This window comes from Hydrogenophaga sp. LT287, assembly GCF_055702805.1.
Window position 1 is genome coordinate 1 of the sequence record NZ_JBVPZC010000010.1, and the last position, 57671, is coordinate 57671.

47 protein-coding genes and 3 pseudogenes (1 of these 50 running past the window's edge) are annotated in these 57671 nt (G+C 65.2%); 26 read left to right on the plus strand and 24 right to left on the minus strand.

Annotated elements, in window-relative coordinates; genetic code table 11:
* A pseudogene (locus AC0GNR_RS09730) lies at positions 1-1197 on the plus strand (FGGY family carbohydrate kinase); the annotation flags it as partial.
* Here AC0GNR_RS09730 and AC0GNR_RS09735 read toward each other — a convergent pair.
* The 7 genes from AC0GNR_RS09735 to AC0GNR_RS09765 all read right to left on the minus strand — a co-directional run bounded on the left by AC0GNR_RS09735 (position 1155) and on the right by AC0GNR_RS09765 (position 8987).
* A complete protein-coding gene (locus AC0GNR_RS09735; RefSeq protein WP_472900762.1) occupies positions 1155-2771 on the minus strand; it encodes a glycerol-3-phosphate dehydrogenase/oxidase in 1617 nt (538 codons plus the stop codon). The pseudogene AC0GNR_RS09730 and the gene AC0GNR_RS09735 sit on opposite strands and share 43 nt — an antisense overlap.
* Before the next feature lie 68 nt (positions 2772-2839).
* A complete protein-coding gene (locus AC0GNR_RS09740) occupies positions 2840-4573 on the minus strand; it encodes an ABC transporter substrate-binding protein (RefSeq protein ID WP_472900763.1) in 1734 nt (577 codons plus the stop codon).
* A 105-nt stretch (positions 4574-4678) separates the two neighbouring features.
* The gene (locus AC0GNR_RS09745) at positions 4679-4987 is read right to left on the minus strand and encodes a DUF2160 domain-containing protein (RefSeq protein ID WP_472900764.1); all 309 of its coding nucleotides are present in this window, start codon (positions 4985-4987) and stop codon (positions 4679-4681) included.
* Positions 4988-5068: 81 nt separating this feature from the next.
* A complete protein-coding gene (locus AC0GNR_RS09750) occupies positions 5069-5881 on the minus strand; it encodes a carbohydrate ABC transporter permease (protein WP_472900765.1) in 813 nt (270 codons plus the stop codon).
* Complete coding sequence (locus tag AC0GNR_RS09755; protein WP_472900766.1) at positions 5878-6768, minus strand: carbohydrate ABC transporter permease; 891 nt, start codon at positions 6766-6768, stop codon at positions 5878-5880. The genes AC0GNR_RS09750 and AC0GNR_RS09755 overlap by 4 nt, the downstream gene beginning before the upstream one ends.
* 55 nt (positions 6769-6823) lie before the next feature.
* On the minus strand, positions 6824-7909 hold the full coding sequence (locus AC0GNR_RS09760; protein ID WP_472900767.1) for an ABC transporter ATP-binding protein: 1086 nt from the start codon (positions 7907-7909) through the stop codon (positions 6824-6826).
* Between the two features lies 1 nt (position 7910).
* Positions 7911-8987 (minus strand): ABC transporter ATP-binding protein, encoded by a 1077-nt coding sequence (locus tag AC0GNR_RS09765; protein ID WP_472900768.1) that lies wholly within the window; start codon positions 8985-8987, stop codon positions 7911-7913.
* A 180-nt stretch (positions 8988-9167) separates the two neighbouring features.
* On the opposite strand from AC0GNR_RS09765, the gene AC0GNR_RS09770 reads away from it, so the two are divergent.
* From AC0GNR_RS09770 to proC, 3 genes are all read left to right on the plus strand, one after another.
* The gene (locus tag AC0GNR_RS09770) at positions 9168-9962 is read left to right on the plus strand and encodes a DeoR/GlpR family DNA-binding transcription regulator (protein ID WP_472900769.1); all 795 of its coding nucleotides are present in this window, start codon (positions 9168-9170) and stop codon (positions 9960-9962) included.
* Positions 9963-9973: 11 nt separating this feature from the next.
* Positions 9974-11467 (plus strand): glycerol kinase GlpK, encoded by a 1494-nt coding sequence (gene glpK / locus AC0GNR_RS09775; RefSeq protein WP_472900872.1) that lies wholly within the window; start codon positions 9974-9976, stop codon positions 11465-11467.
* Positions 11468-11604: 137 nt separating this feature from the next.
* Entirely contained in the window at positions 11605-12432 is an 828-nt protein-coding gene (gene proC / locus AC0GNR_RS09780) for a pyrroline-5-carboxylate reductase (RefSeq protein ID WP_472900770.1), read from the plus strand.
* A gap of 6 nt (positions 12433-12438) precedes the next feature.
* Here proC and AC0GNR_RS09785 read toward each other — a convergent pair whose 3' ends face one another.
* The 4 genes from AC0GNR_RS09785 to recG are packed head-to-tail and all read right to left on the minus strand — an operon-like array spanning position 12439 to position 17240.
* Positions 12439-13359, minus strand: a complete 921-nt coding sequence (locus tag AC0GNR_RS09785) for a 4-hydroxybenzoate octaprenyltransferase (protein ID WP_472900771.1) — start codon at positions 13357-13359, stop codon at positions 12439-12441.
* A 57-nt stretch (positions 13360-13416) separates the two neighbouring features.
* Positions 13417-13920, minus strand: coding sequence for a Dps family protein (locus AC0GNR_RS09790; RefSeq protein ID WP_304833710.1), 504 nt, complete (start codon positions 13918-13920; stop codon positions 13417-13419).
* Between the two features lie 27 nt (positions 13921-13947).
* Positions 13948-14907: a LysR substrate-binding domain-containing protein gene (locus AC0GNR_RS09795; protein ID WP_472900772.1), complete on the minus strand. Its 960-nt coding sequence runs from the start codon at positions 14905-14907 to the stop codon at positions 13948-13950.
* Between the two features lie 59 nt (positions 14908-14966).
* The gene (gene recG, locus AC0GNR_RS09800; protein WP_472900773.1) at positions 14967-17240 is read right to left on the minus strand and encodes an ATP-dependent DNA helicase RecG; all 2274 of its coding nucleotides are present in this window, start codon (positions 17238-17240) and stop codon (positions 14967-14969) included.
* A 90-nt stretch (positions 17241-17330) separates the two neighbouring features.
* On the opposite strand from recG, the gene queA reads away from it, so the two are divergent.
* A complete protein-coding gene (gene queA / locus AC0GNR_RS09805) occupies positions 17331-18449 on the plus strand; it encodes a tRNA preQ1(34) S-adenosylmethionine ribosyltransferase-isomerase QueA (RefSeq protein WP_472900774.1) in 1119 nt (372 codons plus the stop codon).
* A gap of 131 nt (positions 18450-18580) precedes the next feature.
* On the plus strand, positions 18581-18733 hold the full coding sequence (locus AC0GNR_RS09810) for a hypothetical protein (protein WP_472900775.1): 153 nt from the start codon (positions 18581-18583) through the stop codon (positions 18731-18733).
* 49 nt (positions 18734-18782) lie between these two features.
* Here AC0GNR_RS09810 and AC0GNR_RS09815 read toward each other — a convergent pair whose 3' ends face one another.
* Positions 18783-19250 carry an outer membrane lipoprotein gene (locus tag AC0GNR_RS09815; RefSeq protein WP_472900776.1) on the minus strand — a complete coding sequence of 156 codons (468 nt, stop codon included), beginning with the start codon at positions 19248-19250 and terminating at the stop codon, positions 18783-18785.
* Between the two features lie 110 nt (positions 19251-19360).
* On the opposite strand from AC0GNR_RS09815, the gene AC0GNR_RS09820 reads away from it, so the two are divergent.
* The gene (locus tag AC0GNR_RS09820) at positions 19361-19771 is read left to right on the plus strand and encodes a c-type cytochrome (RefSeq protein ID WP_472900777.1); all 411 of its coding nucleotides are present in this window, start codon (positions 19361-19363) and stop codon (positions 19769-19771) included.
* Positions 19772-19786: 15 nt separating this feature from the next.
* Here the strand turns inward: AC0GNR_RS09820 and AC0GNR_RS09825 are convergent, their stop codons facing one another.
* Positions 19787-20230 carry a c-type cytochrome gene (locus AC0GNR_RS09825; RefSeq protein WP_472900778.1) on the minus strand — a complete coding sequence of 148 codons (444 nt, stop codon included), beginning with the start codon at positions 20228-20230 and terminating at the stop codon, positions 19787-19789.
* A 215-nt stretch (positions 20231-20445) separates the two neighbouring features.
* Here AC0GNR_RS09825 and tgt point away from each other — a divergent pair.
* From tgt to AC0GNR_RS09845, 4 genes and pseudogenes are all read left to right on the plus strand, one after another.
* Positions 20446-21657 (plus strand): annotated as a pseudogene (gene tgt, locus AC0GNR_RS09830) (tRNA guanosine(34) transglycosylase Tgt); the annotation flags it as partial.
* Positions 21658-21716: 59 nt separating this feature from the next.
* Positions 21717-22913, plus strand: a complete 1197-nt coding sequence (locus AC0GNR_RS09835) for an MFS transporter (RefSeq protein WP_472900779.1) — start codon at positions 21717-21719, stop codon at positions 22911-22913.
* Between the two features lie 294 nt (positions 22914-23207).
* Entirely contained in the window at positions 23208-24053 is an 846-nt protein-coding gene (locus AC0GNR_RS09840) for a ProQ/FINO family protein (protein WP_472900780.1), read from the plus strand.
* Positions 24050-25321: an MFS transporter gene (locus AC0GNR_RS09845; protein WP_472900781.1), complete on the plus strand. Its 1272-nt coding sequence runs from the start codon at positions 24050-24052 to the stop codon at positions 25319-25321. The genes AC0GNR_RS09840 and AC0GNR_RS09845 overlap by 4 nt, the downstream gene beginning before the upstream one ends.
* A gap of 120 nt (positions 25322-25441) precedes the next feature.
* On the opposite strand, the gene AC0GNR_RS09850 is transcribed toward AC0GNR_RS09845, so the two are convergent.
* From AC0GNR_RS09850 to AC0GNR_RS09860, 3 genes are read right to left on the minus strand one after another with little or no spacing between them, the layout of a single operon-like run.
* Positions 25442-26731, minus strand: coding sequence for an FIST signal transduction protein (locus AC0GNR_RS09850; protein WP_472900782.1), 1290 nt, complete (start codon positions 26729-26731; stop codon positions 25442-25444).
* A gap of 40 nt (positions 26732-26771) precedes the next feature.
* A complete protein-coding gene (locus AC0GNR_RS09855) occupies positions 26772-27923 on the minus strand; it encodes a PhaM family polyhydroxyalkanoate granule multifunctional regulatory protein (protein ID WP_472900783.1) in 1152 nt (383 codons plus the stop codon).
* Between the two features lie 49 nt (positions 27924-27972).
* Positions 27973-28818, minus strand: coding sequence for an enoyl-CoA hydratase/isomerase family protein (locus AC0GNR_RS09860; protein WP_472900873.1), 846 nt, complete (start codon positions 28816-28818; stop codon positions 27973-27975).
* A gap of 299 nt (positions 28819-29117) precedes the next feature.
* Here AC0GNR_RS09860 and AC0GNR_RS09865 point away from each other — a divergent pair, with 299 nt between their 5' ends.
* Positions 29118-29504 carry a TraR/DksA family transcriptional regulator gene (locus tag AC0GNR_RS09865; RefSeq protein WP_472900784.1) on the plus strand — a complete coding sequence of 129 codons (387 nt, stop codon included), beginning with the start codon at positions 29118-29120 and terminating at the stop codon, positions 29502-29504.
* 28 nt (positions 29505-29532) lie between these two features.
* Positions 29533-29982 carry a hypothetical protein gene (locus AC0GNR_RS09870; RefSeq protein ID WP_472900785.1) on the plus strand — a complete coding sequence of 150 codons (450 nt, stop codon included), beginning with the start codon at positions 29533-29535 and terminating at the stop codon, positions 29980-29982.
* A 58-nt stretch (positions 29983-30040) separates the two neighbouring features.
* Here AC0GNR_RS09870 and AC0GNR_RS09875 read toward each other — a convergent pair whose 3' ends face one another.
* Entirely contained in the window at positions 30041-30874 is an 834-nt protein-coding gene (locus tag AC0GNR_RS09875) for a CAP domain-containing protein (RefSeq protein ID WP_472900786.1), read from the minus strand.
* A gap of 320 nt (positions 30875-31194) precedes the next feature.
* Between AC0GNR_RS09875 and AC0GNR_RS09880 the strand changes: the two genes are divergently transcribed.
* Together AC0GNR_RS09880 and AC0GNR_RS09885 are read left to right on the plus strand one after the other, a co-directional pair.
* Complete coding sequence (locus tag AC0GNR_RS09880; RefSeq protein WP_472900787.1) at positions 31195-31638, plus strand: VOC family protein; 444 nt, start codon at positions 31195-31197, stop codon at positions 31636-31638.
* Positions 31639-31863: 225 nt separating this feature from the next.
* Positions 31864-33039 carry an ABC transporter substrate-binding protein gene (locus AC0GNR_RS09885; protein ID WP_472900788.1) on the plus strand — a complete coding sequence of 392 codons (1176 nt, stop codon included), beginning with the start codon at positions 31864-31866 and terminating at the stop codon, positions 33037-33039.
* Between the two features lie 38 nt (positions 33040-33077).
* On the opposite strand, the gene AC0GNR_RS09890 is transcribed toward AC0GNR_RS09885, so the two are convergent.
* A complete protein-coding gene (locus AC0GNR_RS09890) occupies positions 33078-34088 on the minus strand; it encodes a fumarylacetoacetate hydrolase family protein (protein ID WP_472900789.1) in 1011 nt (336 codons plus the stop codon).
* 164 nt (positions 34089-34252) lie between these two features.
* Between AC0GNR_RS09890 and AC0GNR_RS09895 the strand changes: the two genes are divergently transcribed.
* The 3 genes from AC0GNR_RS09895 (at position 34253) to AC0GNR_RS09905 (ending at position 36843) form a co-directional block, all read left to right on the plus strand.
* On the plus strand, positions 34253-35140 hold the full coding sequence (locus AC0GNR_RS09895) for an IclR family transcriptional regulator (RefSeq protein ID WP_472900790.1): 888 nt from the start codon (positions 34253-34255) through the stop codon (positions 35138-35140).
* Between the two features lie 6 nt (positions 35141-35146).
* Positions 35147-36406: a DUF3108 domain-containing protein gene (locus tag AC0GNR_RS09900; protein WP_472900791.1), complete on the plus strand. Its 1260-nt coding sequence runs from the start codon at positions 35147-35149 to the stop codon at positions 36404-36406.
* A gap of 152 nt (positions 36407-36558) precedes the next feature.
* Positions 36559-36843 carry a BTH_I0359 family protein gene (locus AC0GNR_RS09905; protein ID WP_472900792.1) on the plus strand — a complete coding sequence of 95 codons (285 nt, stop codon included), beginning with the start codon at positions 36559-36561 and terminating at the stop codon, positions 36841-36843.
* 153 nt (positions 36844-36996) lie between these two features.
* On the opposite strand, the gene AC0GNR_RS09910 is transcribed toward AC0GNR_RS09905, so the two are convergent.
* Positions 36997-38034 carry an AbrB family transcriptional regulator gene (locus tag AC0GNR_RS09910; protein WP_472900874.1) on the minus strand — a complete coding sequence of 346 codons (1038 nt, stop codon included), beginning with the start codon at positions 38032-38034 and terminating at the stop codon, positions 36997-36999.
* A gap of 103 nt (positions 38035-38137) precedes the next feature.
* On the opposite strand from AC0GNR_RS09910, the gene AC0GNR_RS09915 reads away from it, so the two are divergent.
* Positions 38138-38992, plus strand: coding sequence for a ChaN family lipoprotein (locus tag AC0GNR_RS09915; RefSeq protein WP_472900793.1), 855 nt, complete (start codon positions 38138-38140; stop codon positions 38990-38992).
* A gap of 30 nt (positions 38993-39022) precedes the next feature.
* Here AC0GNR_RS09915 and aptA read toward each other — a convergent pair whose 3' ends face one another.
* A complete protein-coding gene (gene aptA / locus AC0GNR_RS09920; protein ID WP_472900794.1) occupies positions 39023-40363 on the minus strand; it encodes an omega-aminotransferase AptA in 1341 nt (446 codons plus the stop codon).
* A 133-nt stretch (positions 40364-40496) separates the two neighbouring features.
* On the opposite strand from aptA, the gene purU reads away from it, so the two are divergent.
* From purU to AC0GNR_RS09945, 5 genes are all read left to right on the plus strand, one after another.
* A complete protein-coding gene (gene purU / locus AC0GNR_RS09925) occupies positions 40497-41345 on the plus strand; it encodes a formyltetrahydrofolate deformylase (RefSeq protein WP_472900795.1) in 849 nt (282 codons plus the stop codon).
* 125 nt (positions 41346-41470) lie between these two features.
* On the plus strand, positions 41471-42340 hold the full coding sequence (locus AC0GNR_RS09930) for a LysR substrate-binding domain-containing protein (protein ID WP_472900796.1): 870 nt from the start codon (positions 41471-41473) through the stop codon (positions 42338-42340).
* Between the two features lie 166 nt (positions 42341-42506).
* Positions 42507-44009, plus strand: coding sequence for an FAD-linked oxidase C-terminal domain-containing protein (locus AC0GNR_RS09935; RefSeq protein WP_472900797.1), 1503 nt, complete (start codon positions 42507-42509; stop codon positions 44007-44009).
* Positions 44010-44060: 51 nt separating this feature from the next.
* Positions 44061-47918 (plus strand): PAS domain-containing sensor histidine kinase, encoded by a 3858-nt coding sequence (locus tag AC0GNR_RS09940; RefSeq protein WP_472900798.1) that lies wholly within the window; start codon positions 44061-44063, stop codon positions 47916-47918.
* Positions 47915-48400: a response regulator gene (locus AC0GNR_RS09945; protein ID WP_472900799.1), complete on the plus strand. Its 486-nt coding sequence runs from the start codon at positions 47915-47917 to the stop codon at positions 48398-48400. The genes AC0GNR_RS09940 and AC0GNR_RS09945 overlap by 4 nt, the downstream gene beginning before the upstream one ends.
* A 100-nt stretch (positions 48401-48500) precedes the next feature.
* Here the strand turns inward: AC0GNR_RS09945 and AC0GNR_RS09950 are convergent.
* Positions 48501-50366, minus strand: a pseudogene (locus AC0GNR_RS09950) (carboxyl transferase domain-containing protein); the annotation flags it as partial.
* Between the two features lie 101 nt (positions 50367-50467).
* On the minus strand, positions 50468-50776 hold the full coding sequence (locus AC0GNR_RS09955; RefSeq protein WP_472900800.1) for an RNA recognition motif domain-containing protein: 309 nt from the start codon (positions 50774-50776) through the stop codon (positions 50468-50470).
* A 213-nt stretch (positions 50777-50989) separates the two neighbouring features.
* On the opposite strand from AC0GNR_RS09955, the gene AC0GNR_RS09960 reads away from it, so the two are divergent.
* Positions 50990-54022 (plus strand): sensor domain-containing protein, encoded by a 3033-nt coding sequence (locus AC0GNR_RS09960; protein ID WP_472900801.1) that lies wholly within the window; start codon positions 50990-50992, stop codon positions 54020-54022.
* Between the two features lie 42 nt (positions 54023-54064).
* Here the strand turns inward: AC0GNR_RS09960 and AC0GNR_RS09965 are convergent, their stop codons facing one another.
* The gene (locus AC0GNR_RS09965; protein ID WP_472900802.1) at positions 54065-57037 is read right to left on the minus strand and encodes an L-glutamate gamma-semialdehyde dehydrogenase; all 2973 of its coding nucleotides are present in this window, start codon (positions 57035-57037) and stop codon (positions 54065-54067) included.
* A 105-nt stretch (positions 57038-57142) separates the two neighbouring features.
* On the opposite strand from AC0GNR_RS09965, the gene AC0GNR_RS09970 reads away from it, so the two are divergent.
* Positions 57143-57616 (plus strand): Lrp/AsnC ligand binding domain-containing protein, encoded by a 474-nt coding sequence (locus tag AC0GNR_RS09970; RefSeq protein WP_472900803.1) that lies wholly within the window; start codon positions 57143-57145, stop codon positions 57614-57616.
* Between the two features lie 35 nt (positions 57617-57651).
* On the opposite strand, the gene AC0GNR_RS09975 is transcribed toward AC0GNR_RS09970, so the two are convergent.
* Positions 57652-57671, minus strand: the 3' portion of a protein-coding gene (locus tag AC0GNR_RS09975; RefSeq protein ID WP_472900804.1) for a YggS family pyridoxal phosphate-dependent enzyme. It continues 685 nt past the right edge of the window; the window shows 20 of its 705 coding nt (coding positions 686-705); its start codon lies off the right edge, out of view — the gene reads right to left on this strand; the stop codon is at positions 57652-57654.

The following is a 57671-nucleotide window of genomic DNA, read 5'->3' on the forward strand; positions in this document are numbered from 1 at the left end:
GTGTTGCAAAAAGCCGGGCTGGCGGCCAGCGCCATACACGCGGTGGGCATCACCAACCAGCGCGAGACCACTGTGGTGTGGAACCGTCGCACCGGTGAGCCTGTGTACAACGCCATCGTCTGGCAAGACCGCCGTGCAGAAGCCTCCTGCGCTGAACTGCGCTCTCGAGGTTTGAACGACACCGTGTTGCAGAAAACCGGCTTGCGCATTGATGCCTATTTTTCAGGGACCAAACTCAAGTGGATCCTGGACCATGTGCCGGGCGCCCGGGCGCAGGCCGATCGGGGTGAGCTGGCGTTTGGCACGGTGGACAGCTGGCTCATCTGGCAGCTCACCGGGGGCGCGGTGCACGCCACCGATTTCAGTAACGCCGCGCGCACGATGCTGTTCAACATCCACACCAACACCTGGGACGACGAACTGATGGCCGCGCTGGACATACCGTCCAGCCTGATGCCACAGGCACGGCCTTCAGCGGCGTATTTCGGCACCATCCAGTCCGAATGGCTGGGCGCGGCGCTTGACATTGGCGGCGTGGCGGGCGACCAGCAGAGCGCGCTGTTTGGCCAGGCCTGCTTTTCAGCCGGCATGGCGAAAAACACCTACGGCACCGGCTGTTTCATGCTGATGCACACCGGCGAACGCTTTCAACTGAGCCAGAACGGGCTGATCACCACCGCTGCGGCGCAGGCACCGGGACAGCCGCAATACGCTCTGGAAGGCAGCGTGTTCATTGGCGGCGCGGTGGTGCAGTGGCTGCGCGATGGCCTGCGGGCCATACAGTCCAGCAGCGAGGTGCAGGCGTTGGCCGAGAGCGTGCCCGACGCGGGCGGCGTGGTGATGGTGCCCGCCTTCACCGGCCTGGGTGCGCCGTACTGGCAGCCCGACAGCCGCGGCAGCATCGTGGGGCTTACAAGGGGAACCACCATGGCGCACATTGCGCGGGCGGCGCTGGAGAGCATTGCCTTCCAGAGCACCGCCCTGCTCGACGCCATGAGCCGCGACGCCGTGGCAGCGGGTGGTGTGGCGGTGAGCGAACTGCGGGTGGACGGGGGTGCCTGCGTGAACGATTTGCTGATGCAGATACAGGCCGACTTGCTGGGCATTCCGGTGGTGCGGCCAGCGGTGATTGAGACCACCGCCCTGGGCGCGGCCTACCTGGCCGGGCTGCACACGGGCCTGTATGGCGGGCTGGATGGCAGATAGTGTGGGCAAAGATCCAGAAATGATGTAAGGCCTGGGTCAACGATACCTTCTTCAGCCAGGATTGCAGCCACAGCGGGAGCCAATGCGGCTGCCAAGCGGGCATCCAGAAACAAGACCCGCCAGCGTCTCGCCAACACGTCTTCGACCGTACAGGCGTATTCGTGACGAACGGCGTAACGCACCATTGCCTCTGTCAAACCCATCCCCAACTCACGGCGGTTTCCTGGACACAGGTTCACCTGCTCTGCTTCACAGCCATACAGGTGGAGCCCCGGCGACTCATGCAAGGGCGACGAAGACCGGCCAGCCTTCGGTGCCCCCACCAGGGTGTGCTGTGCGCTGGCACTGCTGGGTCGGCGCTCCAGCAAGCCGCTGTCGAAACAGCGAGCCAGCACGTCCTCGGCCATGGCCCGGTAAGTGGTCCATTTACCACCAGTGACGGTCACGAGGCCATCGTGATCGACGACGATGGTGTGCTCGCGAGAGAGCACCTTGGTGCCACCTTGCACCGTTTCGGGCGGTGCCACCAAAGGGCGCAGGCCGACCCAGACGCTGCGAATGTCCTGTTCGCGTACCGGCCGACTGAGTGCACGGCTGGCCTCACCCAATATGAAGTCAAGCTCGGCGGCAAAGGGGGCGGGCTCTCTCGGCAGGTCCTGGCGCGGTGTGTCGGTGGTGCCGAGGATGAGCTTGCCCAGCCAGGGCACGGCAAAGAGCACGCGACCGTCTTGCGTCTTGGGCACCAGCAAGGCGTGGCTGCCCGGAAGAAATTCCCGATCAACGACAACGTGCACGCCTTGGCTCGGACTGACCATACGTGCCGGAGCGCCCTGATCGGGTCCGCCATCGGTCAAACCAGCGTGCGCCCGCAACGCGTCGACCCACACGCCCGTAGCGTTGACGACGCAGCGTGCGCGCGCCCGGTGAAAGGTGCCCGTGAGCGTGTCTGTGAAATCGAGCGTGGAGACGGCGGCGTTATCGGGCTGTCGCCGCACTGCGGTGACGGATGCGTAATTCAGCACCTGTGCGCCGGCGGCCTCTGCGGTGCGAGCCAAGGCCAGCGCCAGGCGGGCATCATCGAACTGACCATCCCAGTAGCGCACACCGCCGCGCAGGTGCAACTGATTCACACCTGGGAGGGCGGCAAGCGTCTGTTCACGCGACAGGAAATCGGTGCGTCCGAGGCCCGCCTGGCCGGCCATCAGGTCGTAGAGCTTCAGCCCAATGCCGTAGAACGGCGTTTGCCACCATCGGTAGGATGGCATCACAAAACGCAGGGGCTGAGCCAGGTGTGGAGCGATGCGCAGCACGGTGGCACGTTCAGCCAGGGCCTCTCGCACCAGGGCAATGTTGCCTTGCGCCAGGTAGCGCACGCCCCCGTGCAGCAGCTTGGTAGAGCGTGAAGAGGTGCCGCCCGCGAAGTCGTGGGACTCCAGCAGCAAAACGGAGAACCCGCGCAAGGCGGCGTCGAGCGCCACACCCAAGCCGGTGGCGCCACCGCCGACCACGGCCAGGTCAAAGAGTGGCTGAGCGGTCAGCGATTGGAGCAGGTCTGCGCGGGTCATGAAATAAGGGGGTAGTCGCTGGCGCCAGGGCGCCAGCGACGGTTTTCAGAAGTTCAGACGCGAGGCATTCAGCGCACCCGGCCGGCTTTCCAGGCATTGAGCAGCTGGTCGTAGGCGATGGTTTCGCCTTTGGGCTTCTCGTTGGCCAGTTTCTTCCACGGCGCGGCCTTGTCGCTCAGGTACTTATTGGAATCCCCTTTGGCGTTCAGCTTGGGCGCGCAACGCTCCATACCGGCGCGCTCTAGGCGGGCCATCACCTGGTCCATCTGCTCGGCCAGGTTATCCATGGCCTGCTGCGGCGTCTTTTCACCGGTCACAGCCTCGGCCACGTTCTGCCACCACAGTTGGGCCAGTCGCGGGTAGTCGGGCACGTTGGTGCCGGTGGGCGTCCAGGCCACGCGCGCCGGGCTGCGGTAGAACTCGACCAGGCCACCCAGCTTGGGCGCCATGTCGGTCATGGCCTTGCTCTGGATGTCGCTCTCGCGGATGGGCGTCAGACCGACGATGGTCTTCTTCAGGCTGGTGGTCTTGGCGGTCACGAACTGGGCGTACAGCCAGGCGGCGGCGGTGCGGTTCTCATCGTGCTTCTCGAAGAAGGTCCAGCTGCCCACGTCCTGGTAACCGTTCTGCATGCCGGGCTTCCAGTACGGGCCATTGGGACCAGGTGCCATGCGCCATTTGGGTGTGCCATCGGCGTTAACCACCGGCAGACCAGGTTTGGTCATGTCGGCTGTGAAGGCGGTGTACCAGAAGATCTGCTGGGCGATCTGACCTTGTGCGGGTACGGGCCCGGATTCGCCAAAGGTCATGCCGGTGGCTTCCCTGGGCGCGTACTTCTTCATCCAGTCGATGTACTTGGTGAGTGCATAGACAGCCGCTGGCGAATTGGTTGCTCCACCACGTGACACCGAGGCGCCCTGCGGGTTGCAGCCGTCGGCCGACGCGCGAATGCCCCACTCATCCACCGGTTTGCCGTTGGGGATGCCCACATCAGCGGTGCCAGCCATGGACAGCCAGGCATCGGTGAAGCGCCAGCCGAGCGACGGGTCTTTCTTGCCGTAATCCATATGGCCGTAGATGGGCTTGCCATCGATGGTCTTCACGTCTTCGCTGAAGAAAGCGGCAATGTCTTCGTAGGCGCTCCAGTTCAGCGGCACGCCGAGGTCGTAGCCGTACTTGGCCTTGAACTTGTCCTTCAGGTCCTGGCGTGCGAACAGGTCGGCGCGGAACCAGTACAGGTTGGCGAACTGCTGGGTGGGCAGCTGGTAGAGCTTGCCGTCGGGGCCGGTGGTGAAGCTGGTGCCGATGAAGTCCTTGATGTCCAGCCCCGGGTTGGTCCACTCCTTGCCTTTGCCGGCCATGTAATCGGTCAGGTTTCGGACCTTGCCATAGCGGTAGTGCGTGCCGATTAGATCGGAGTCGGTGACCCAGCCGTCGTAGATCGAACGACCGGACTGCATGGAGGTCTGCAGCTTCTCAACCACGTCGCCTTCCTGGATCAGGTCGTGCTTCACCTTGATGCCAGTGATCTCTTCGAAGGCCTTGGCGAGCGTCTTGCTCTCGTACTCGTGCGTGGTGATGGTTTCGGACACCACCGAAATTTCCCGCACACCCTTGGCCTTGAGCTTTACGGCCGCGTCGATGAACCACTTCATCTCTGCGGCCTGCTGCGCCTTGGTCAGCGTGGAGGGCTGGAACTCGCTGTCGATCCAGCGTTTCGCGGCGGCCTCATCGGCCCAGGCCATGGGTAAACCCAATGCAGTGGCGGCGGCCACGGCGAGCACTGTATGGCGGAACTTCATGTCTTTGTCTCCTTCATCGATACGCTTCCCCGGTTTCTCACAAACCTGCTCGGCCCCGGGGAAACAATGGGCCGAATCCATAAATATCCGATTGAGCGTGGGGTCTCAGCCCTTGCGCATAGCAAGAAAGAGCCACGCCATCGAAATCACGAAGCCGATCCAAATGCTGGGCTCCTGAGACAGCGAAAACCATTCCGTGAGCTTGCCGGCCACCCCGACAAAGCCGAGATTGACGTAAGCCGCGCCGAGCAGACCGATGAATAGGCGGTCACCACGCGTCGTCACCATGGGCAGGAAGCCCTTGCGTTCCACCGTGGGCGACTTCATTTCCCACACGGTCATGCCGATCAGCATCAACACGATGCAGGTGAAAAATATGGCCACGGGGGTGGTCCAGACCATCCAGTCAAACATTTGATTGCTCCATGAACGTTAGTCCACACAAGGGAAAATGGGCAAAGGGAGAGGCGCCGAAGGCGCATCGGGGGTGTGCCATCACACCCGCCCCATGGCAAAGCCTTTGGCGATGTAGTGCCGCACGAACCAGATCACGATCGCGCCGGGCACGATGGTGAGCACGCCGGCGGCGGCCAGCGTCGCCCAGTCCATGCCGCTGGCGCTGACCGTACGCGTCATCGTCGCCACGATGGGCTTGGCATTCACGCTAGTGAGGGTGCGGGCGAGCAGCAATTCGACCCAGCTGAACATGAAGCAGAAGAACGCCGCCACGCCCACGCCTGCCTTGATGAGGGGCAGAAAGATGGTGAAGAAGAAGCGCGGGAAGCTGTAGCCGTCCACATACGCGGTTTCGTCGATCTCGCGCGGGATGCCGCTCATGAAGCCTTCCAGGATCCACACCGCCAGCGGCACGTTGAACAGCAGGTGCGCCATGGCAACCGCAATGTGCGTGTCCATGAGACCCATGGTGGTGTAAAGTTGAAAAAATGGCAGCAGGAACACTGCGGGCGGCGTCATGCGGTTGGTGAGCAGCCAGAAGAACACGTGCTTGTCACCCAGGAAGCGGTAACGCGAGAAAGCGTAGGCAGCCGGCAGTGCCACGGTGAGCGAAATCACCGTGTTGATGCCGACGTAGATCAGGCTGTTGATGTAGCCCGAGTACCACGACGGATCGGTGAAGATGGTCTGGTAGTTGGCCCAGGTGAAGTCGGTCGGCCACAGGGTGAACGAGGACAGAATTTCCTGGTTGGTCTTGAAGCTCATGTTGACCATCCAGTAGATGGGCAACAGGGCGAAGATCAGATAAGCGAACAGAAACAGGGTGCGTTTCTTGAAACGGCGTTCGATCATGACTGGACCTCCTTCTGGGTCGTGCCCAGGCTTTGCATCCAGTTGTAGAGCACGAAGCAGAACAGCAGGATGATGAAAAAATAGATCAGGGAGAAGGCGGCGGCAGGACCCACATCGAACTGGCCCACGGCCTTGGTGGTGAGGTACTGCGACAGGAAGGTGGTGGCGTTGCCCGGCCCGCCACCGGTGAGCACAAAGGGCTCGGTGTAGATCATGAAACTGTCCATGAAGCGCAGCAGCACCGCGATCATGAGCACGCCGCGCATCTTGGGCAGCTGGATGTAGCGGAACACAGCCCACTTGCTGGCGCCGTCGATGCTGGCGGCCTGGTAGTAGGCGTCGGGGATGCTGCGCAGCCCGGCAAACGCCAGCAGGGCCACCAGCGGCGTCCAGTGCCAGACGTCCATGGCCAGCACCGTCCACCAGGCGTGCGAGGCGTTGCCGGTGTAGCTGTAGTCAAAGCCGGCCTGCTGCAGGTAGTAGCCGAGCAGGCCAATGTCGGCCCGGCCAAAGATCTGCCAGATAGTGCCCACCACGTTCCAGGGAATCAGCAACGAGAGCGCCACCAGCACCAGCACGGCCGACGAGCGCCAGCCTTGCGCCGGCATGGAGAGCGCCAGCGCGATGCCCAGCGGAATCTCGACCATCAGCACCGCGAGCGAAAACTGGATCTGACGCCACAGGGCCTGGTGCAGGTCCTGGTCGCGCATGACAGCGGCAAACCACTCGGTACCGACGAAGATGCGGCGGTCGGGCGACAGGATGTCCTGCACCGAGTAGTTGACCACCGTCATCAGCGGCAGGATGGCCGAGAAGGCTACACAAATGATGACCGGCAGCACCAGCCACCAGGCTTTCTGATTGACAGGTTTGGTGGTGGTGCTCATGTGCGGCTCCTCATGGCGGGGGTGGCATGAGCCACGGTTTCAAGGGAATGTGTGTTCATGCCACCAGCACCTCGTCGCGGTAGAAGCAGGTGTGATCGCCCAGCACGCGCAGGTGCACGCGCTCGCCCACCGCCGGTGCCGGAGTTTCGGGCTGCAGGCGGCACTTCATGCTGTGCCCGGCCTTCTCACTCATGCTGCAGGTGACCATGACGTAGGTGCCGATGTCCTGCACGCGCGTCACGGTGGCGGCGAGCGTGTTGGCCTCCCCTGCCCCACCGAACGCCAAGTACTCGGGTCGGATACCCAGGGTCAGCGCGCCGTCGGGCAAGTGCTGTCCGGGCGGCAGCGCAAGTGGCTGGTCCAGCACGCGCAGGCCTCCCGATTGATGCAAAGCCGGCAGAAAGTTCATACCCGGTGATCCAATGAAGTGGCCCACAAAAGTGTGGGCCGGCCGCTCGAACAGCGCCTCGGCCGGGCCCACCTGCACGGCGCGGCCCTTGGTCATCACCACCACTTCGTCGGCAAAGGTGAGCGCCTCCACCTGATCGTGCGTCACATAGATGAGCGTCAGCTTGAGCTCGTGGTGGATCTGCTTGAGCTTGCGCCGCAGCTGCCACTTCAGGTGCGGGTCGATCACGGTCAGCGGCTCGTCGAACAGCACGGCCGACACATCGGATCGCACCAGCCCTCGCCCCAGCGAGATCTTCTGCTTCTGGTCGGCACTCAGGCCGGCCGCGCGCATGTCGAGCTGGTGGCTCATTTCCAGCATTTCGGCAATTCGGCCAACGCGCTGCGTGATCTCAGCTGCCGGCACCTTGCGGTTCTTCAGCGGAAAGGCTAGGTTCTCCGCCACGGTCATGGTGTCGTAGATCACCGGAAACTGGAAGACCTGCGCAATGTTGCGCTGCTGCGGGCTAAGGCGGGTCACGTCGCGGCCGTCAAAGAGCACCGTGCCCTGTGAGGGCACCAGCAGGCCCGACATGACATTGAGCATGGTGGTCTTGCCGCAGCCCGAGGGGCCAAGCAAGGCGTAGGCGCCGCCGTCCTCGAAGCACATCTTCATGGGCAGCAAGGCGTAGTCGTCGTCGGCCTGGGGATTGGGTTTGTAGGCGTGTGCCAGATCCAGTTCGATGCGGGCCATGTCAGTGGGCCTTTCCGTTGCGCGCGGGCGCCAGCAGCAGGGGACCGGCAGCGTCGAACACGAACAGGCTGGCGGGGCTCAGGTAGAGGGTGATGGCTTCGCCGATGGCGCAGTTGTGCACACCGGTAAGCTGCGCGACGAGTTCGCCCACGTCGGCATGCACATGCACAAAGGTGTCGGACCCGGCGATTTCGGCCAGCTCCACGCGCCCGGTGATGGCGATATCGCCGGGGCGCTGCACCATTCGCAGGCCACCGGCGCGAAGTCCCAGCGAGAGCGCGGCCGGGGCGGCGGGTGGCAAGGCCAATGGCCAGACCGCGCCGCTCGGTACCTGCACGCCAGCGGTCACCGCAGAGGCGTCGATCAGGTTCATGGGTGGGTCGCTGAACGCCCGGGCCACGCGGATGTTCTTCGGAGCGTGGAAGACCTCAGCGGTCGGGCCGTACTGCAGCAGCTCACCAGCGTCCATCACGGCGGTGTAGCCGCCCAGCAGCAGGGCCTCGCCCGGCTCGGTGGTGGCGTACACCACGGTGGATTCGCCGGTGGCAAAGAGCTGCGTGAGCTCTTCGCGCAGTTCTTCGCGCAGCTTGTAGTCCAGGTTCACAAGAGGTTCGTCGAGCAGCATCAGCGGCGCCTGCTTGGCCAGCGCGCGGGCAAGCGCCACCCGCTGCTGCTGACCACCCGAGAGTTCGGCGGGCAGGCGATCCAGGAACATCTGGATGTGCAGGCGTTCAGCCAGTTCGCGCACCCGTTGGTCCACGTCGCGGTCCCCACGCAGACGCATCGGCGAGGCGATGTTGCGCGCCACCGTCATCGACGGGTAGTTGACGAACTGCTGGTAGACCATGGCCACGTTGCGCTGGCGAACCGAGTGGCGCGTCACGTCCACGCCGTCGACCACAACACGGCCGGTGCTGGCCGTGTCCAGACCAGCCATCAGGCGCATCAGGCTGGTCTTACCCGCCTGGGTGGCGCCCAGCAGGACCGTGACCGCACCCGGCGCCAGGGTGAGGCTCTGGGGGTAAAGATGGACCTCGGGTCCAACGGTCTTGCCCACGTTTTCCAGAGAAAGCTGCATCAGGGGGTTCCATCTAAGGTCCGGCCCACAGCGGGCTCGGATTTTTTTCGGTTGCTGGATTTTATTGTTCGTTTATGTTCTTTTCTATTCGGTATTAACCCTAAGCCTGCCGTCAATGTTTTCCGTTATGTTCGGGTTGACCCCTGTTCGCGCTCCGTCGCGGCCCATCCGCTCCTCAAAATGAACCTGAACCCCCGCCATACCCAATTGCTCGACGAAGTGCGTCATCAAGGGCCACAGACCATCGAAGCACTGGCCGAGCGTTTCGGCGTCACGTTGCAGACCGTGCGGCGCGACGTGCAGCGTCTGGCCGAAGCCGGTCTGCTGTCGCGCTTTCACGGCGGCGTACGCTTGCCCGGCTCCACCACCGAAAACATCGCCTACCGACAGCGCAAGGCCATGCTGTCGGAGGCCAAGACCGGCATCGCCCGCGCCATCGCGCAACGCGTGCCCAACGGCTGTTCGCTGATCCTGAACATCGGCACCACCATCGAGGCGGTGGCACACGAGTTGCTGGGGCATCGCGGCCTGCGTGTGATCACCAACAACCTGCACATCGCCGCCCTGCTGAGCACCAACCCCGACTTCGAGGTGATCGTCGCGGGCGGCTTGGTGCGCGGTGCCGATCAAGGCATCGTGGGCGAGGCCACGGTGGATTTCATGCGGCAGTTCAAGGTCGACATCGGCCTCATCGGCATCAGCGGCATTGAAGCCGACGGCACGCTGCGCGACTTTGACTACCGCGAGGTGAAGGTGGCGCGCACCATCATCGAGCAATCGCGCGAGGTGTGGCTGGCCGCTGACCACAGCAAGTTCAATCGTCCGGCCATGGTCGAGCTGGCGCGGCTAGACGAAATCGACGTGGTGTTCACCGACCAGGCCCCGCCCCCATCCTTTGGCGAACTGATGGTGCAGGCCCACGTGGAATGCGTGCTGGCTGGTGGCGATGCCCCCACACGTCCCCACGCCACATGAGAACCAACCAGATGACCTACTTGCTCGCCCTGGACCAGGGCACCTCCAGTTCACGCAGCATCGTGTTTGACCGCAGTGGCCGTGTGTTGGCCATGGCACAGCGCGAGTTTCGCCAGATGTATCCGCAGCCAGGGTGGGTGGAGCACGACCCGCGCGTTCTATGGACTACACAGCTGGAAACGGCGCGGGAAGTGTTGCAAAAAGCCGGGCTGGCGGCCAGCGCCATACACGCGGTGGGCATCACCAACCAGCGCGAGACCACTGTGGTGTGGAACCGTCGCACCGGTGAGCCTGTGTACAACGCCATCGTCTGGCAAGACCGCCGTGCAGAAGCCTCCTGCGCTGAACTGCGCTCTCGAGGTTTGAACGACACCGTGTTGCAGAAAACCGGCTTGCGCATTGATGCCTATTTTTCAGGGACCAAACTCAAGTGGATCCTGGACCATGTGCCGGGCGCCCGGGCGCAGGCCGATCGGGGTGAGCTGGCGTTTGGCACGGTGGACAGCTGGCTCATCTGGCAGCTCACCGGGGGCGCGGTGCACGCCACCGATTTCAGTAACGCCGCGCGCACGATGCTGTTCAACATCCACACCAACACCTGGGACGACGAACTGATGGCCGCGCTGGACATACCGTCCAGCCTGATGCCACAGGCACGGCCTTCAGCGGCGTATTTCGGCACCATCCAGTCCGAATGGCTGGGCGCGGCGCTTGACATTGGCGGCGTGGCGGGCGACCAGCAGAGCGCGCTGTTTGGCCAGGCCTGCTTTTCAGCCGGCATGGCGAAAAACACCTACGGCACCGGCTGTTTCATGCTGATGCACACCGGCGAACGCTTTCAACTGAGCCAGAACGGGCTGATCACCACCGCTGCGGCGCAGGCACCGGGACAGCCGCAATACGCTCTGGAAGGCAGCGTGTTCATTGGCGGCGCGGTGGTGCAGTGGCTGCGCGATGGCCTGCGGGCCATACAGTCCAGCAGCGAGGTGCAGGCGTTGGCCGAGAGCGTGCCCGACGCGGGCGGCGTGGTGATGGTGCCCGCCTTCACCGGCCTGGGTGCGCCGTACTGGCAGCCCGACAGCCGCGGCAGCATCGTGGGGCTTACAAGGGGAACCACCATGGCGCACATTGCGCGGGCGGCGCTGGAGAGCATTGCCTTCCAGAGCACCGCCCTGCTCGACGCCATGAGCCGCGACGCCGTGGCAGCGGGTGGTGTGGCGGTGAGCGAACTGCGGGTGGACGGGGGTGCCTGCGTGAACGATTTGCTGATGCAGATACAGGCCGACTTGCTGGGCATTCCGGTGGTGCGGCCAGCGGTGATTGAGACCACCGCCCTGGGCGCGGCCTACCTGGCCGGGCTGCACACGGGCCTGTATGGCGGGCTGGACGAGCTGTCCGCACAGTGGCGCACTGAGCGCGTCTTTCAACCCCAATGGTCGCGCGAACACGCTGCCGCGCACATGGCGCAGTGGGAACACGCGGTGCGGCAAACCGTGGCGAGGTGAAGATTCCCCCCGCGCCGCTTCGCGCCCCCCAGGGGCGGTGCGAGTGGCCCGGCCGGTTCCACCGCATCCTGGGTGGAAAGGCCCATCGCTCCGGAAGCATTGCTCCGATCCACCAAGCCACGGGCGACAATCGTGGCATGAACACATCCACCCACCCCATCATCACCTTCATCGGCGGCGGCAACATGGCCAGCGCCATCATCGGCGGCCTGGTTCGCCAGGGTCATCCAGCCAACGCCATTCAAGTGGTCGAACCCTGGGACGAGCAGCGCACCCGCCTGGCGCAGCAGTTTGCCGGCACGGCCGTGCTGGAAACGGCCAGCCCGGCGCTGCAGCCCTCGGGCCTGGTGGTGTGGGCGGTGAAACCCCAGACATTCAAGGACGCTGCGGCACAGGCACGGCTATTTCTGGGGGACACGCTGCACCTGAGCGTGGCCGCCGGCATCACCAGCGACAGCATCGCCGCCTGGCTGGGCACGCCACGCGTCGTGCGCGCCATGCCCAACACCCCCGCCCTGGTGGGGTTGGGCATGACGGGCCTGTTTGCCCGCCCCGATGTGAGCGCCGCCGAACGCTCACTGGTTGAAACCGTGGTGAAAACCACCGGCGACCTGGTGTGGGTGGACGCCGAGAAACAGCTGGACGCGGTGACCGCGCTGTCTGGCTCGGGCCCAGCCTATGTGTTTTATTTCCTGGAAGCCATGCGCGACGCAGGCACCCAGATGGGCTTGCCGCCGGAAGTGGCTCAGCAGCTGGCTGTGAGCACATTCCTGGGCGCGGCCACCTTGGCTCAGCGCTCCAGCGAGCCGCTGCAGACCCTGCGCGAACGCGTCACGTCCAAGGGTGGCACCACGTACGCGGCCATCACGTCGATGGAAGCGGCCGGGGTGAAGGCCAAGTTTGAAGACGCGATGCTGGCCGCCCAGAAACGCGCTGAAGAACTGGGCCGCGAGTTCGGCAAGTGACCCCGATCAAACACCCAGCACGACGCCGACAAACACCGTGAAGCCCAGCCAGTGGTTGAGGCGGAAGGCTTTGAAACAGCCTTCTCGGGTGCGGTCCTTGATGAGCCGGAAGTGCCCAAGCACTTGCGCGAGTGCCACCACCAACATGGCGCTCCACACCCATGGGTTGACCGTGTTCCACAGGGCTGCGGTCCAGATGGCCAGAAAGACCAGGTAAAAGGCAACCACCAGCGGCACGTCGCGGTCGCCCAGGGTGATGGCCGAGGTTTTCATGCCGATCTTCAGGTCGTCGTCGCGGTCCACCATGGCGTATTCGGTGTCATAAGCCAGCACCCAAAACAGGTTGCCCACCATCAGCAGCCAAGCCAGCGACGGCACGCTGTGCCAGACGCGGCTCCAGAAGCCGGGCGCAGCCCACGGTGTTGCTGAACCCAACAGCTCCAAAGTTGGGCCGCCGTTCACCGCCGCAAACGCCATGGGAATACCAAAGCTGAACGCGACGCCCAGCACGGCCTGCGGCATGGACACGTAGCGCTTGGCGTAGGGGTAGACCAGCGCCAGCACCAGCCCGAGGAACGACCAAACGATGGTCGCCACATTGGTGGTGAGCACCAGCAAAAACGCCACCAGCGCCAGCACGGCACCCACACCCAGCGCTTCTTTCACCCCCACGCGCCCACTGGTGACCGGACGCTGCGCGGTGCGTTTGACGTGTTTGTCAAACTCGCGGTCGGCCACGTCATTGACGCAGCAACCGGCGCTGCGCATGAGGATGGTGCCCGCCACAAACACGGCCAGCAAGTGCACACCCGGAAAACCCTCAGCCGCCAGCCAGAGTGCCGATAGCGACGGCCACAGCAGCAGCAGCCAACCGGCGGGACGGTTCCAGCGGATCAGGTCGAGATACAAAGACAAACGAGAGGACATGCGCAAACGCGGACGAGAAAGTCGGTGTGGACGCCGTTCAAACGGCGCCGGGCTGGGTCACTCTTCGAGGATCGAGCGCAACATCCACGCGGTCTGCTCGTGCACCGTCAAGCGCTGCGTCAGCAGGTCGGCGGTGGGTTCGTCACCGGCCTTGTCCACCACGGCGAACAGCTCGCGCGCGGTGCGTGCCACCGCTTCGTGGCCCTGCACCAGGATGCGCACCATCTCCATGGCTTTCGGCGGTGTGGCCGGGGCATCGGGCACCGAGCTGAGCTTGCCGAACTGGGCGTAACTGCCCGGTGCGGCGTGGCCCAGCGAGCGGATGCGCTCGGCCACCGGGTCCACGGCGGTCCACAGCTCGGTGTACTGCGCCATGAACATCGCGTGCAACGAATTGAACATGGGGCCGGTCACGTTCCAGTGGAAGTTGTGCGTGGTCAGGTACAGCGTGTAGGTGTCGGCCAGCAGCCTGGACAGGCCTTTGGCAATCGCCGCGCGGTCCTTTTCGTTGATACCGATGTTGATGGTGGGCGCGGCGACTTTGCTGGCGGTTTTGGCCATGGGGAAGCTCCTGAAATTGAAAAAACGTTAAGAGAGGCGTTTGACGCCCGGCAGCTCGCAGGCATAGATGGCGTTGCGCAATTCGGCAATGGCTTCGTAGCGGGTGAAGCTGCGGCGCCAGGCCAGCACCACGCGGCGGGTGGGCGCCTCGCCTTTGAACGGCAGATAGCGCACATAGGACGAGTCGCCAAAGTCCTGCCCCGGGGTGGCTGAGCCTTCGAGCGCCGATGACGGCACCGACAGGCGGGGCACCAGCGTCACACCCATGCCCGCGGCCACCATGTGCTTGATGGTTTCCAGCGACGAGCCCTCAAAGCTCTTGCGGATGCCTTCGGTGTCGCTGGAGAAGCGTGCAAACTCGGGGCACACCTCCAGCACGTGGTCGCGAAAGCAATGGCCGGTGCCCAGAAGCAGCATGGTCTCGCGCTTGAGCTCTTCGTTGGTGATGTCTTTGTTTTTGGCCAGCGGGTGCGTGACTGGCACGGCGGCCAGAAAAGGCTCGTCGTAGAGTGGCGCAATGGCCAGGTTGGTGTCGGGAAACGGCTCGGCCAAAATCGCGCAGTCAATCTCGCCCAGGCGCAGCTGTTCCAGCAACTTGACGGTGAAGTTCTCCAGCAACATCAGCGGCATTTGCGGCGTGCGGTCGATGACGTGGCGCACCAGGTCGGGCAGCAGGTAAGGCCCAATGGTGTAGATCACCCCCAGGCGCAGCGGGCCGGTGAGCGGATCTTTGCCGCGCTTGGCAATCTCCTTGATGCTCGCTGCCTGCTCCAGCACGGTTTGCGCCTGGCGCACGATCTCTTCACCCAGCGGCGTGACGGCGATTTCGCTGGCGTTGCGCTCGAAGATTTTCACTTCCAGCTCTTCTTCCAGCTTTTTGATGGCCACAGACAGGGTGGGCTGCGACACAAAACAGGCTTCAGCCGCCTTGCCAAAGTGCTTCTCGCGCGCCACAGCCACGATGTATTTGAGTTCGGTGAGCGTCATGGTTCTATTGTGCCCCCAAGGCACGGAATCGCCTCACACCGCCTGCGGCGCGGGGTGTCTCAAGCCTTGAGGTATTCGGCCTTGGTGCCGAGCCAGCGGGCAATGTGCTTTTCGGCCGCTTGCGGGTGCTGCGCCAGCATGTGCACGGCAGCCTGGCGCGCCCAGTCCAGCAGGTGGCCGTCGGTGGCCAGGTCGGCAAACCGCAACATAGCCGCGCCGGACTGCCGAGCCCCCAGAAACTCGCCGGGGCCGCGAATCTCCAGGTCGCGCCGGGCGATCTCGAAGCCGTCATTGGTTTCGGCCATGGCTTTGAGGCGCTCGCGGGCGGTCTCACCCAGGCGCCCGCCGTCGGGCGGGGTATAGAGCAAAACACAAGCCGACGCCGCTGCGCCGCGCCCCACCCGCCCGCGCAGCTGGTGCAACTGGCTCAGCCCAAAGCGCTCGGCGTGCTCGATCACCATCAAGGACGCGTTGGGCACGTCCACGCCCACTTCAATCACCGTGGTGGACACCAGCACCCCCATGTGGCCGGCGCTGAACAAGGCCATGACGGCTTTTTTCTCGGCCACCGGCATGCGAGAGTGCAGCAGCCCCACCAACACGCCCGCCTCCCCGGGCGGTTCTGCGGGCTGTTCAGCCGCCTCGGCCAGCAACGGCAACGGCGCGGCCACCGCCGTGTTGCGGTTCAGCGCCTCGCTCAATTCGGCGTGGGTGGCCGTGGCGTTGGACAGGTCCAGCGCCTCGCTCTCTTCAATCAGCGGGCACACCCAATACACCTGCCGCCCTTGCGCCACCTGGGCGCGGATGCGCTCAATCACTTCGTGGCGGCGCTGGTCCGACACCACTTTGGTGACGATGGGCGTGCGCCCTGGCGGCAGCTCGTCAATGGTGGACACATCCAGGTCGGCGTAGTAGCTCATGGCGAGCGTGCGCGGAATGGGGGTGGCCGTCATCATGAGCATATGAGGTTCCCCCCCGTCGCTTGCGCGCTGCGCGTCGCCGCTCCGCCCCTCAATGGGCAACGCCTGCGGCCCGGCAAAGCCGGTTCCGTGGCGTTCTGGGTTGGGATCCCCCTCCGCTGCCGGGCTCATCTTGCTTCTCAGCGCCAAGCGCTGCGCCACACCAAAGCGGTGCTGTTCGTCGATGATGGCCAGCGCCAGGTTTTTGAACACCACCTGGTCCTGGATCACGGCGTGCGTGCCTACCACCAGCGCAGCCTCACCGCTGGCAATCAGCCCCAGCATCTCGGTGCGCTGTTTTTTCTTCTGGCTACCGGTGAGCCAGGCCACCCGTTTGCCCAGCGGAGCCAGCACGGGCTCCAGCCAGCCAATGAGCTTGGCGAAATGCTGCTCAGCCAATATTTCGGTCGGTGCCATCAGCGCGCACTGCCAGCCCGAGTCGATGGCAATAGCGGCGGCCAACGCAGCCACCACGGTTTTGCCCGAACCCACGTCGCCCTGCAGCAACCGGTGCATGGGCACGGGGCGCGCCAGGTCGCGGGCAATGTCTTCGCCCACACGGCGCTGGGCTTGGGTGAGGTTGAAAGGCAGCGCACCCAGCAGTTGCTCGTGCACGCCACCCGGCACGGTGTGCAGCGCCGGGGCGCGCAAGGCATCGCGCTCGCGCTTGGCCGTCAACTGCGACAGTTGCTGTGCCAGCAACTCTTCGGCTTTCAGGCGCTGCCAGGCCGGGTGGCTGCGGTCTTCCAGCGCCTCCAGCGACACGTCGGGGCCCGGCTGGTGCAGGTAGCGCAAGGCGTCGCGCAGCGTCCACGGCGCGCGCACCACCGCTTGCAAGCTGCCCAGCAGTTCGGGCGGCAGGGTTTCGCTCAGGTCGGCCCGTGCCAGCCCACTGGCCACCACCTTGCGCAAATACACCTGGGGCAGTTGCGCGCTGGTGGGGTACACCGGCGTGAGCGCGTTGGGCAGCTCACCGCCGGCGGCATGAAAGGCGGGGTGCATGATGGTGCGGCCCATGAAGCCGCCCCGGATTTCGCCGCGCACCCGCACCCGGGCACCCACCGCCAGCGCTTTCTGGTGCGAGGGGTAGAAGCTGAAAAAGCGCAACGTGCAGGTGTCCGAACCGTCGTCCAGCGTCACCAGCAGCTGGCGGCGTGGGCGCAGGGTGATCTCGCTGTGGGTCACCGTGCCTTCCACCTGCACCGTCTGGCCCTCGCGCGCATCGGTCATCCGCACGATGCGGGTTTCGTCCTCGTAGCGCAACGGCAGGTGCAAGGCCAGGTCGATGCTGCGCACCAAGCCGAGCTTGTGCAAGGCTTTTTGCGGGGCAGAGAGCTCTTTGCGGGGGGCTGGCTTGGGCGCGTCGGCGGTCATGGGACAATTCTGCCTGTCTTTTTATCCACCTTTTTCAGTCTTGTTCTCCCACTTTTTCTTGGAACGGGCCTCGTCCGGCCCTCAAGCAACATGAACGCTTCATCCCCTGACCCGACACGCCCCTTTGTGGTGGCCGACTTCGATTTCCAGCTGCCCGAGCACCTGATCGCCCAGCACCCCGCCACCGAACGCAGCGCCTCGCGCCTGCTTGACGCCACCGGCCCGCAGGCCGTGGACCGCATCTTTCGCCACCTGCCCAGCCTGCTGCAACCCGGCGACTTGCTGGTGTTCAACGACACCCAGGTCGTCAAGGCCCGTCTGTTTGGCGAAAAAGCCAGCGGCGGCAAGTTTGAAATCCTGATCGAGCGCGTGCTGCTGCCGCACGAGGCGCTGGACGGCTCGGGACAAGAGGTGGTGGCGCACATTCGCATGAGCAAAAAGCCGCAGCCCGGCGGCTTGCTGCACCTGGCCGGTGGGCTGAAAGGCGGTGGTTTTGATGCCGTGTTCCTGGGCCGCTGGCCCGACGAAAACGGCCAGCTGTTTCGCCTGCGCCTGCTGGGGGCCGCCGACGAAACGCCTTACGACCTGATGGCGCGCCACGGCCATGTGCCGCTACCGCCTTACATCACCCACAGCGACGGCGCCGACGACGAGCGCCGCTACCAGACTGTGTTTGCCCGAGTGCCCGGTGCCGTGGCCGCGCCCACCGCTGCCTTGCACTTCGACGAAGGCGTGCTCGCCGCCCTGCAAGCGCGTGGCGTGCAGCGCGCCAGCGTGACGCTGCATGTGGGCGCGGGCACCTTTGCACCCATGAAAACCGAGCAGATCAGCGAACACGTGATGCACCACGAGCGCTACGCGATCCCCCCGGAAACCCTGCAAGCCATTGCCGACTGCCGGACCCGTGGCGGGCGTGTGGTGGCGGTGGGCACCACCACCGTGCGCACACTGGAAAGCTGGGCGCAAACCGGGCACACACAAGGCGACACCAACATTTTCATCACGCCCGGGTTTGAATTTCGGGTGGTGGACCTGCTGGTGACCAACTTTCACCTGCCCAAGTCCACGCTGATGATGCTGGTGAGCGCGTTCGCCGGCTTTGAACGGGTGATGGACCTGTACCGCCACGCAGTGGCGCACAGCTACCGTTTTTTCAGTTATGGCGACGCCATGCTGCTGCAAAAAACCGACGCACCTGCGTCCGTTTGACGACAGTGGCGCAAACAATCTGGCAAGCGCACGATTTTTTGTAACGCTTTTTACCGAATTTCAAGCAAGAGCCAGGGCTGCGGTGGGCACAATTCCCACCCATCCACCCACGCAGTCCAAAGAGCGCCAACGTGATTGAAATTTTTGTCCGCCTGGGCCTGGCCCTGCTGCTTTCGCTGAGCCTGGCCCTCTTGATGGCCTGGGGCTGGGACCGCTCAGACCCGGCCCCGTCCATGGAACGCACCGTGGTTGACGCCAGCGCCAGCACGGCCCTGCCGAACTGAAACCGCACACGCCCCCGCCACGGCTGGGCGTGACCCACCGGCCCGCGGGTCAGCGGTACAGCTGGTTGTTTTCCACCCGAACCCGATCGCCCACGCGCACATTGGGTTGCGTGGCGTAATCGAAAGTCCGCACCGCGCCATTGTCTTGCTGCACGGTCACCCGGTAGATCTGGCTCGCGGTGGCTGGCCACTGGTTCTTTTCAATGGCGTGGCCAATCAGCGCCCCGCCCACGACACCGGCCACAGTGGCTATGTCTTGCCCGCTGCCTCCACCGATCTGGTGCCCTAGCAAGCCCCCCACCAAACCACCCACCACCGCGCCCGCCCCGATGCCCGACGAAGCCGGCTGCGTGTTGACCAGCTCAACCCCGGTGACCCGCCCCCATTGGGCGACCGTGGCCGGGTAGGTGGTGACGGCGGGTTGCGGGGCCGTGGACCCGGGAAAGTTGGCACAGGCCGACACGGCGGCCACCAGGGCCAGCGTGGTTGCCGCCCTCAGCGTTTTGCAATAGCGCACGGTAAGCTCCTTGAATTCATTTGCGCCGGATCAAGTCCGGTCAACAGCCAGCGGTTAGGCTGGCCACACAGCGCTCGGTTTTCCTCAAACGCCCTCACCCACACCGCCTCATGAAACCTTTGCTCTTGACTGCCATCACCGCCCTGAGCGCCGCCTGCGCTGCCCCCTCGGTCTGGGCCGCGCCCGGTGACGACGACGCGCTGCGCATTGCCAATGCACACGGCTGCATGGCCTGCCACCACATGGAGCCGGGCGCCACCGGCCTCAACGGTGCTGCGCCCACGGCTCCGGCTTGGCGCGATGTGGCGGCGCGCTACAAAAGCGTCAAAGGCGCTCAGCAGCAACTCACCGCCACCGTCATGACCGGCTCCAGCCCCGCCAGCGCGGGCGCCAGCCCCTACAAAAACCACTGGGAAGGCAAGGTGAGCGGCCCTTTCATGCCGTCCCACCGCTCAGCCATTGCAGAAGCAGACGCCGCCCGCTTGGTGGCCTGGATCCTGGCTCTCGACGCGCCCCGGTAAAAACCAGGGCGCCGGTCAGCGCGCTTGAATGCGGCTGATGTATTCCAGCAGCGTCAAAATGCGCGCCCGCACCACCGCGGGCTCGTCGTAATGGCGCCGCGCTTCGCGCAGCCGCTGCGCCTCTTCTATGCGGTATTCGCGGCCCCACACCGGCATGTCGCGGGTGCCGTGGCTGGGCACGTTCGCGCCGTCCAGCACCTCGTACAGCCGGTTCATCGGCAACACGCCTTGGTTGTTCTTGGCCAGCAAGGTCAGGTCGGGCGGGCTGCGCTGCAGCAGGTTGCCCAGCGGGCCGTTGCCCTTGCCGTCCACCCCATGGCAACTGGCGCAGTTGTCCATGTATTCCAGCTTGCCTGCGTCGTACACGGCAGGCTGCGCCAGGGCGGCCGTACCGCTGAATACCAAGCCCATAACCAGCAACGCGGCGCGGCTGGTGGTGCTTTTGATGGGGTGACTCATGAGATGACTCCTTGGGTTTGAACGTGGAATTTCTTGATGCGCCTTGGGTAGAGGTTGCGCCCGCAAAAAAACCCCTACCGCAAGCAAATCCTAGGATCGGCATCCCCCCACCCCATTGACCGCGCTCAACGCGACCCGGTAATACCCGCAACGGTCGTGCCCCAAAGGCCTGTGGGGGTCCGTCCGTACAATGCCGCGTTGCCTGGAGCCCCCCTATGCTGAAATTTGACCTGCTGAAAACGGACACCGCCGAAGGCGCCTACCTGGGCAGCCATGCCCGCCGCGGCCGCCTCACACTCAACCACGGCGTGGTGGAAACCCCCATCTTCATGCCCGTGGGCACCTACGGCACGGTCAAAGGCGTGGCGCCGTCGAGCCTGGAAGACATGGGCGCGCAGATCATCCTGGGCAACACTTTCCACCTCTGGATGCGCCCCGGGCAAGACGTGATGAAAAGCTTCGGCGGCCTGCACGGCTTCGAGAAATGGAACAAACCCATCCTCACCGACTCGGGCGGTTTCCAGGTCTGGAGCCTGGGCGCGATGCGCAAAATCACCGAAGAAGGTGTGACGTTTGCTTCTCCCGTCAATGGCGACAAGCTGTTCATGTCGCCCGAGGTGAGCATGCAGATCCAGACCGGGCTCAACAGCGACATCGTGATGCAGCTCGACGAGTGCACGCCCTTTGAGACCAACGGCCACCTCACCACCGAGGCCGAGGCGCGCAAGAGCATGGAGATGAGCCGGCGCTGGGCCGTGCGCTCCCAAGACGAATTCGCCCGGCTCGAAAACCCCAACGCGCTGTTCGGCATCGTGCAGGGCGGCATGTTTGAGCACCTGCGCCAGGAGTCGCTGGAAGCGCTGGTGGAAATGGACTTTCCCGGCTACGCCGTGGGAGGCGTGAGCGTGGGCGAGCCGAAAGAGCAGATGCTGCAGATCATGGCGCACACGCCGCACCGCCTGCCCGCGCACAAGCCGCGTTACCTCATGGGCGTGGGCACGCCCGAAGACCTGGTGCAAGGCGTGGCCGACGGCGTGGACATGTTCGACTGCGTCATGCCCACCCGCAACGCGCGCAACGGCACGCTGTTCACCCGCTATGGAGACCTGAAGATCCGCAACGCGCGCCACAAGACCGACCACCAGCCGCTGGACACCACCTGCACCTGCTACGCCTGCGCGGGCCGCCCGGTGGACACGCCCGCCGGGCGCACCGGCGTGAGCTGGGACGCGGGCGGGCGCAACGGCTTCAGCCGCGCCTACCTGCACCACCTGGACCGCTGCGGCGAGATGCTCGGCCCCATGCTGGCCACCATCCACAACCTGCATTACTACCTGAACCTCATGCGCGAGGTGCGCGAAGCGCTGGACGCCGGGCGCTTTGGCGCGTTTCGGGCGCAATTCAAAACCGACCGCGCGCGCGGGGTGTGCGAGGCTGACGCCTTCGCGGCAGGCTCTGAGCCAGGCGCCCGTTTAAGCTGCGCGCCATGACCGCCCCCACCGTTCCCCGCCACATCCTGCCCGTGCTGGTCGTGGCGCAATTCGCCGGCACCTCGCTGTGGTTTGCGGTCAACGCGGTCATGCCCGACCTGCAGCGCGAGCTGGGCTGGCCCGCCAGCGCGGTGGGCCCGCTCACGTCGGCCCTGCAGTTCGGCTTCATTGTGGGCACGCTGGTGTTTGCCCTGCTCGCCATTGCCGACCGCTTTGCCCCACGCCGCGTTTTCCTGTTTTGTGCACTGGCGGGTGCGGCCTGCACCGTGGGCGCCTGGGCTACGGTGACGCACTACGAGGCGCTGCTGGCCTGGCGCTTTTTCACCGGCGTTTTCCTCGCGGGCATCTACCCCGTGGGCATGAAAATCGCCGCCCAGTGGTACAACCGGCCCGGCGGCAGCGGCCTGGGTGCGGCGCTCGGCCTGCTCATCGGCGCGCTGGTGCTCGGCTCGGCCAGCGCCCACGCGCTGCGCGCCCTCAGCGGCGCCCTTCCCTGGCCCACGCTCATGCTGGGGGTGGCCGCGCTGGCGGCGGCGGGCGGGCTGCTGCTGTTCTTGGGCACCAGCGACCCGCCCCACGCCCATGCCCGCGTGACCACGCTGCAGTGGCTTGCGCTGGGCACGGTCTGGACCGATGCCCGCGTGCGCGCCTCGGTGCTCGGCTACTTTGGCCACATGTGGGAGCTGTACACGGTCTGGGTCATGGTGCCGCTGGTGCTGGCCACGCGGCTGCAGGGCACCGACCTGTCGTGGGCCGCCTTCTGGGTGCTGGGCGCCGGCGCCATCGGCTGCGCTGGCGGTGGCTGGGTGGCGCTGCGCTGGGGCAGCGCGCGCGTGGCCAGCACCCAGCTGGCAATCAGCGGGCTGTGCTGCCTGGCCACGCCGTGGGTCATCGACGCACCCACGCCGCTGTTTTACAGCTGGCTGGTGCTGTGGGGCATCACCGTGGCGGGCGACTCACCCCAGTTTTCCACCCTCACCGCCCGCAACGCGCCCCCGCAGGCGGTGGGCAGCGTGCTCACGCTGACCAACAGCATGGGCTTTGCGCTGTCCATCGTCAGCATCTTGCTGTTTGTTTCGCTCGCCGAAACCGTGAGCCTGGGCGCGCTGCTGCCCTGGCTGGCGCTGGGCCCGGCGCTGGGGCTGTGGGCCATGCGCCAGCTGGTACGCGAAGAACGGCGTGCGCCGACATGATCGGCCGCGTTGGCTCGTTCAACCTATTGCTTCGGCCTTGTGAAGGCTTGACTTTCGCTCAGGCGCGGCCGTCGAAACGCTCGGACAAGCTCAAGACGAACGGGTGTGACTTCACCGGGCCAAATCAACAGGTTCAAACCACGCAGAGGAAGAGCCTGCGGCTTCCACCCGGCTGGTGGCGCATGGGCTTGCTGCCACCGAATGGCTTGCACACCGGCCCGATGCACAACGCTGGCATGATGTCGGGCTTGCCCAACCAACGTGGGCCCCTTTTTTCCTGCTTCGCACGTATCCATGAACGCCACCGCTGACAACCCATCCGCCAACGACACGCCCGACAACGCTGCCCCTGCCGCCACCGAACCCCGGGCGGCACAACCAGGCGGCCCCGCACGCGGCCAGCGCAGCAACCGAGGCCGCCGGCCCCAGCGCCCAGCCACGGAACGTGCTGCTGGGCCAGCGCCCGCGCGCCAGCACCCGGTGCTGGACCAGCTGGCCACGCTGGTGCCGGTGTTGTTTGGCGAAACGCTGCTGCCGCTCAAGCGCGGTATTTTTGAAGACCTGCTGGCCGCCCACCCCGGCGTGCTGGACAAGGAAAGCCTGAAGGCTGCGCTGGGTTTGCACGCGCGCTCCACGCGCTACCTCACGGTGGTCGCCTCGGGCCTGCAGCGCCACGACCTGAGCGGCCAGCCGGTGGAAGACCTGACGCCCGAACAAGTGCACCACGCGTTGATTGAGGTGTTTCGCCGCCGGGGCGCCCGCAGCCGCGAAGACCTGCGCCCCAAGCTGCGCCAGCGCATCTTGCAGGCTTATGAAGCCTCGGGCCTGCCGCGCGACGAGTACGCCCAGCGCGTGCACGGCCGTGACGAAGAAGTGAACCAACTGACCCACGATGCACTGACCGAAGCCGCCACCCGCGCCGCGCGCGAAGAGGCGCTGCTGCGCGCCTTTGACGCCAGCGGCAAGACCGTGGAGGCCTTTGCCGACATGTACGGCATGCATGTGCTGGACGCCAACCGCACGCTGGAGCGCGCCCGCGCACGCCTGGCTCGCCACGCTGCAGCCCCCGCCCAAGACACGGCAGCAGCCGCCAGCGAGGCCACCGACGCGGCACCCGAGACGGCCACACCGGCACCATGACCCCGAGCCCGCCCGCCGCCGCCGCCGAATCGCCTTACGCGTGGTTTCGCCTGGTGGTGTCGCTGGCGCTTATGACGCTGGGTGGCGCGGGCATGTATTCGGTCACGGTGGTGCTGCCGCGCATACAGGCCGACTTTGATGTCGCGCGCGGCGACGCCTCGCTGCCCTATACGCTGACCATGGTGGGCTTTGGGCTGGGCGGCATCCTCATGGGCCGGCTCTCAGACCGCTTCGGCGTGATGGTGCCGGTGCTTGGCGGTGCGGTGGGTCTGGGGCTGGGTTTCATTGCCGCAGGCGCAGCCCAGACCCTGTGGCAGTTCAGCCTGGCGCAGGGCATCCTGATCGGTCTGCTCGGCACCTCGGCCACGTTTGCCCCGCTGGTGGCCGACACCTCGCGCTGGTTCACCCGGCGCCGGGGCATCGCGCTGGCCATCTGCATGAGCGGCAACTACCTGGCGGGCGCCGTCTGGCCGCCGGTGATCCAGCATTTCATTGACAACGGCGGCTGGCGCCAGGCCTACACCGGCATCGGCGTGTTTTGCTTGCTGGTGATGTTGCCGCTGGCGCTGGTGCTGCGCCGGAGCCCACCCGACCTGCCGGCGCCTGAGCCGGCTGCGCCCAACCAACCCGGAGCCACCCCGCACAGTGATCGCCCGCTCGGGCTATCGCCGGGCACGCTGCAAACCCTGCTGTGTGTGGCGGGCGTGTCGTGCTGCGTGGCCATGTCGATGCCGCAGGTGCACATCGTGGCGTATTGCACCGACCTGGGCTTTGGCGCGGCGCGTGGCGCCGAAATGCTCTCAGTCATGCTGGGCATGGGTATCGCGAGTCGGCTCATCTCGGGCTGGATCTCAGACCACATTGGCGGCCTGCGCACCCTGCTGCTGGGTTCGGTGCTGCAAGGTGTGGCACTGCTGATGTTTCTGCCCTTCGACGGGCTGGTGCCGCTCTACCTCATCTCCGCGATGTTCGGCCTGTTCCAGGGCGGCATCGTGCCGAGCTACGCGCTGATCGTGCGCGAGCACTTCCCGCCCGCCCAGGCCGGCGCACGCGTGGGCACGGTGCTCATGGCCACGCTGTTTGGCATGGCGCTGGGCGGCTGGATGTCGGGCGCCATCTTCGACCTGACCGGCTCTTACCAGGCCGCGTTCATCAACGGCATTGGGTTCAACCTGCTCAACATCGGCATCGTGCTGTTTTTGCTGAAGCGGGCCCGAGCCAGCGGGATCGGCCTGGGTCGTGCCAGGCTCAAGCCTGCCCTGGTCTGATGCCAGCGCCCGGTCGGGCCGCATGAAGGGCCTTTACCAGGGCGCCGCCGGGCAGGCTCTGCCGAACGGCCAGCGCCGCCCCCTGGGGGGGTAGCGCGAAGCGCTGCGGGGGGAGCTTGTTCACATGGTGAACACGGTCAGCACGCCGGTGTAACCGTAAAGCCGGTGGTGCGCGATTTCGCCACCGGCGAAAAACCCCACCAAGGGCACGTCACCCAGCGCACGGCGCACGATCTGCAGCTCGGCACTGGGGCTGCCAAAGTGCGGGCCTCCGCGCCCGGAACAGCTCACGTACACCGCACCGGCAATGCGCCGGGCCGGGTGCGGTGCGGCATCGGGTTCTGAGGCGGCCAGCGCCGTGGCCATGGACAGGCTCAGCTCTTCCGGCTCCAGTTCTTCGCGCACCTCGGCGCACACCCGCGTCAGGTCGGCCCGGGCGGCCTGGACGTTGCGCTCGCAAAACGCCAAGCGGGTGCCCACAGGCGCCAGGTCGGCAATGGCCACGCCGCGCCGGCCAGGATCCAGACCAATCAGGTGGCGCACGATGACCTCCGGCCCAAACTGGCCGCGCCGTGGCGCCGCCACGCTATCTGCCGCATCGCCCGTGGGCAGCGTAAGGCCCACCAAGGTGGCGCGCAGGCGGGGCATGGCCAGCTCCGGCAGGTCCAGCGAAATGTCCAGCTCGCGCAACAGCACGTCCAGCGCCGGCTCGCCATCCAGCGTCAGCACCAGATTGCCGTCGGCTTCGGTCACGGTGCGCTCGCGGTCCACCGGCTGCGCGCCCTGGGTCACGCGCGACACCATGCCCACCGCCGGCCCAAACGCCACACCACTCAAGCCCCCATGAAACACACCGCTGACCGCGCCCTGGCCGCTCAGGTTGCCGGTGCTGCTGAAGGCAAATTGCACCGTACTGCTGCGGCTGGCCGACAGGCCGCCAAACACATAGCCGCTGGCGGTGCGGTCGGCCACCTCGGCAATCAGTTCGGCCAGTTCGGGCGTGTTGCCGTCGGCATGCACCAGCGCGGTGTGGGCCACAAAACCGTCGGGGCCCGCCACGCGGCCACTGGCCGCCAACGGCGCCACGCCACTGAACACGCGGTACTGGTCGGGGCTTAGGTCACACAGCATCACGGCCATGGCGGGTTCGTCGAAGTACTCCACGTTGTTGGCCGCCACACCCACGCCCACAGTGCCGGTCCAGTCGGTCACCTCAGGCAGTTCAGCGCTCAGGTGGGCCAAGATGGCCTCGGCCTCGCTGGCGTAGTGGTCAGTGATATAGAGCAGCGCCAGCGACGGCGCCTGGGCGTGGTCGGGCAGCGCCATCTGGGCGCGCAACTGCGCGAGCACCAGCGCAGCGGCCATGCGCCATTGGGGGTGGGTTGCGTGGGCGTAAGGAAAGAGTTTCATGGGTGATCGACCGCGCCACGGTCCGGTGGGTTCCGTGGTGTCAGCGGCGCCGGCTGGGCGGTGACGATTTTTTGGCTGCGGCTTTTTTGGCAGCAGGTTTCTTGGCCGTTGGGGCTGACGCTTTTTTCTTTGGACTGGCCTTTTGCGGCGTCTCGGCCCCGCCTAGCGAAAAGCCGGGCACCTGGAAAAACGCGTTCGGCATGGTCCAGTCGCCCGGGGCCATGGGCTGGGCTGCAGCGCGCGCTTTTGGGGTGGCTGCCGGCTTGCGCGCCGCCGCCTTCTTGGCCGGCGGCTTGGCTGCAGCCCGGGGGGCTGGCTTTGCAGGTGGTTGGGGTGTGGCCTTGCCGGGTGTCACGGCGCGCGCAGCCGCCTTGCCCACACCGGCGGCCATACCCACGTTGCGTGCCACCGTGTCGGTGAGCCCCCGGGTGACTTTGCCGGCCATGCCGGTGGCCGTTTTAACGGCTTGCTCGGTCAGGCCGCTGGCCACTTCGCGGGTGCTGTCCAGCGCGGTTTGTTTGGCCACGTCCTTCATGGCGTTGGTGGCGATGTGCTGAAACTGCTGCGACAGGGCGCCCCACCACTGCATCGGGTCTACCACGCCACCGGCCGGGGCGCCCGCAGGCGCGTTGCCGCGCGGCTTGCGCGACGCGTCCTTGCCCGGCGGTGGCGCTGGCTCGTCTTCGGGTTCGTCTTCGTAAGCCTCGTCTTCCGCATCATCGCCGGCGTCAGCCTCCGGCTGCGCGGGCGCGGGTGTGCCATAGGTGCGCGGTGGAATTTCAAGGCCGGCAAACTGGGTGGTGGCCGGTGCCGGGGGCTGGCTGGCGCCAGTAAACCCCGCAAAGGTTTCGGCAGCTTTCACCTTCAGCGCATTGGCCACATCGCCCATGCTGAAGTTCATGTTTTGCAGCGTGGCCAGGGTCATTTTTTGCACCTCCAGCGCCTGGATGGTGGCCGCCAGGGCCTTGGAATTCTGGTCGAGCCAGAAATGCACCGCCTTCAATTCCTCGATGCGCTTTTCCAGGTCTTCCACGCTGAACGTGGGCGCCACCCAGTTGCCCAGGTTGGGCAACTGCGGGATGCTCTGGCCGAGCCCCTGCGCCACCCCACCGGCCGCCTGGCCCGCCAGGTTTTGCAGAAACTCAAAGCCCGGCACAAATTTGCCGAATCCACTGCCCGATGCGTCGCTCATGGCTTGTCTCCTGGAAGTTGTTTTGAAGGCCGGCCCACGGCCCAGTGGCTTACCCAGCGCTGCCGTCGCTGTCCACGCCGTAGCGGGGTGCCCGGCGCTCTCGCAAGGATGCCACACCTTCGCGCACATCGGGGCCGGCAAAACCCATGAATTCCAGCGCCAGCGAGGTGTCAAACGCCGGCCCAGCCTGGCGCAGCCAGTTGTTAAGCGAGTACTTGGTCCAGCGGATCGCGGTCTGGCTGCCGCTAGCCAGCCGGTCGGCCACTTCAAAGGCTTTGTCGATAAGGGCGTCGTCTTCCACCGCCAGCGAAACGAGGCCAATGCGCTCGGCCTCTTCGCCGCTGATGGGGTCGCACAGCATGAGGTAGTACTTGGCCTTGGCCAGGCCGCACAGCAGCGGCCAGACAATGGCCGCGTGGTCGCCGGCGGCCACGCCCAGGCGGGTGTGCCCATCCACAATCTTGGCGCTTTTGGCGGCAATCGAAATGTCGGCCAGCAAACCCGCCACCAGACCCGCGCCCACGGCCGGGCCGTGCATGGCGCTGACGATGGGTTTGTCGCAGTTGATCACGTTGTAGACCAGGTCGCGCGCTTCTTTCCACACCCGGGTGCGCACATCAAAGTCGGTGGCCATGTCTTGCACCAGCGCCAGGTCGCCGCCGCCTGAAAAGCCCAGGCCACTGCCGCGCAGCACGGCGCAGCGCACGCTGTCGTCGCGGCCTACGTCGCGCCAGATCTCGCTCAGTTCCCAATGCCCTTCGTGGCCGGCGGTGGGTAACTTGCCGTTGCCGCCGGGTCCGTCGGCGCGCATCTGGATGTCGAGCACCGACGGGATACCGCCCACCAAAGGGCCGCGGCGGGTGATGGCAAGGGTCTGGTAGCGGCTGTAGTCCACGGTCTGCATGGGGTCTCCTGTTGTTGAAGGCATTGGGGTGAGGGGTCTGCTCGCTGCGGCCAGCCAGCGGCTGGTCGTCGTGCGGCACACACCACCTGATTTTCGTCTCAATCGAAGAAGGTTTCATCGACTGTTTTCAGGGTGGTTTTTGATCACTTTGCCCTCGCTACCGCACGTGTCGCGCGCGCAGATCTGGCACGCATTGACGTGCGTCAAAACCCCGCACAGCGGGCGGGGGGATCATGTTGGGGAGGTTTGCAGCCATTTGCTGCAAGCGTTTCGACACCCGAGGACAGACCATGAGCCAGAACATTTCAGACAGTTTTGCCGAGCAATTGAAGCAAATGCGCCATGAGACTTTGGCCCAACTGCACGCCCAGCGCGGCGGTGCGGTGGGCAGGGCAGAGGCCGCAGCCAACCTGCGGTCTACCGAAAGCGACGACTGGGCGCAAGCCGGCTCCGAACGCGATCTGGCCTTTGCGCTGGACGAGCGCGAGTCGGCTGAGCTGGTGGCCATTGACGCGGCATTGAAGCGTATTGCCGATGGCAGCTACGGCCTGTGCCTGGACTGCGGCGTGGGCATTGCCACGGCCCGCCTGCATGCCAACCCCACCGCCATGCGCTGTGTGGACTGCCAGAGCAAGCTGGAGCAGGCCCAGGGCGGTGCCCACCCAGCCACGATGTAATTTTTTTTCAAAACCACCGGAGAAACCTTTGACCACTTTTCACGCCGTTGTCTGGATCGATCACAGCGAAGCCCATGTGGTGATGTTTGATCGTGAACACGTTGAAGCACAACGCATCAAATCGCGCAGCCACCACAAAGCCAAAGGTGGGCATGTGGGTTCACACCAGCTCAAGCACGGCCGGGGCCCGGCCGCCAGCGGCAGCCACACGCCCCAGGGTGGCCACGCCACGGTAGACGATGCGTTCTATCACGAGGTGGCCGAGGCATTGACCGGGGTGCATGAGATTCTGGTGACCGGCCCGGCCCAGGCCAAAACCGAGTTTCGGGCCCACTGCCACCGGCACGACCCGGCGGTGGACAAAGCCATCGTGGACGTGGTGACCAGCGACCACCCGAGCGACGGACAGCTGGTGGCTATGGCCCGCCAGTATTTTCTGAAGTACGACCAGACCACCGCAGACCCTTCGCAGCGCTGAGACGATGCTGAACAAGTCCCCGCAAGTGCGTGCGGGCCTTGTTCAGGGTTGCCTCAACTCACTGGGTCTTGAACGCCACCGTTTTCTGGACCGCCATGCCGTCTACCGAGCCCGTGAGGGTAAATTCGTACCAGGTGCCGAACCCCAGCGGCTGGACTGGCTTGAACAGCACAGCACCGGTACCCTCGCTTTTCCAGGGCTCAACGGCCACAACGGCGCCCGTGGCCCGCTCGCGCAGATCGAAGCTGGTCACCATCACCCGGCCTGCCAGCGAACCAGAAACGGAAAGGGTCACCGAGGTGTACACCGCCTCCTGGCCGTCGTAAGGAAAGGTCGCGGCGACGCGACGCATGTAGCCCCCTGAACGCCCCAGTACCGTGGTGAGTGGTGTGCCACCCACACCGAACTCGTCCAGGTCCGACGCGAGCAGATACGCGCGATGCCCAGGTGAATACAGCAATGCATCAAGGTAGCTGCGCCCTTCTTCGTAGGTGGTCGCGTTGCCGTGGATGATGGTTTCGCCCATGGCGTGCGGGTAGCCCACGTGGTTGGCCCGCTCCCAGTAGCCGGCACCCGTGAAACCGGCGAGGGCGGGGTCTTCGGCGTGGCCAACGACCCCGTGCTGGGTCAGGTAGTTGGCATGGTTCTGGGCTGCTCGTGCGAGCAGGCCATCCCAGCTCATCGGTGGCAGGCCGATGCGCGCGCGGATCTCCTGGAGTCGATCAACATGACCAGCCACCGGACCCGCAAGAGATGCGGGAGCGGCCGCGGGATATTCCCGCTCGGCGTCGGCACCGTCCGATCCACCGCCACAGGCGGTCAGCACCGCCAACACCGCACTGGCCACAGCCCAGCGCGCAAAAGACGACAAAGCGGTTAGGCGTGTTTTCATCGGGCACTCCGTGAAAGCCGGACTGGCTTCCTTGTCAGATGTATCGGCATCCCCCCGCACCAACCTATTGATTCGGCCCTATGAAGTATCAACCGTTCGCCCTGAGCCTGTCGAAGGGCTCGTGCCATGTCTGAGGAAGGTTTCGACAAGCTCAACCCGAACGGACTTTAGACTTCACTGGGCCTGATCTATAAGCCCCGAAATAGCCCCTTTCCCCCAAGCAGTTCTTTCTTTGACGCAGCGCAACCCGATCGACCTGACGAAGCCGCGAACCGCCGCAGCGCATGCCCTTTGCGTATCGGCTTTGCTATGCTGCGCACATGAGCACAAGCCCGCCCACCACCCTGCCCGCCCGCAGCCTGTTTCACTTTGCCTTTCATGTGACCGACCTCGACGAGGCGCGCCGCTTTTACGGCGGTGTGCTGGGTTGCACCGAAGGACGCAGCACCGACACCTGGGTCGACTTTGACTTCTTCAGCCACCAGATTTCGCTGCACCTGGGCGAGCCGTTCAAGACCAGCCGCACAGGCCGGGTGGGCGACCACCTGGTGCCCATGCCGCATTTCGGCCTGGTGATGTTGCTGCCGGCCTGGCAGGCACTGGCTAAGCGGCTGCAAGCCGCTGGCGTCGACTTTGTGCTGCCGCCGCAACTGCGCTTTGCGGGGCAACCCGGCGAACAATCGACGATGTTTTTCTGCGACCCGTTCGGCAACCCGATCGAAGTCAAGGGCTTCGCGTCGCTCGACGGGGTGTTTGACATCTGACACCACAGGGCATGCTGCTGACGCCGAAGGTTGTGCCGCCGGCGCTCAGAAAATAGGTGTGATGTGTGCGCCAACTCACATTCAGCAGCCTCCATCCAACGGTTCCAACGCTACCAACGGTCGCATCGGCGAACCCAACGGCGCCGCGCCGCGCACGGGCTGCACCAGAATCAGGGCGCAAGACACATTCGAAACCTACCGGCCCTGCCGTTTTTTGTGCCCCCTATGCCAAGCTTGTCCACGCCGTCCTCTCAACCCGCACCGGCCCGCGGTCTTTCGCGCCGCCAGTTCACCACCTGGGCTGCCGGTGCGGCGGTCTTGGGCGCCCCGGCGCTGAGAGCGCAGCCAGCCAACCGCCTGGTGCTGGGGCAGTCGGCCGCCTTCAGCGGGCCCGCGGCGCAGCTGGGTATTCAGTTCCATGCCGGTGCCAAGCTGTTCTTTGACCAGCTCAACGCCAAGGGCGGTGTGAACCAGACCCTGGTGGACATCAGCACGCTGGACGATGGCTACGAGCCCGATCGCTGCGCAGCCAACACCCGCAAGCTGCTGGACGACGACGTTTTCGCCCTGTTTGGCTACATCGGCACGCCCACCAGCGTGGCCGCCCTGCCGCTGGCCACCCAGGCGCAAACCCCGTTTTTTGCCCCCTTCACCGGTGCCATGGGCTTGCGCCAGCCCTTCAACCGCATGGCGTTTCACATGCGGGCTTCGTACAACGACGAGACCGCCCTGATCGTCAAGCAGCTGACCAACTTGGGGCTCAAGAAAATCGCGGTGTTTCACCAAAACGACGCCTACGGCAAAGCCGGTCTCGACGGCGTCACGCTGGCGCTGAATGCGATGCAGCTCAAGCCTGTGGCGGTGGCCACGGTAGAGCGCAATTCGGTGGACGTGGCGCAGGCGGTGAGCACACTCAACGCGGCGAAGCCCGATGCCGTGGTGCAGATCAGCGCTTACACCTCGTGCGCGGCCTACATCCGGGCGGCACGGGCCGCGGGCTACGGTGGCACGTTTTACAACGTGTCTTTTGTGGGCACACAGGCCCTGGCCGACGCCCTGGGCAAAGAGGGCGCGGGCGTGGCCGTTTCACAGGTGGTGCCCACGCCCTACAGCACCTCGCGCCCCATCACCCGCGAGTTTCTGGCGGCCATTGCGCAAGGCGGCAGCAAAGTGCAGGCCAACTTTTCCAGCATGGAAGGCTTCATGGCGGCCAAGTTGTTTGCCGAAGGCATGCGCCGAGCCAGCGGGCGCCTGACGCGCGACAGCCTGATTGGCGGACTGGAAAGCATCCGCGACTATTCCATTGGCGGCTTCAACGTGTCGTTCAGCCCCAGCAACCACGTGGCGTCGAAGTTTGTGGAGCTGTCCATGCTGACGGGCGACGGCCGCGTGCGCACCTGAAGCGCCGCCCGGCCGCACCCGGTCAATCGCTCAGCCTATCAGGCTTCCAGCGGCGCGATGGTCTGATCAATGGCACCAAAGATGGTCTGCCCGTCTTTGCCCTTCATCTCAATGCGGATGGTGTCGCCAAATTTCATGAACGCGGTGGACGGCTGGCCGTCCAGAATGGTTTCAATGGCGCGCTTCTCAGCGATGCAGCTGTAGCCCTTGGGCCACTCTTTGCGGCCGTCCACTTCAACCGCCTTGTTGCTCACGGTGCCGCTGCCCACGATGGAGCCGGCGCGCACGTTGCGCGTCTTGGTGATGTGGGCAATGAGTTGGCCGAAATGGAAGGTCATTTCAGGGCCGGCCTCGCACATGCCCACCTTGCGGCCGTTCCAGGTGCTTTGCAGCGTGAGGTGCACGCGCCCGCCCTGCCAGGCGTCACCCAGCTCGTCGGGCGTGACCGCCACCGGACTGAAGGCGCTGGCCGGCTTGCTCTGGAAGAAACCAAAACCCTTGGCCAGCTCGGCTGGAATCAGGTTGCGCAACGACACGTCGTTGACCAGCATCAGCAAGCGAACGCCATCCAGCGCCTGAGCAGGCGTGGCACCCATGGGCACGTCGCCCGTCACCACGGCAATTTCGGCCTCGAAGTCGATGCCGAAGTCTTCGCTGGGCACCACCACGTCGTCGCAGGGGCCCATGAAGTCGTCGCTGCCACCCTGGTACATCAGCGGGTCGGCGTAAAACGACGTGGGCACCTCGCTGTTGCGGGCTGCGCGCACCAGCTCCACATGGTTGATGTAAGCCGAACCGTCGGCCCACTGGTAAGCGCGCGGCAGCGGCGCCATGCACATGGCCGGGTCAAACGGGAACGCATGGCGCGCCTTGCCCTGATTGAGCGTCACGTACAGGTCGTGCAACTGCGGGCTGATGAAATTCCAGTCGTCCAGCGCCTGCTGGAGCTTGTTGGCGATGCCGGTCGCATAATGCGCGGTCGAGAGGTCGCGGGAAACCACCACCAGTTGTCCGTCGCGCGAGCCGTCTTTGTAAGTGGCGAGTTTCATGCATGTCTCCTGCTAAAGCTTCATTGATTGGCCATGATGGCAGCCCCGGAACCTGAGCAGCACCATCGTGCAAAAAATTACGAATAGTGAAACAAGTTCACCTATTCGTAAAATTTGAATTTTAGACCAAAGCCCTGTCCACCGTTGACCGATCTTCCAACACCATGCCCGTAGCCACGCCCTCCAGCGCCGACACCCCCCCCCACACACCGACGGCCACCGACAGCCCGGAAGACGGCGAGCACCTGCGGGCCGGCATCCAGTCGGTCGAGGTCGGGTTTGAGCTGCTGAACGCGCTGTCCAACGCCCCCGGCGCGCTGATGCTGCGCGACCTGGCTGCGGCGGCCGGCATGAGCGCGGCCAAAGCACACCGCTACCTGGTGAGCTTTCAGCGCATGGGCTTGGTCATGCAAGACCCGGTGAGCACCCGCTACGACCTGGGGCCAGCCGCGCTGCGCCTGGGCCTGGCCAGCCTGAGCCGCATCGACGCCGTGAAGCTGGCGCGCGAGCGCGTGCCCGCGCTGCTGCTGGAAACCGGCCACACGCTGGCCATTGCGGTGTGGGGCAACCAAGGGCCCACCATGGTGCACTGGGCCGAAGCGCCACAAACCGTGCCCGTGACGCTGCGCCTGGGCGACGTGATGCCGCTGCTGACCTCGGCCACCGGCCGCTGTTTTGCCACCTTTATGGGCACCGAGGGGCGCGACGCCGAGCGCATTGCGCCCATGATCCGCGACGAACTGGCCCGCCTGAAAAAGCTGCCCAACAACGCGATGCCGCTGCTGGACGTGCCGCAGTCGCAGCAGGCCGTGCAGGCCATGCTGAACGAGACCCGCCAGCAAGGGCTGGCGCGCGTGGTGCACAGCCTGGTACCGGGCGTGGGTGGCTTTTGCGCCCCGGTGTACGACGCGCAGGGGCGTCTGGCGCTGGGCCTGGTGGTGCTGGGCTCGGTGGCCACGCTCGACACCCAATGGGACGGTGCGCCGGCCCAGGCCTTGCTGCGCTGCGCCCGCCAGCTCAGCGCCGACCTGGGGCACCAGCCCCAGACCTGACACCCCGTGAGCCAGCCACCCCCACGCACCACCGCCACACCACGCTGGACCACCTTGGCCCTGCTGGGCGCCGCGGTGCTTGGCCTGCACCTGCTGCTGTTGTCGGGTGGCTGGACGCCACTGGCCGAACCCTGGCCCAACGGCACCACCACTTCCCTGAGCGCGCCCGAGGCGCACGACTCCACGCAAGCGGCAACACCGCTATCGCCACCGCCTGCGGCCGCAGCACCACCGCGCGCCACCGTCAGCACGGTGCGCTGGATCGTTGCGGCTCCCGCACCGACAGCTCCCGTCGCCAAGCCCCGGCCCGCAGAAAAGCCAACACCCGCCGCAAAGCCGCTGCCGGCTGCGCCGCCCCCGCGACCGCAGCGCCCAGTGGACGCAGTGATCGCTATCGCCCCCCTCGATGAAACCCCGGACGCCGCCCAGGCGGTTCGGGTTGAAGAGCCCGCCGCTGGCAGCGCACCGCAGCCCGAGCCGGAACGCGCTGAGGCAGCACCCACAGCGGAGGTTCTGGCCAAGGCTGCACCCGAAACCGACCCAGGACCGCAAGCTCTGCCCCAGCCCTCAGACGCGAGCGCCCCACCCGTGCCACCCGAAACCGCAGCGGTGCGCGGTGAAAACCTCCCGCCGGCGAGCCTGCCCGCCAGCACGCAACTGGCGTACGACGTGTCGGGCACCATCAAAGGCCTGAATTACAGCGCCAGCGGCGCGCTGACCTGGACCCTGGCCGACGGCCGCTACGGTGCCCGCATGGAATTGCGCGTGCCCTTGCTCGGCAGCCGGGTGCAAACCAGCGCCGGGCGCGTGGAAGCCAGCGGTCTGCTGCCTGACCGCTTTTCTGACAAAAGCCGCAGCGAGCGCGCCGCCCATTTCGACCACGCCCAGCAAACCATCCGTTTCAGCAACAACCGGCCCGAAGCCGCCCTGCAGCCGGGTGCCCAGGACCGCCTCAGCCTGTTCATGCAGCTGGCGGGCCTGCTCAACGCCCAGCCCGCCGCGTACCCCGCCGGGCAGCTGATCAGCCTGCAGGTGGCGGGCACCAGCGACGCTGAAACATGGCGCTTTCGGGTCGGCGAGGAGGAGACTCTGGCGCTGCCGGCCGGCAACCTGCCAGCCCGCCGGCTGGTGCGCGAGCCGCGCGAGCCCCGCGACAGCCGCATCGACATCTGGCTGGCCCCCACACTGGCTTACCTGCCGGTGCGCATCCGCATCACACAAGACAGCGGTGACCGCGTGGACCAGCAGCTCAGCCAGATGCCCTGAAACTGCGGCCCGCTGTGCCAAAAATGACACGCATCTTGAAACCACCCGGAACGTATCCACTTAAAAGGCAGTCTGAACTCCATATCGGCGACCGATTGCCGATATAAGGTCATCAGGAACACAGGTTTCTCTCTTAGAAGGATATTTCAGTCATGCACATGCTTTACGACTCGGATGCCTTTGCCGTGGTCCACATCCTGGCCAACGCGCCCACCGACGGTGACAACGTCATTACTGACGGTCCCCAGATTCCCCGCCACGGTTTTGAAATCGTGGACAAACGCTCGGGCAAAGAGGTGTACCTCGACGGCTCCTGGGCAGAAATGTTCCAGATCCAGATCACCGCCTGGCAGCAAAGCACCCCTTCGCAAGAAGAGGTGGAAGACACGCTGGAAGGCTACGCTTCGCTGGCGCAGATGCCGGTGGTCATGCACTAGACGCTCCCCCCGCGCCGCGCCCAAGGACGCGTCACCCCCAGAGGGCTGCGCTGGCGGCTTGACAAGGCCAGCTCCACGGCGCCCTCGGTTCAACCACCCGTCGCGCCCCCGTTGCATCTCCCGCTCGCCCGGCACTTGCCGGGCTTCGTTTTTTCAGGTGGCTCTTTTCGCCTGCAGCCACAGGAACACCGGCTCGGCCAGTACCAGCACCGCCACCAGCCGGCACACCTGAAAAGCGGTGACCACGGGCACGCCCAGTTGCAGCACCTTGGCGGTGATGGCCATTTCAGCAATACCGCCGGGCGATGTGCCCAGCACCAAGGTCGCGGGATGCAGTCCGGTCAGGGCAGCAAGCACCCAGGCAAAGACCGCACACAAACCCATCATCACCCCGCTGGCCAGCGCCACCGAAGCCATCCAGCGCGGCGCGGTGTGCACAAAAGCGGGCGTGAAGCGAACCCCCAGGCTCACCCCGATCACCAGCTGGGCCGCGTTGGTCAAGCCAACGGGGATGGCCGTCAACGCCGCACCCGACAAGGTGATGCCCATGGTGACCAGCAAAGCCCCCATGAACCAGGGGTTGGCGCGGCCCAGGTGCCGCATCAGCAGCGCACCCGCCAGCGTCAGCCCCGCCAGCCAGAGCAAGCCCTGCGCATGCACTTCACGCAGCGCATCGGGCAAGCGGTCAATGCCCTGCACGCCCCAAAATTGCAGGGCAAACGGAATCGTCAGCGTAACCATCAGCACCCGCAGGCTGTGGGCTGCGGCCACCAAGTCGGTGCGGGCACCGTGGCGCTCGGCGATCAACGTCATTTCAGAAGCACCGCCAATGGCAGCCGCAAAGTAGGTGGTGCTGCGCAGCTGGGCCGGGGTGAGCGACGACAGGTGCTCGCCGTGCTGGTGGCGCAGCCAGGCGCCAAAACCCAACCCCAGCGCCAGCGCCCAGGCAATACCCAGCGCAATCGCCCACCAAAGGCCCGCCACCAGGGCGCCCACGGCAGGCGTGAAATACAGCCCCAAAGCGGCCCCAATGACCCACTGCCCCGCGTTGCGAAACGGCACCCAGCTTTCGGTGCGAGCGCCCAGCACCGACACCAGCGAAGTCGCCACCAGCGGGCCGATCATCCAGGGGATTGGGGTTTGCAGCCAGACACACAGACGTGCCGACGCGTAGGCAAGCAGCAGGGTCAGGGCCACGCGGCGCCAGGATGTGGGCGGGTGAGGAAACAAGGGCGGCACTCGGGTTTTGAAACAGGGCGACCGCCGTTCAAAGCGGGCCGCGTAGTATCCCCGCATGAACTGTCGACGCGCTGTCACACAGCCCTGCAAAAAGATCGCCATCGGCATCCTGCTCGGCGCTGCGCTCGTGGGCTGCACCACCACCAGCCGCCCTGGCGGCGAAACCTCGGGCTTTTCTGCACAGGTCCAGCGGCTACCGGCGGCGCCCCTGCTGCTGCTGGGTGAGCAACACGACGCGCCCGAGCACCAGGCCCTGCAGCGTGAAACCGTGGCGCTGCTGAGCCAGCGCGGCCAGCTGGCCGCCGTGGTGATGGAAATGCTGGAGCAAGGCCGCCAGACCACCGATCTGTCCCCCAGCGCCACCGAAACCGAGGTGCGCCAGGCTCTGCACTGGAGCGGCGAAGCCAACAGCGGCTGGCCCTGGGCGGTGTACGGCCCAGTGGTGATGGCGGCGGTGGCGGCGGGTGTGCCGGTGCTGGGTGGCAACCTGCCGCGTGCCAACATGCGCACCGCCATAGGCGACAGCACGCTGGACCAGCGGCTGGCGCCAGAGGCCCTCGTGCAGCAGCAAAGCAACATCCGCGAAGGGCATTGCCACCTACTGCCCGAACGCCAGATTGCGCCCATGACCCGCATCCAGATCGCCCGCGACCGCAGCCTGGCCCAAGTGGCGGTGGCCGCGCTGCAGCCAGGCAAAACGGTGCTGTTGGTGGCCGGCAATGGCCATGTGCGACGCGACCTCGGCGTGCCCCAGCACCTGCCTGCAGGCGTGGACCACCATGTGGTGATGGCGCAAGCCGGGTCCAACCCCGCGAGCGAACCCGGTAACCACGCCGACACGGTGTGGACCACGCCCCCGCGCCCACCCACCGACCACTGCGCCGAGATGAAGACGCAAATGGGGCGCTGAAAGCGTCCCTGTCAGGGTCGAATCAGCCGATCAAGCCACGCGCTTGATGGCGTTGGCCAGCACGCCGACCATGGTCTCAATGTGCGGCTTTTCCACAATGAAGGGCGGCGCGAACACCAGGTTGTCGCCCGCGTTGCGCACCAGCACGCCGCGGTGGTAGCAGTCCATGAACACATCGAACGCGCGTTTGCCCGGCAAGCCTGGCAGCGGCGCAAGCTCCACCGCGGCCGCCAGTCCCAGGCTGCGGATGCTGATCACATTGGGCAAGCCTTTGAGCGCGCTGTGCATGGCGTCCCCCAGCACCGGGCCCATGGCGCCCGCGCGCTCAAACAGCTGTTCTTCACGGAACAGGTCCAGCGTGGCGATGGCCGCCGCGCAGGCCACCGGGTGGCCCGAGTAGGTGTAGCCGTGGAAGAACTCGATGGCGTGCTCGGGCGCGTTGCCGTGTGCGCCCATCATGGCGTCATAAATGCGGTCGGTGCAGACCACGCCACCCAGCGGAAACACGCCGTTGGTGACCGCCTTGGCGAAGTTCAGCATGTCGGGCTGCACGCCGTAATAGTCGGACGCGAAGGCGGTTCCCAGGCGGCCAAAGCCAGTGATCACCTCGTCAAAAATCAGCAAGATGCCGTGCTTGTCGCAGATCTCGCGCAGGCGTTTCAAGTAGCCCTGCGGCGGCACGTACCAGCCGGCGCTGCCGGCCACCGGCTCCACGATCACGGCGGCAATGTTGCTCGGATCGTGCAGCGGCAAGATGCGGTTTTCCAGCTCCAGCAGCAGGTCTTCGTTCCACACCGGCTCGGCGTTGTGGATGTAGGCATGGTTCACCGGGTCGTGGATGAAGCGCATGTGGTCCACGCGCGGCAGCAGGCTGGTGCCATACACCTTGCGGTTGGCCGGAATGCCGCCCACGCTCATGCCCCCAAAGCCCACGCCGTGGTAACCGCGCTCGCGGCCAATGAACATGTTGCGGTGGCCTTCACCGCGCGCGCGGTGGTAGGCCAGGGCCACCTTCATCGAAGTGTCGGCCGCCTCTGATCCCGAGTTGCAAAACAGCACCTTGTTCAGGTCGCCCGGCGCCATGGCCGCAATCATTTCGGCGGCGCGAAACGCTTTGTCGTTGCTCACGCTGAACGCCGTGGCGTAGTCCAGGGTGTCCAGCTGCTTCTTGATGGCTTCGTTGATGGGCTTGCGGTTGTGGCCGGCGCCCACGCACCACAGGCTGGAAATGCCGTCGATCACCTGGCGCCCGTCGTGGGTGGTGAAGTGCATGCCGTCGGCGGCCACAAACACCCGGGGGTCTTTCTGGAAGCTGCGGTTGGGGGTGAAGGGCAACCACTGGTTGTCCATGCGTAGCGTGTTGTTGTCCATGGTGTTGGCTCCTGTGCTGCCCTGTGAAGCTCGGGCGATCCGCGATTTTGGCACCACACGCCATGGCCGGTGGCTCCACTGCTCAAGGCGCCGGCAGGCCCACCGGCAGCCATGCTGCGACAATCAGCGCGCCATGCAACACACCTACGTCCTCACCCTTTCCTGCCAGGACCGCCCTGGCATCGTGCACGCCGTCTCGGGTTTCCTGCTGGAAAACGGCGGCAACATCGAAGAAGCAGCCCAATACAACGACCCGGCCACCGGCCTGTTTTTCATGCGGGTGCAGTTCGCCTGCGGCCAGCTCACCCAGGACGACTTGCGCTTGCGCCTGAAGCTGTTTGCCGAGCCCTTTGCCATGCAATGGACCCTGCACCCCATGGCCGAGCCGGTGCGCACCGTCATTTTCGTCAGCAAAGAAGGCCATTGCCTCAACGACCTGATGTTCCGCTGGAAGAGCGGCCTGCTGCCGCTGGACATCCGCGCCATCGTGAGCAACCACCGCGACTTTTACCAGCTCGCGGCCAGCTACAACGTGCCGTTTCACCACATCCCGGTGACCGGCGCCACCAAGGCCCAGGCCGAAGCCAAGCAACTGGAGATCATCCGCAGCGAAGGCGCCGAGCTGGTGGTGCTGGCGCGCTACATGCAGATTCTGAGCAACGACCTGTGCCGCGAGCTCTCAGGCAAAGCGATCAACATCCACCACAGCTTTCTGCCCAGCTTCAAGGGCGCCAAGCCTTATTACCAGGCGCACGACCGGGGCGTGAAACTGATCGGCGCCACCGCCCACTATGTGACGGCCGACCTGGACGAAGGCCCGATCATTGAGCAGGACGTGGCCCGGGTGGACCACACCGACACCGTGGAAGACCTGACCGCCCTGGGCCGCGACACCGAAAGCCAGGTGCTGGCCCGCGCTGTGAAATGGCACAGTGAACACCGCGTGCTGCTCAACGGGCACAAAACTGTGGTGTTTAAATGAGGACGCCCCCCGATGCAGCCTTGCAGGCTGCTTCCCCCCACTGGGGGGCGCACGTCCGCTTCGGGGCGGCCGTGCGCGCCGTGCCCGGATCACTTCCCCTCAGCCGCAGCGTTTAAGGTGACGCCATGACGATCCGTATTCCGCCGATCCAGTGCCTGCTCACGTTCGAGGCCCTGGCGCGCCTGCGCAGCGTCACCCAGACCAGCGAAGAGCTGTGCGTCACGCCCAGTGCGGTGAGCCACCGCATCAAGCAGCTGGAACAAATCTTGGGCACCAAGCTGTTTGGCCGGGCCGACTTTTCGCTCACCACCGAAGGCAGCGAATACCTGGCCCATGTGCGCGAGGGCCTGGCCACCTTGCAGAAGTTTCCCAGCCACGTGGCCACGCCGGGGCGGCGCAAGCTCAAGCTGGCGGTCACGCCCACGTTTGCGCGCTCCATTTTGCTGCCGCGCCTGAAGCAGTTCAGCGAAACCTACCCCGAGATTGACCTCACGCTGCAAGTGAGCATTCCGCTGCTGGACGTGGTGGCCGAGGACGCCGACCTGACCATCCGTTTCGGCACCGGCCGCTACGCCGACGTGGAACACGTCTGCCTGATGAAGGACGAGGTGACGCCGCTGGCCTCGCCTGCGTTTGCGCGCGAGCACGGCTCGTTTGACGCGCCGGAAGACCTGGAAGGCGTGCCGCTGCTGCGCAGCCCGCTGGAGCCCTGGCGCACCTGGTTTGCCGCCCACGACCTCGACTGGCCCGAGCCCGTGGACGGCTCGCAGTTCAACGACATTGGCCTGATGTGCGACGGCGCAGCCGCCGGCATGGGTGTGGCCCTGGTGCGGCTGAAGCTGGCTGCACCCTGGCTGGAGCACGGCACGCTGGTGCCGCTGTACGAACGCCATGTACCCAGCCCGCACGCCCACTACCTCTGCTGGCGCACCGGCACCATGGACCGGTGGGAATGCGCGGCTTTTGCCGAATGGCTGAAGAAGGCGGTGGGCTGACGGCGGTCCAGACCCGCGTTCGGGTGCGGCGGGCGGGAGAGGCGTGAAACCCTTCACTGCCCAAACCCCAAACCCGCTCACAACCTGCTGCAAGTTTCTTCAAACGCGGCAAACCGCTTTGGCCTAAACTGACCCTCAGCCCAGCCAACGCACCCAACGAGCCACCATGAACGCACCCACCTCACCCGCAGAAGTTGCCCAGTTCAACCGCGCCAGCCGCCAGGCCGAGGTGGTTCGTGCCCTGAGCGCGGTGGTGCCGGCGCATGCCCTGCTCTGGCAAGCCGAAGATACCGTGCCCTACGAGTGCGACGGCCTGACCGCCTACCGCGAGCGCCCGCTGGTGGTGGTGCTGCCCGAAACCGAGGCCCAGGTGGCCGGCGTGCTCAAGGCCTGTCATGCGCTGGACGTGCCGGTGGTGGCGCGTGGAGCCGGTACCGGCCTCTCGGGCGGCGCCATGCCCCACGCCCTCGGTGTCACGCTGTCGCTGGCCAAGTTCAACCGCATCCTCAAAATCGACCCCCGTTCGCGTACGGCGCTGGTGCAAGGTGGCGTGCGCAACCTCGCCATCTCTGAAGCGGCCGCACCGCATGGCCTGTATTACGCCCCCGACCCGAGCAGCCAGATCGCCTGCACCATTGGCGGTAACGTGGCCGAAAACTCCGGCGGGGTGCATTGCCTGAAGTACGGACTGACCGTGCACAACGTGCTGGCCGTGCGCGGCTACACCATTGAGGGCGAACCGGTCACGTTTGGCGGCGAGGCGCTGGACACGCCCGGCCTGGACCTGCTCTCGCTCGTGATCGGCAGCGAAGGCATGCTGGCCGTGACCACCGAAGTGACCGTCAAACTCGTGCCCAAACCCATGTTGGCGCGCTGCATCATGGCCAGCTTTGACGACATCCGAAAAGCCGGCGACGCGGTGGCTTCGGTGATCGCGGCCGGCATCATTCCAGCCGGCCTGGAGATGATGGACAAGCCCATGACCGCGGCCGTGGAAGACTTCGTGCATGCCGGCTACGACCTGTCGGCCGAAGCCATCTTGCTGTGCGAAAGCGACGGCACGCCCGAGGAAGTGGAAGAGGAAATTGGCCGCATGAGCGACGTGCTGCGCCGCTGCGGCGCCACCGCCATCGCCGTGAGCAAAGACGAAGCCGAACGGCTGCGCTTCTGGAGCGGGCGCAAAAACGCGTTTCCAGCCAGCGGGCGCATCAGCCCCGACTACATGTGCATGGACTCCACCATTCCGCGCAAGCGGCTGGCCGACATCCTGCTGGCCATTGCCGAGATGGAAAAGAAATACCAGCTGCGTTGCGCCAACGTGTTTCACGCCGGTGATGGCAACCTGCACCCGCTGATTTTGTTTGACGCCAACGACCCCGACCAATTGCACCGTTGCGAGCTGTTTGGCGCCGACATTCTGGAAACCAGCGTGGCCATGGGTGGCACTGTGACGGGTGAACACGGCGTGGGTGTGGAAAAACTCAACAGCATGTGCGTGCAATTCAGCGCGGCAGAAAATGAGCAGATGTTTGCCGTGAAGCGGGCTTTTGATACCAAAGAGCTACTCAACCCCGGCAAGGTCATTCCCACACTGCAACGTTGTGCTGAATACGGGAAGATGCTGGTGCGTGGTGGTCGCCTCGCGCACCCGGAATTACCCCGGTTTTAACTGTCAACTTTCACAGTTGCACCTTGACACACTGGGGTACAGTGGTGCGACATGAAGGCGTTTTACCCCCTGAACGATGCGCCCCCGCCGCCTTTGACGCGTGACGGGGAGCTTTCCGCTCGTGAGCAGGAACTGCTGCGCCAAATCCAGGCGCTGCGCGAAGAAAACGCCCACCTCCGGGCTGGTTACGCAACCAGCCTAGCCCAAACACGCACCGAGGAACACACCTCGCCATCCGCAGCCCAGTTGCCTCTGGGGCTCAACACATCACTGGGCGAACTGAGTACCGCTCCCACCACCGTGACGGCGCGGCTGGAGTACGAGGCGCTGTTCGAGGCGCTGGCCAGCGTATTTCCGATTGGCATTTTTCGCATCGACCACGCGGGTGTGCTGACCCACGTGGACGACAAATTGCAGCAGCTGTTCGGCCTCACGCGGCCAGACTTCCCCAATTTCGGCTGGCTCTCGCGGGTGCACCCAGACGATCTGGAGCAAGTGCAACAGCACTGGGTGCAAGGGGTTTCACAAGGCAAAGCGCTCAATGTCGAATGCCGACTGATGCGCCCAAACAAGCCCATTTGCCACGTATTGGTGCGCAATGTGCCGCAACGCGATGCCAGCGGCAACATCACTGGTCAACTGGGGTTTGTGCAAGACATCACCCTCCTGCGCACACTGGAAGCCGACGCGCGGCTGAAGGAAGACCTCAACCGACAAATCATTGCCAGCAGCCCCGATTGCACAAAAGTGCTGGATCTGCAGGGTCACGTGCTGCAAATGACGGCCAAGGGCTGCGAACTGGTCGAGGTGGACGATTTCGAGCAGGTGCGACTAAGCGACTGGACCCAATGGTGGCCCGAAGACAGCGTCCCGCTGGCTGTCGCGGCCATCGAGGCGGCCGTGCGCGGCGAAAGCGCGCGCTTCCTGGCACCGGCGGACACCTTCAAAGGCACGCCGAAGTGGTGGGACACCGTGGTGTCCCCCATCTGCGACGTCCAGGGGCAGCCGGTGATGCTGTTGGCTGTCTCGCGCGACATCACCGAAAGCCGGCAGCAGCAGGACGAGATTCACGCGCTGAACGTCCAGCTGGAAACGCGGGTGCAGATGCGCACCCAGGAACTGGCCAACGCCAACCAACGCATCCGCGTCACGCTGAACGAGGCTCAAACGCTCTACAACCAGGCTCCCTGCGGTTACCACTCGGTGAACGCCCAGGGCGCCTATGTGTTGATCAACCAGACCGAACTGGACTGGCTGGGCTACACCCGTGAAGAGGTGGTCGGCCAGCAGCATTTCCGCGACCACGTCTTGCCCGAATACAAGGAGGTGGTTCGAGACCGGCTGGCCCGTCTGAAGCGCCACGAAAAACTGGAGACGGTGGAAGTCGGCATGCGGCGCCGGGATGGCAGCCAGTTTCGGGTGCTGCTCAGCAGCACCGCCGTGTACGACGACGAAGGGGCGTTTGTACGCACCAACAACACGCTGGTCGACATCACGGCCCGCAAAGCGGCAGAGCTGGCGCTGGAAGCCCAGCGCAACTTCCTGCAAGCTATCACCAACTCGGTACCGGTACAGCTCGCGTTTTACGACACCGACCTGATCTGCCGCTTCGCCAACGCCAGCTACGCACGCTGCCTCAACGACCACCCCGAGCGCCTGATCGGTCAGCACCTCAGCCAGGTCGCACCGGCCGAAAATTTCAACAACGGTCTGCCCCGGCTGAAAGCGGCTTTGGCTGGCGAGACCCAGCGCTTTGAGGGCCGGCGAGTCTTCCCAACCGGCGGAACCTTTTACGCCAGCATCGAATACACGCCTTACCGCCAAGACGGTGCTGTAACGGGCATCATCATTCAGTTGGTGGACATCACCGAGCGCAAAGCCGCCGAAGACCACGAACGCGAGGTCAATAGCCAGCTCAACGAAGCACTCGGCCAGGCTCAGGCGCTCTACCACCAGGCGCCTTGCGGCTACCACTCCCTGGACAAAGATGGCTTCTACGTGTCCATCAACGACACAGAGCTGGCCTGGCTGGGCTACAGCCGCGAGGAAGTGGTCAACCAAAAACGGTTCGCTGATTTCATTTCGCCCAAGCACCACCACCTGCTGGAAACCCGGATGCGGGACGTGCTGGAAGACAAGGCCATTGAAGGTGTGGAGTACGAAATGCGCCGCCGCGATGGCAGCATATTTTTCGCACTCCTGTCGTCCACGGCTGTGCGCGACGATCAGGGCCGCTTCCTGCGCAGCAACACCACGGTGGTCAACATCACCCACCGCAAGCAGGCCGAAATGGCCCTGCACGACAACCAGCGTTTCTTGCGCACCATCACCGAGCACGTGCCGGGCTTGATCGCCTACCTCGATGCCATGCTGCGGTTCCGGTTTGCCAATGCCGAGCACCTGCGCGTGTACGGCATGGACCCCCAACACATCACGGGGCTGCATATCAGCGAATGCCTGCCCCCGGAAGTCTGGGCCGAAACCGCACCCCGCATGCGTGCCGCGCTGGGTGGCCAGAAACAGCAGTTTGAAGCCTGGCGCCGAACGGTGGACGGCACACCCATCTTCATCAACGCGACCTACCTGCCCGACGTCCATGAGGGACTGGTGCAAGGCGTCTTCGTGCAAATCATCGACATCACCGAGCGCAAGCGCATTGAAGAACGGGTGAGCCAGCTCAACGACGAACTGGAGCGGCGCATCCAGGAGCGCTCGGCCGAGCTGCTGGAGAGCGAACAGCGCTTTCGCCTCATGGTGGACAACCTGCGCGAATATTGCATCTTCTTTTTGGACGCCGACGGGCTCATCACCGACTGGACCGACAGCGCCCAGCGCCTGGAGGGTTACTCGCCGACCGAAATGCTGGGGCGCCATTACGCTTTGTTGTTCGACCGCAGCAACCCCGAAAAAGGCCTGGCCAAGGCGACCCAGACGCTTCGGCTCGCCGCTTCGCGTGGCCAGCACGAACTGAGCGACTGGCACACCCGCAAAGATGGCTCGCAGTATTGGTCGCACTCGCTGCTGATCGCGCTGCGCGACGACAGCGGTGAGCTGCGCGGGTTCGCCAAGATCAACCGCGACATGACCGACGCCAAACGGCTCGACGACCTGATGCGCAACATCAACGACGAGCTGGAAAACCGGGTGGCCGAGCGCACCGAACAGTTGCTGGCCGCGAACAAAGACCTGGAGTCTTTCTCGTATTCGGTCTCACACGATCTGCGTTCACCGCTGCGCCACATTTCCAGCTTTGTGAGCCTGCTCGAAGAGCACCTGGGCCTCCAGTGCGACGAAGTCAGTGCTCGCTACCTGAGCACCATTGGCAGCTCGGCCCGGCACATGAGCCAACTGATTGACGGCTTGCTGGCTTTTTCACGGCTGGGCCGCTCGGCCGTGAACGTGGCACCGGTGGACTTTGCCCTGTTGGTGGGCGACGTGGTCAGCCAGCTGGCTCACGACACCGAAGGACGCGTCGTGGACTGGTTGGTCGCTCCCGACCTGCCACTGGTGCAGGGCGACGCCTTGTTGTTGCGCGAGGTCTGGGCCAACTTGCTGGGCAACGCCTACAAATACACGCGGCCCAGGGAGCGTGCACTCATCGAGATCGGCTGGAGCGTCGACCCAGCCGTGGGCTACACCTTCTTTGTCCGTGACAATGGCGTGGGTTTTGATACAAACTACGCGGGTAAACTTTTTGGTGTATTTCAGAGGTTGCACCGAGCTTCTGAATTCGAAGGAACTGGCATCGGGCTGGCGCTCACGCGCCGTATCGTAGAGCGCCACGGCGGCAGCATCTGGGCTGAAAGTCAGCTGGGTGAAGGCAGTGTGTTTTACTTTTCGCTACCTTTTGAGAACATGCAGTCACCGGACGTCACCAAGGATTCGCTGTACGCGTCTCTGGAACCATGAACAAAAACGCCAACGCCATTCTTCTTGTTGAAGACAACCCCGATGACGCAGAGTTGACCCGGCTGGCGCTCGCGCGGCACGGTCTGGACGGCCGCGTCACCCATGTGTCCGATGGCATGCAAGCCCTGGACTACCTTTACAGGCGCGATGCCTATGCCAACCGCCCAAGCGGCAACCCCGTGCTGGTGTTGCTGGACCTGAAAATGCCTTTGCTGGACGGCATTGGTGTGCTTAAGGAAATCAAGGGCTCGGAGCACTTGCACAACATCCCCGTGGTCGTGCTCACGTCGTCCACAGAGCCCAGCGATCTGCAGCGGGCTTACGACGCTGGCACCAACGCCTACATCGCCAAGCCCACCGAGTTTTCGCAGTTTCTCAGCGCCATGAAGCATGTGTGCGAATTCTGGATCAACATCAACCAGACCGCGCCCCAAACCTCACATGCGGGCGTGCGCACATCTGGGTTTGGCGAACTGATGTGACGGCTGGCCTGCGCCAAGCGCGCGGGCACACGCTGCACCCCATGCACCGCTAAACACCACCCAGCGCGGACCGCTTGCGCCTCGTTTGGCGTGGGCTACGCTACCAGGTGTCAACAAAGCGGCTGGCGCCCTGCGGTTTCACCCGCGCACTGGCCAGCCCGCGCACCAGCCAGGTCCGGGTCTCAGCCGGGTCAATCACGGCATCAATTTCCAGCGTGGCAGCCATCTGTGTCGCTGCGCCATTGGCGTATTGCTGAGCCAGCAAGCGTTCAAACAAGGCTTCGCGCTCAGGGCCTTGGGGCAGCGCCTCCAGCTCCTTGCGAAAGCCCAGCCGGACCGCCCCTTCCAACCCCATGCCACCAAACTCGCCGGTGGGCCAAGCCACTGTGAAAGCCGGTGCATGGAAACCACCCGCGGCCATGCCCATGGCGCCAAGCCCGTAGCCCTTACGCAACACCACGCAGAAGGTGGGCACGCGCAAATGGGCCGCCACCACAAACAGGCGGCTGACATGCCGCACCTGGGCTTGCGCTTCCGCGGCCGGACCCACCATGAAGCCCGGTGTGTCCACCAGGCTGACGATGGGCAAGCCGTGCGCATTGCACAACTGTATGAAGCGCGCGGCCTTGTCGGCCGCATCGGCGTCGATGGCGCCGCCAAGATGCCCCGGGTTGTTGGCCAGCAGCCCCACCGGGCGCCCCTCGATGCGCGCCAGGGCCGTGTGAATTCCGACACCGAACGCGGTGCGCAGGGGCAGCAAGCTGCCACAGTCCACCAAGCCGTCCATGGCCGCGCGGGTGTCGTAAACGCGCAGGCGATTTGCGGGCACCACCGCGCGCAAGGCCATCGGGTCGGGCGACTGCCAGCTCGACACCGTGCCCTGAAAAAATGACAGGTAGTGGCGGGCCACTGCGGTGGCTTGCGCCTCGTCGTCCACCAGCACATCAATCACGCCGTTGGCATGCTGCACGGCGCTCGGCCCAATTTCCTCCGGGTGAAACGTCCCCAGACCGCCCCCTTCCACCATGGCTGGCCCACCCATGCCAATGTTGCTGTTGCGGGTGGCGACGATTACATCGCTACACCCCAGCAGCGCGGCGTTGCCCGCAAAGCAACGGCCACTGGCAATACCCACCACGGGCACTTGGCCGGACAAACGGGCGAAGGACGCAAATGTCGGCACATGCAGGCCGGCCACGATGGGCATGTCGGTATCCCCCGGCCGACCGCCGCCACCCTCGGCAAACAACACCACCGGCAACTGGTTTTCAAGCGCAATGCCGAGCAACCGGTCGGTCTTGGCGTGGTTGCGCATGCCCTGGGTGCCCGCGAGCACCATGGCGTCGTAGGCCATCACAACCACGCGGCAGGCCTGAGCACCATCGGGCGCGACCGACGCGCTGCCGAACAGCGCCGCATTGACCGAACCGATGCCGGTGACCATGCCATCGGCCGGGGTGTTGGCGATCAAGTCCTCTTCGGTGCGGCGGCTGCGCTGCGCGGCCACGGCCAGGGCGCCGTATTCCATGAAGCTGCCCGCGTCGCAGAGGTCGGCAATGTTCTCTCGGGCGGTGCGCTGCCCCTGCCTGTGCCGCCGTGCCACTGCGGCAGGGCGTGCCGCATCGAGCGTGAGAGCCTGGCGGGTCAGCAGGCGCTGGAGGTCGGCGCGGGGCGCGGGCGGGCCAGAAGGGTCTTGCGCAGCCTGTGCCAAGCCCAAAGCTTCGGGAGCGATGCCCTCGGCCTCGGGCGGGCTCGCGTTGGCGGGCACGGGTGCGGTGTGCAACAACACATCGCCCATCTGCACCGTTTCATCCACGCCAAACAACAGCGCCACCACGCACGCATCGGCCTCGGCCCGCAGCTCGTGTTCCATTTTCATGGCCTCCACGACCACCACCACGGCACCCGCGCGCACCAGGTCGCCAGGTGCGACCTGCCATTGCACGATGCGGGCTTGAAGCGGGGAGCGCAGGTCTTTCATGCGCGGATTCTGCAGCGGCGTGTGGGTTCAGCCCGGTCAATCGGGCGACAGCCGCGCGCAACGCACCTCTGCCGAGGTGGCAAAGGTTACTCGTACAGGTTGGAGTCTGCCCACTGCGAGGAAGGGCCAGGGTCTTCGGCGGTGACCGGCACGTTGAGGTTCAACACAAACACGACTTCACCACCAAAACGCCCGACACCCAGCGTTTTCATGAGCTGCTTCTCTTGTTCGGGATGCTCCATGCGCAGAAAGCAGATGGCCTGCTTGGTGCCTTCGTGCATGGCCGTGAGGATGTCCAGCCGTGTGATGCGGCCGAACTCGCTGCACAACTGGTGCAGGGCGGATTTCAGGCTGCTCACATCGCTGTGCTGCCGGAGTTCTGACAGTGCGCTCACGTTCACCCCCTATGAATTTCAGTCCGGCTCCACGCCATTGGATCGGCGGTTGCGGTCTGACTTTGTATGGATTGCGATGGTAGTACAGATGCTACAAATGATAACAAGTTTGTTACAAAATACCTTTTCAAGCGCCCTTCAATTGCCCAGAAGTTCCTAAAACCCAGGAACAATGCCACGTTTTCCCAGGCAAGTTGTTACAGGTGGAGCGGTATGCTCGAACCCCACACCGACGAAAGCGGATGCCTCATGCCACACGGATACCGTGCTGAAAATTTCGACGAAACCGCGCCTTTGACCGACTCCCTGCAGGCCGCACAACCGAGCATGGATTGGGCGCAACTGGCGCAGCTGGCCACCCATTTGGGCCAAGTACCGTCAGCCCTGTGGGTGCAAGCCCTTCCCAGCGGCCCGGTGGTGTTGGGCGCCTGCGGCCTGCCGCTCGATCAGCAGGCCGCCGCCCTGGCGCTGTGCACCCACGTGGCGACAGACACCGCGCTGAAAGGCTGCCTGCTGGACGCCGCAGCGCATCCCGCCTGGGCGGTCCACCCTCTCGTGCGTTCGCAGCCCCCCGCCCGGTTTTGCCTGGTGCTGCCACTGCCTTGCAGCAGCGCGCCCCACCCTACTTGGCTCGCGCTGCTCGACCCGGCGCCCCGCAGCCTCGAGGCACTGGCGAAGGGCTTGCCGGGCTTGCAAGCGTTGGTCAACCACGCCGCGCAACTGTTTGATATAGCCCGCCAGCAACAGCGGTCGGCCCACCTGACGCAAGGGCGGGAAGAACGCCTGGACAAAGCGCTGAACGAGAGCGAAAGCCGCCTGAACCTGACCGAACACACGGCGGGTGTCGGCAGCTGGTCGTTCAACATCGCGTCTGGGCAGATTCAGCATTCGGACGAATACGCCAGCATTCTGGGCCTGGAGCCCGGGGAATCCGTGGGCACGTTGTCGGCCATGGTGGAGCGTTACACGCCGGAATGGCGCAGCGGTATCCAACAGCGGCTGGAGCGCTGCGCCCAAACCGGCGAGGCGTTCGACGAAGAAATACAGGTGCAGGTCCCCGGCATGAGTCCAAAATGGGTTCGCACCGTGGGCAACGCGGTGCGCGATGCCCACGGAAACATTCTGCGCATTCAGGGCGCGGTGCAAGACATTTCAGTGCAAAAGCAGGCGCAACAGGAAACCCTGCGCCTGGCCATGCGCCTGACCACCACGCTGGCCAGCATCACGGAAGCCTTTGTGACGCTGGACCGGCAATGCTGCTTCACCTACCTGAACCAGGAGAGCGAACGCCTGCTGCAAAAAACCACGGCCGACCTGCTGGGCCTGGAACTCTGGCACGACTTCAGCGAGGGTTTGGCACAGCGGTTGCGCGAGCAGCTCAGGCGTGCGCTCAAAAGCAACCGCCGTATCGAGCTGGAAGATTTTTTCCCCTCGCTGGGCAAATGGCTGGAGGTGCGCGCTTATCCGTTCGCCGAAGGTTTGGCGGTGTACTTTCGCGACGTCACCGAACGCCGCCGCTCACAAGAACAGCTCATGCTGCTGGAGACCAGCGTGGCCCGACTCAACGACATCGTGGCCATTGCGGAAGCGGGCTCAGGCCCGGACGACGAACCACGCATGGTGTTTGTGAACGATGCATTTGAAAAACAGACCGGCTACAGCCGCGACGAGGTGCTCGGCCAGACGCCCCGCATGCTGCTGGAACTGGACCCGGCGATGCTCAAGCTGCGGGACATGGCCAAAGGCCTGCAAGAAGCCCGCCAAGCGCGCACCGAACTCATGGTGTACCGGAAAAACGGCGCCTCGTTCTGGGTCGAGCTGGAGGTGGTTTCGGTGCAGGCCAGCGCCGAAGAGGTGACGCACTGGGTGGCGGTGGGGCGTGACATCACCCAGCGCAAGACAGCCGAAGACATGATCCGGCACCTGGCGTTTTACGACCCGCTGACCGACCTGCCCAACCGCCAGCTGCTGCTGGACCGGCTGCAAAAGGCGTTGTCGCAAAGTGCCCGCACGGGCCAGCACGGCGCGCTGATGTTCATTGACCTGGACAACTTCAAGATCCTCAACGACACGCTGGGCCACCACATGGGTGACCAGTTGCTGCAGCAAGTGGCCCTGCGCCTGACCAAGAGCGTGCGCAAGACCGACACCGTGGCGCGCCTGGGCGGCGACGAATTTGTGGTGATGGTGGACGACCTCAGCACCGACCCGGAGGCAGCGGCCTACAAGTCGCGCGCGCTGGCCGAAAAAGTGCTCACTATGCTGCGCGAGCCGTTCCAGATTGCCGGGCACCAGCACTTTGCCACGCCCAGCATTGGCGTCACCGACTTCAATGGGAAACAAAGCGATGTGAGCGAACTGCTGAAACAGGCCGACCTGGCCATGTACCAGGCCAAAGGCCTGGGCCGCAACACGCTGTGCTATTTCGACCCCGACATGCAGGCCACGGTGAGCGCCAACGCGGCGGTGGGCGCCGCGCTGCGCGTGGGCCTGCGCGAGAAACAGTTTGTGGTGCACTACCAGCCGCAGGTGGACCGCCAAGGCGTGATCACGGGTGTGGAGGCCCTGGTGCGCTGGCAGCACCCAGAAAAGGGGCTGGTCAAACCGGCCGACTTCATCCCGGTGGCCGAAGACACGGGGCTGATTCTGCCGCTGGGCATGTGGGTGCTGGAGACCGCCTGTGAGCAACTCGCCGCCTGGGCCGACTGGCCCCAGACCGCCAGCCTGAGCATTGCCGTGAACGTGAGCGTGTACCAGTTCCGCCACCCCAACTTTGTGGACATGGTCATGGCCTCGATTGCGCGCACCGGTATTCGCCCGCACAAGCTCAAGCTGGAGCTCACCGAGAGCCTGCTGGCCGACCGCATGGAAATCACCATCCAGAAAATGGGCATGCTCAAAGACCTTGGGGTCACGCTGTCGCTGGACGATTTCGGTGTCGGCTATTCGTCGTTGTCGTGCCTCAAACGCCTGCCGCTGGACCAGTTGAAAATTGACAAGGGCTTTGTGGCCGATGTGCTGACCGACCCGAACGATGCGGCCATTTCACGCGCCATCATTGCGCTGGCGCAGAGCCTGAGCTTGCAGGTGGTGGCCGAGGGCGTGGAAACGCACGAGCAGCGCGACTTTCTGGCCTACCAGGGTTGCGACCAATTCCAGGGCCATCTGTTTGCGCCCGCGCTGCCCATCGAAACGCTGGACGCGTTTTTGCGCAACCCCTCGTCCGGCATGATGGTGGCGGGCTGAAGCGGCGAAGGATCCCCGCTGCACAGTCTCAGCCGATGGCGTTCAATGCGCCGGTCCGGCAAACAGCGCCACGTTGCCACCCGCAGCGGTGGTGTTGATGGTCAGGGTCTGCTCGGCGCAGAAGCGCATCAGGTAGTTCGGTCCGCCCGCTTTGGGGCCGGTGCCGCTCAGGCCTTCGCCGCCGAAGGGCTGCACACCCACCACGGCGCCAATCATGTTGCGGTTCACGTAGACGTTGCCCACCCGGGCCGCAGTGGCCAGCGCCTGGGCGCGGCTGTCGATGCGGGTCTGGATACCCAGCGTGAGGCCGTAGCCCAGCGCGTTGATCTGCTGCATGACGGCCATCGGGTCGCCACCCCAGCGCACCACCTGCAGCACCGGGCCGAAGATCTCGGCCTGCACATCGGCAATGGCGTTCACCTCGAACATCTGCGGCGGGATCAGGTTGGGCAGCGCCGAAGCCGAGGTGGCGGCAGGCAGCAGCGGCTTGGCCTCGGCGTGCAAGCGCTGCAAGTGGCGGCCGATGCCGTCAAATGCCTCGGTGTCGATCACCGGCCCGAGATCGGTGGCCAGCTCGGCGGTAGCGCCGGCCACCAACTCTTTCGCGGCGCCCTGGACCATCTCGATCACATGGTCGGCAATGCCTTCGTGCAGACACAGCAGTCGCAGCGCCGAGCAGCGCTGCCCCGCGCTGCGAAACGCGCTTTGCACCACCGCGTCGGCCACCTGCTCGGGCAGGGCCGTGCTGTCCACCAGCATGGCGTTGATGCCACCGGTCTCGGCAATCAGCGGCACGATGGCGCCGTCTTTGGCAGCCAGCGCGCGCTGGATGATCTTGGCCACCTGCGTGGAGCCGGTGAACACCACGCCCGCAATGTCGGGTTGCGCCACCAGCGCAGCGCCCACGGTTTCGCCCGGGCCGTGCAGCAGTTGCAGCACGTTGGCTGGCACACCGGCGGCGTGCAGCAGCTTCACCGCTTCGAGCGCCACCGCCGGCGTTTGCTCGGCGGGCTTGGCCAGCACCGTATTGCCGGTGGCCAGCGCGGCCGCCACCTGGCCCATGAAGATGGCGAGCGGGAAGTTCCAGGGGCTGATGCAAACCCAGGCACCCCGGCCCTCCATGCGCAGCGTATTGCTCTCGCCGGTAGGTCCGGGCAGGGTTTGCGGTGCCATCACGCGCTCCGCGTCGTTGGCGTAAAAGCGCAGAAAATCCACCGCTTCCCGCACCTCGGACACGGCGTCGCCCCAGGTCTTGTGGGCTTCTTTCACCAGCAACGCACAGAAACGCGGCAACTGCTGCTGCAGCGCATCGGCCGCCTGGCGCAGCACGGCGGAGCGGTCGGCCGCGGGGGTGTGGTTCCAGCCGGCAAAAGCGGCCATGGCACGGGCGCAAGCCGCTTCGGCGTCGGCGGCTGTCGCTTCCTGCACGGGCACCACCGGGGTGCTGGCCAGCGCGGCCAGCAAGGTGTCGCGGTGGGAAACCACCGCCAGATCGAGTCCCTGGCTGTTGGGGCGCTGCGGGCCGTACAGGTGCAGCGGCAAAGGCAGGGCAGGTTGCGGCTCCAGGCGCAGCGGCGAAATGAGCAGCTCGTCCATGCCCACCGACTCGTCGGCCAGCTGGTGCACGAAAGACGAGTTGGCACCGTTCTCCAGCAGGCGGCGCACCAGGTAGGCCAGCAGGTCGCGGTGAGCGCCCACCGGCGCATACACGCGGCAGGCCACCATCGGGTTCTTCAGCACCTCGCGGTAAATGCCTTCGCCCATGCCGTGCAGCCGCTGCAGTTCAAACGGCACACCCTGTCGGGCCGCGAGCTGCAATATCGCCGCGATGGTGCCGGCGTTGTGCGTGGCGAACTGCGGGAAAATTGCGTCGGGCGCGGCCAGCATGGCCCGGGCGCAGGCGAGGTAGCTCACGTCGGTGTGGTGCTTGTGGGTGAACACCGGGTAGGTGGGCAAACCCAGTTCTTGCGCGCGCTTGATCTCGGCGTCCCAGTAAGCGCCCTTCACCAGACGGCACATGAAGCGGATGTTGTACTGGCGAGCCAGCGCAGCCACGTGCTCGATCAGCTCCACCGCCCGGGTCTGGTAGGCCTGCAAGGCCAGGCCCAGGCCGGTCCACTGCGGGCAGTGCTCGGCCACCAGCTGAGCCAGCGCCTCGAACACGTCGAGCGACAACTCCAGCCGGTCCACCTCTTCGGCGTCAATGGTGAGGTTCAGGTTGGCCGCCGCTGCGGCGCGGCACAGCGTCCACACACGCGGCACCAGTTCTTCCATCACCCGCTCGTGCTGCACGTCTTCATAGCGCGGGTGCAGCGCGCTGAGCTTGATGGAAATCCCATCGTTCTTGGCCGGTGAGACTTTCGGGTCAGCCCCTCGGGCAATGGCGGCCAGGGCATTCTGGTAGCTAGCGAGGTAACGCAGCGCGTCCGCGTCGGTGCGGGCACCCTCGCCCAGCATGTCAAAGCTGAAGCTCAGGTTGCCCTGCTTCTTGCGGGCCGACGTGGCCTCCTTCATGCCTTCCTCAATCGTCTGCCCCAGCACAAACTGCCGGCCCAGCAACTGCACCGCCCGCAGCGTGGCGGCCACCACAGTCTTGGCACCCAGCTTGGCCATCAGGCCGGCTTCGCCGCCCGATTCGGGCAAAAACTTCTTCGACATCGCGATCGCGGTGGACGACAGGCGCGCCAGCGTCGAATCCGCCGCACCGTCAAAGTCGGCCCGGCCCAGCTGGTCTGCGGTCAGCGCAATGGCGGTCTCCGCGTCTGGCACGCGCAGCAGCGCCTCGGCCAGCCGCATCAGCGCCAAGCCTTCAGCGCTGGAAATGGGGTATTCCTTGAGCAGGCTTTCCATGGCCCAAAACGGCGGCGGGTTGTTGCGCACCGCACGCACCCAGGGCGCCGCCACCGTGGCGGCTGCGGCCCAGTCCAGCGCACCTTGCAGCAGAGCCAGCCGCTGGGAAACGGTGGCGTTTTCGGGCCGGTAGGGGAAGGGCAGTCGGTCTGTGGTGCGGGGCATGTCGGTCTCCGAAAATCGGGGGTATTGGTGAATACCGAGATATTGACCGCCAGCCTGCCGAATTTTTATCGGTATTTTTTGCTTTAACCGGATAATTCACCAACCATGACCGACACCAGCCACGAACTCGACCGCATCGACCTGCGCATTTTGAAGGTGCTTCAAGCCGACGGCCGCATCGCCAACCTGAAGCTGGCCGAAGCGGTGGCGCTCTCGCCCACCGCCGTGCTCGCCCGCACCCAGCGCTTGCAGCGCGACGGCTACATCTTGGGCTACGAGGCCCGGCTCAACCCGCTCAAGCTCGGCCGCGGCATGATGGTGTTTGTGGAGGTGTCGCTGGACCGCACCACGCACAACGTGTTTGACGAGTTCAAGGCCGCGGTACAGGTGCACGACACCATCATGGAATGCCACATGGTGGCCGGCGGCTTTGACTACCTGCTCAAGACCCGCATGGCCGACATGGCCGCCTACCGCGACTTTGCCGGCAGCGTGCTGTGGCAACTGCCCGGCGTACGCGAGACGCGCACCTACGCGGTGATGGAAGAGGTGAAGAACAGCACGCGGCTGCCGCTCTGAGGCGGCGCTGTCCAAGCGGGCAAACGGACGGCAGGTCAGGCGCGTGGGGCCCGGC

Coding starts and splice junctions, on each gene's coding strand:
- AC0GNR_RS09930 (WP_472900796.1), top strand. CDS start 41,471: ATGACGATCCGTATTCCGCCGATCCAGTGCCTGCTCACGTTCGAGGCC.
- AC0GNR_RS09755 (WP_472900766.1), bottom strand. CDS start 6,768: ATGAGCACCACCACCAAACCTGTCAATCAGAAAGCCTGGTGGCTGGTG.
- purU (WP_472900795.1), top strand. CDS start 40,497: ATGCAACACACCTACGTCCTCACCCTTTCCTGCCAGGACCGCCCTGGC.
- AC0GNR_RS09845 (WP_472900781.1), top strand. CDS start 24,050: ATGACCCCGAGCCCGCCCGCCGCCGCCGCCGAATCGCCTTACGCGTGG.
- queA (WP_472900774.1), top strand. CDS start 17,331: ATGAACGCTTCATCCCCTGACCCGACACGCCCCTTTGTGGTGGCCGAC.
- glpK (WP_472900872.1), top strand. CDS start 9,974: ATGACCTACTTGCTCGCCCTGGACCAGGGCACCTCCAGTTCACGCAGC.
- AC0GNR_RS09835 (WP_472900779.1), top strand. CDS start 21,717: ATGACCGCCCCCACCGTTCCCCGCCACATCCTGCCCGTGCTGGTCGTG.
- AC0GNR_RS09855 (WP_472900783.1), bottom strand. CDS start 27,923: ATGAGCGACGCATCGGGCAGTGGATTCGGCAAATTTGTGCCGGGCTTT.
- AC0GNR_RS09915 (WP_472900793.1), top strand. CDS start 38,138: ATGAACTGTCGACGCGCTGTCACACAGCCCTGCAAAAAGATCGCCATC.
- AC0GNR_RS09740 (WP_472900763.1), bottom strand. CDS start 4,573: ATGAAGTTCCGCCATACAGTGCTCGCCGTGGCCGCCGCCACTGCATTG.
- AC0GNR_RS09905 (WP_472900792.1), top strand. CDS start 36,559: ATGCACATGCTTTACGACTCGGATGCCTTTGCCGTGGTCCACATCCTG.
- AC0GNR_RS09760 (WP_472900767.1), bottom strand. CDS start 7,909: ATGGCCCGCATCGAACTGGATCTGGCACACGCCTACAAACCCAATCCC.
- AC0GNR_RS09895 (WP_472900790.1), top strand. CDS start 34,253: ATGCCCGTAGCCACGCCCTCCAGCGCCGACACCCCCCCCCACACACCG.
- AC0GNR_RS09880 (WP_472900787.1), top strand. CDS start 31,195: ATGAGCACAAGCCCGCCCACCACCCTGCCCGCCCGCAGCCTGTTTCAC.
- AC0GNR_RS09795 (WP_472900772.1), bottom strand. CDS start 14,907: ATGACGCTCACCGAACTCAAATACATCGTGGCTGTGGCGCGCGAGAAG.
- AC0GNR_RS09935 (WP_472900797.1), top strand. CDS start 42,507: ATGAACGCACCCACCTCACCCGCAGAAGTTGCCCAGTTCAACCGCGCC.
- AC0GNR_RS09750 (WP_472900765.1), bottom strand. CDS start 5,881: ATGATCGAACGCCGTTTCAAGAAACGCACCCTGTTTCTGTTCGCTTAT.
- AC0GNR_RS09840 (WP_472900780.1), top strand. CDS start 23,208: ATGAACGCCACCGCTGACAACCCATCCGCCAACGACACGCCCGACAAC.
- AC0GNR_RS09960 (WP_472900801.1), top strand. CDS start 50,990: ATGCTCGAACCCCACACCGACGAAAGCGGATGCCTCATGCCACACGGA.
- AC0GNR_RS09785 (WP_472900771.1), bottom strand. CDS start 13,359: ATGTCCTCTCGTTTGTCTTTGTATCTCGACCTGATCCGCTGGAACCGT.
- AC0GNR_RS09765 (WP_472900768.1), bottom strand. CDS start 8,987: ATGCAGCTTTCTCTGGAAAACGTGGGCAAGACCGTTGGACCCGAGGTC.
- AC0GNR_RS09945 (WP_472900799.1), top strand. CDS start 47,915: ATGAACAAAAACGCCAACGCCATTCTTCTTGTTGAAGACAACCCCGAT.
- AC0GNR_RS09890 (WP_472900789.1), bottom strand. CDS start 34,088: ATGAAACTCGCCACTTACAAAGACGGCTCGCGCGACGGACAACTGGTG.
- AC0GNR_RS09825 (WP_472900778.1), bottom strand. CDS start 20,230: ATGAGTCACCCCATCAAAAGCACCACCAGCCGCGCCGCGTTGCTGGTT.
- AC0GNR_RS09875 (WP_472900786.1), bottom strand. CDS start 30,874: ATGAAAACACGCCTAACCGCTTTGTCGTCTTTTGCGCGCTGGGCTGTG.
- AC0GNR_RS09885 (WP_472900788.1), top strand. CDS start 31,864: ATGCCAAGCTTGTCCACGCCGTCCTCTCAACCCGCACCGGCCCGCGGT.
- AC0GNR_RS09940 (WP_472900798.1), top strand. CDS start 44,061: ATGAAGGCGTTTTACCCCCTGAACGATGCGCCCCCGCCGCCTTTGACG.
- AC0GNR_RS09735 (WP_472900762.1), bottom strand. CDS start 2,771: ATGACCCGCGCAGACCTGCTCCAATCGCTGACCGCTCAGCCACTCTTT.
- AC0GNR_RS09770 (WP_472900769.1), top strand. CDS start 9,168: ATGAACCTGAACCCCCGCCATACCCAATTGCTCGACGAAGTGCGTCAT.
- recG (WP_472900773.1), bottom strand. CDS start 17,240: ATGACCGCCGACGCGCCCAAGCCAGCCCCCCGCAAAGAGCTCTCTGCC.
- AC0GNR_RS09970 (WP_472900803.1), top strand. CDS start 57,143: ATGACCGACACCAGCCACGAACTCGACCGCATCGACCTGCGCATTTTG.
- AC0GNR_RS09965 (WP_472900802.1), bottom strand. CDS start 57,037: ATGCCCCGCACCACAGACCGACTGCCCTTCCCCTACCGGCCCGAAAAC.
- AC0GNR_RS09850 (WP_472900782.1), bottom strand. CDS start 26,731: ATGAAACTCTTTCCTTACGCCCACGCAACCCACCCCCAATGGCGCATG.
- AC0GNR_RS09820 (WP_472900777.1), top strand. CDS start 19,361: ATGAAACCTTTGCTCTTGACTGCCATCACCGCCCTGAGCGCCGCCTGC.
- aptA (WP_472900794.1), bottom strand. CDS start 40,363: ATGGACAACAACACGCTACGCATGGACAACCAGTGGTTGCCCTTCACC.
- proC (WP_472900770.1), top strand. CDS start 11,605: ATGAACACATCCACCCACCCCATCATCACCTTCATCGGCGGCGGCAAC.
- AC0GNR_RS09865 (WP_472900784.1), top strand. CDS start 29,118: ATGAGCCAGAACATTTCAGACAGTTTTGCCGAGCAATTGAAGCAAATG.
- AC0GNR_RS09745 (WP_472900764.1), bottom strand. CDS start 4,987: ATGTTTGACTGGATGGTCTGGACCACCCCCGTGGCCATATTTTTCACC.
- AC0GNR_RS09790 (WP_304833710.1), bottom strand. CDS start 13,920: ATGGCCAAAACCGCCAGCAAAGTCGCCGCGCCCACCATCAACATCGGT.